The sequence below is a fragment of the Xenorhabdus beddingii genome, assembly GCF_002127545.1.
Taxonomy (GTDB): Bacteria; Pseudomonadota; Gammaproteobacteria; order Enterobacterales; family Enterobacteriaceae; genus Xenorhabdus; species Xenorhabdus beddingii.
Window position 1 is genome coordinate 1 of record NZ_MUBK01000012.1, and the last position, 57671, is coordinate 57671.

A 57671-nucleotide genomic window follows, 5' to 3' on the forward strand; every position below is an offset into this window, starting at 1 on the left:
TACAAATGAGAATGGGGAGTTGATTATCAAGGTCACCGACCCGGATGGGAAAGGCGTGAAAACTACCTTGAAAGTGACGGCTGAGGGAGCCAGTGGTTCTCTTTCGGCCAAGAATCAGGATGTGACCTTTACCGTGATTACCAGCCCGGATGTGTCTAAAGCCAATTACTGGGGGCACATGCAAGACACTATTGTAGCTGGTGGAATGACTTTTCACCGACCCACATTAAAAGCAGAGCTAGCCGGGGATACTCCTAGTGATAATGGTCTCATCAATAACGAGGAATGGACAACTGTTGCCACTGATAATGTGATTAGCTTTTGCGCTAATCGCGGTCTACAGACGCCATACGCTTCCGAGTATCAGACACTAGCGAACCAAGCTAATACAGGAGGAAAGACGCAGATGGTATACAAAAAATATGGATGGCTTAAAAATTGGAGTTACTATGCATACGATAAATTTACTTCAGGTAAAAACGAAGGGGAACGAAAGAAAGTAGATCTTGGGGACGGAGAAATTATAAAAGGTATTAAAGATAATCCAGTGGCATGCCGTAACAAATGAGAATATAAAAATCATTTAATTTAATAGCCAGATAGAATCAAAAACCCAAACTGCCCCAAGTTATCACCATCACCAACAAGGGGCAGTTTTTCATCCTCAGAACCGATTTCTATCCCGAACCTGAACAACCTGACTGACCCGCACCAATACACCGACCAATGCCAATCACCTATTTATATAAAACCATCCCGGATGTGTCGATTTGATTTTCCAACGGACACAGGTCATAAGTGCTCTGAAGACGCAGCCAGCGTAACGGTCAATGAATCGGCTGATAACTTGCATTAAGACGTTTAGCCAATATCTCAAGTCGCTTATCCAATGTCCAAAGTCTTGCTCCTGGCGTTATCAGGGTTGAGGCCAACAACGTAATATCAACCAAACCACATCCAAGCCCATACAGTTTTTCGTTTTCAATAAACGCCATCACTTCGGCAATACTGGCTTTATGACTCTGTGGTAACAGACCTAGATCACCAAGTGTTCGCAGTCTTGGAGCCGGAGGGGTACCACAAGCTATCTCTGTCAATACCATTGGGTGAATCAGAACCAGATCCCGGCTTAGCAACTGAATCAACCCGTCATTCCGGTTTTTGAAATGGTCAACCCAGACGGATGTATCAACCAAAATAGTCATTATTCGGATGTATCCTCGTGGCGGCGGGGGATCATCTGCATTTCAGGCGATGTACCACCAAGTGAAGCCAGCCTTTTTGCCGCCTGCACCCGAACAAACGTTTTCATCGCTTCGCGGAAAATATCAGCCTTATCCATGCTTGGATCGGCCATTTCCAGCGCCTGTGCATACAGCACATCATCAATCGTGACAGTAGTTCGCATTTGATTACCTCATTTGCTCCTATATTGATGTAACATTACATCAATATAGGAGCAAACACAAATAGGAGCAAACACAAGGCCGCATCGTTACGTTAGGACTATAAACGAACGTTTTTGCGTATAGTAGGATGAAAAAAAAGTTGGCAGTTATCGCAGCTATCCGGTCACTCCCCCTTGTCGCCAAACTAATATCAAAATTAAGGATGTCTTCAAGACACCGCGAAAAAAAAGCAGGTAAAAAAATATTGGATGTATGGTTTGAAAAATTTAATTATTAAGATTCTGTATATGAACCATAACTTATAATCAACTTGAGAATTTTTTAATTAATCTAATTCAGACATCATTCACCATTACCATGGAGTTAATTTATGAAAAAATTTAATGAAATTCATACTGATTCTTTTGAAGGAGAAGCTAAAGTTATACTGAAATTTGCCTATGCTGTATTAAAGGATGGTACTTTAGCGCCTCAATATGACGCTGAGTGTTTTAAAAAACTATCAAGTCCTGGATCAAAATATGTTGGTTTAAACGTGAACAACAGGTATAACATAAATATAAAAACTGAAATAATGTTTGCCAGGTCGGAGTTTATTTCTCCAAGCAATTACAGACCGTTAGTCGTTACTCTAGCGCCGTTAGGGATAAGTAATATATATGAATTTATGGGTAGCGTAGGGTCAGACATTAATATATTTTTTAGTCTTGATAAGGATTTAAAAAATCCAGCTAGCACATTTTTGATACTAAACAAAGAGAAAGAATATAATTGCGTTATTTCGAGTTCAGGTAAACATCACGATGGAATAAGGAGATGGTTGTATACCCATCGTCATTGAAGATCTTACCACCGCCAGACGAGCACATCTGCATCAATTCTGACGATAGAACTGCCCTTGTTCGGCTTTTTTCCAGAAGTCATCATCCAGTGGAGTATCATCACCAACAAGGGGCAGTTTTTCATCCTCAGAACCGGTTTCTATCCCGAACCCGCACAACCTGACTGACCAGCACCAACACACCCACCACGAGATAAGCGGCGAAAATGCCGATCAACCATTGCGGCATATCCAGTGTCAGGAATTCCCATTGCCTCATTGAACAATCCCCGGTGGCTTCAAATACCGCCGGCAGCCAGTGGTTTAACGGCAACCAGGACGGGAAATTGACAAAAAAATCGCAGGTGTTAAACGGGGAAGGGTAGAGCTGCATCATGGTGTGATCCCATGCCAGTCGCAGCCCCTGCCATGCGCTGTAAACCCACAGCAGGGCAGCCAGCCAGCGCAAGGGGGTTTTCGGCGCCATGGCACCCAGCACGGCGGCCGCAAAAACACCCCACAACGCCACACGTTCATAAATGCACATCACACAGGGTTGTAACTGCTTCACATGCTGAAAATAAAGCGCGGTGGCTTCAAGGGCAAGGGCGGTCAGCGCCATCAGTAACCATGCGCCTCGCCCTTGGGAACGCTGTTTTAAAAACTGGAACATTTTTTGTTCTTCCCATTGATTAAAGATAAATAACCGGCCTATTGTGCCGTTTCAGCCGGCATAAAAAAATAACATTAGCCTCAACCGCGCTATTTTTTCAGTCAATCAGAGCGGTGCGATCAAACCCAGCCTGATGAGATATTCCGTGGCCGGCACCAGCCAGAACTCAACACACAACAGACCCACTAAGGTCATCACAATCGTATAGGGCAACGCCATCATCACCATGCGGCCATAAGAGAGGCGGATCAACGGAGACAGGGCAGACGTCAGCAGGAACAGGAAAGCCGCCTGTCCATTGGGAGTGGCGACGGAAGGTAAATTTGTGCCGGTATTGATGGCGACGGCAAGGAATTCATATTGTTGCTGAGAAATCAGGCCGTCTTTGAGCGCCATTAACGCTTCATTAATATAGACCGTCCCTACGAACACGTTGTCAGAAACCGCAGAGAGCAAGCCATTAAATAAATAGAACAGGGAAAGCTGTGAAGCGGGTGAAGACTGCAAGACAAACTGAATAAATGGGGTAAACAGTTGTTGGTCAACAATCACGGCAACCACGGAAAAGAACACGGTTAACAAGGCGGTAAACGGCAGGGCTTCCTCAAACGCTTTCCCCAAGGCGTGCTCTTCCGTCACACCACAAAACGCGGTGGTCAGAATAATCACCGACAGACCAATCAAACCCACTTCGGCCAGATGAAAAGCCAATGCCGCAATCAGCCAAATACCAATTAATGCCTGAACGACAAGCTGGGCTTTTTCCTGACGGGTGCGTTTTTCACTGGCTTTTTGATTGTAATCTTCCAGAACCGCACGAACACGCTCAGGCAATTCAGCACCGTAACCAAACAGCTTAAAATGTTCGATCAGCACACAGACCAGCAAACCACAGACAAAAACAGGCATAGTCACCGGTGACATACGAATAAAGAAAGTGACAAAATCCCAGCCAACGTGCTTGGCGATAATCAGGTTTTGTGGCTCTCCGACCATGGTCATGACGCCGCCCAGTGCAGTACCGACGCCGGCGTGCATCATCAGGCTGCGCAGAAATGCCCGGAACTGCTCCAACGTCTGTTTTTTATCTTCACTGTCAATGAACTTGTCATCACTCAGCTCAAAACTGCTTTCTTGGGAAAGAAATTGGTGATAGATGGCGTAAAACCCGACGGAAACACTGATAACCACGGCAATCACCGTCAAGGCATCAAGAAAAGCGGATAAGAAAGCGCTCGCCAGACAGAATGCCAGTGCCAGCATTTTCTTTGAGCGGATACTTAACAGCAGCTTAGTGAAAACAAACAGCAGTAACTGTTTCATAAAGTAAATGCCCGCCACCATGAAAATCAGCAGTAAAATGACTTCCAGGTTGTTACTGATCTCATGGCCTATCTGTTTGGGTGACGTCATCCCGATAATGACGGCTTCAATGGCGAGCAGCCCACCGGGTTGCAGGGGATAGCATTTTAAGGCCATTGCCAGTGTGAAGATAAACTCAACAACGAGCATCCAGCCAGCAACAAAGGGGCTGACAAAGAAATAAACCAGTGGATTGATGATAAGAAAAACCATGATAACCAGTTTGTACCAATCCGGCGAATTGCCGAGAAAGTTTTTCACCACTGCGCGTCGGATACTGATTTCCATTATTATTAACATTCCTCTTTGTGTATACGTGGAACAGATCTAAGAAATAGATGGGCATAGTACGCCCAACACGATAACAATTTAAGGGCATTGGCACATAATTAATCCGTGAATTATTGCTTTTTTACGAGCTGTTTCACTGTTTCGCGGTTTATTTACCGGGTATCTATACCCAAAATAATTCGAGTTGCATCGCGGCGGCAAGGGAGCACATCCCCGGGAGCATAGATCACTATGTGACCGGGGTGGGTGAGCGTAGCCAACAAAGAGGCAACTTGAAGTATGACGGGTATATATCGAATCAGCACATTCTGGTATGATCAGCCGCTATTATTAGCCAAGAAAACTGCTTTGGAATAATTAAAATTATGGTCATTAAGGCTCAAAGTCCTGCGAGTTTCGCGGAAGAGTATATCATTGAAAGTATTTGGAATAATCGCTTTCCACCCGGTACCATACTACCCGCAGAACGTGAATTATCTGAATTGATCGGTGTCACCCGCACGACTTTACGTGAAGTGTTACAGCGCCTTGCCCGTGATGGTTGGTTAACCATTCAGCATGGAAAACCCACAAAGGTTAATAATTTCTGGGAAACCTCCGGTCTTAATATTTTGGAAACACTGGCGCGTCTTGATCATGATCGTGTGCCTCAGTTGATTGATAACTTATTGGCAGTGCGGACGAATATCGCCGCTATCTTTATCCGTACTGCATTCCGGCAAGATCCTGAGAAGTCGCTGGAAGTTCTGGCAGAAAAAGAAAATGTGGAAGATACCGCCGAGTCTTTCAGTGCGGTGGATTATGATATTTTCCGTGGTCTGGCGTTTGCTTCCGGAAACCCCATCTATGGTTTGATCATTAATGGGTTGAAAGGGTTATACACCCGCGTGGGGCGTTATTATTTCTCCAGCCCTGAGGCACGCAAGCTGGCATTGAATTTCTACCAGCAGTTGAGTTTACTGTGTCAGGAACAATCTTATGACAAGATCATGGATTGTGTGCGTACTTATGGTAAAGAGAGTGGAATGATCTGGCACGGTATGCAGAGCACCATGATCAATGAATTAACAGAAGCGCGTTTCGGCTGATTATTTACCCTTCGTCTTTCAAGTTGCAGCTTTATGGGCTGCACTTACTCACCCTTTGGCTGGGCAAATTCGTTCCTTTGCCGCCGTGATGCAATCCGAATGATTTTGGGTATAAGCATATCCATGATTATTCTTTCCCGAAATAATTTTCATTAGGAATAAAGTAATCCGTTTTGTCTCTATTGTTCTCTTTCTTTTTTGTTACGATTTATCAATTATCGATTATGAATTAAAAAAAGTGTTGTTTAGGTGTGGATATAAATAAGTTTTCATAATAGTGATACACTGAAATTCCGAAGATCCCTTACTCCCCGCGCAGCGGGGAGTAAGGAAGTGTTCTACAATTTTGAAATGTCATTTATATCCATTACTCATTCCCCTATATATATAAAATTTCATTTTATCCCATCAAAAAGATACCAGTATCTCAAATGAAAATTATCTACATGTTGTAAAGAAAATACTTCCTCTCAGTAGAATCCATACTCATTTTCCCAACAGATTGAAAGTACTACGATAAAAATTTTTTGTAAAAACAATCTTATTTATTACACCTGCCTTAATAATATGAATTACAAAAATATACCTGCACACAAGATTTTTTACTATTGTTGGAAAAACTATTTTTGAGTTAATAATATGAGTGAAATAATCATGTAATTTTATTTTTTTAAAATTACTTTTTGGGACTACTTTTAACAGCAATAATGAATGAGGTTTCATATGAACTTAAACAATAATACCGCAGTTATCTCCAGTGATATGTCAGACGCTGTGTACTTACTTAATCAAACAGTAGGTTATACTTATCAAGCTGCACTTCGTGCAGCCGCTGCTCTCGGTATCGCCGATCATTTGGTTGATGAACCAAAAACAGCGCATGAACTTGCCCAAGCCGTCGGAGCCCAAGAGCAACAGCTATACCGGATGCTACGGTTGCTTGCCACGAGAGATATTTTTTGTGAAATCGAAGAAAATAAGTTTGCACTAACACCCGCCGCTGAATTTTTACGGACAGACACACACTATTCCCTGCGGGCAGCCGTACTGATGCTGACTGATAAGACAGTTTGGAATCCTCTCGGTGACGTTGTGGAAAGTGTTCGGGGCAATCCGGCCTTCAAACACATCTACGGGCTTTCTTTCTTTGATTACTGGGCACAATCAGACAGACGGACTGATGACTTCCATGCCGGCATGTCATCAATGTCGGTGGTGGAAAATCTGTTTCTGGTGCGCAGTTATGACTTCCCGGAAAATGCAACCGTTGTCGATGTGGCAGGAGGATTTGGTGGTCTGTTATTGGAGGTGTTACAGGCGAATACAACCCTGAAAGGTATCCTTTTTGACCAGCCCTATGTCTTGGAAAGGCACAAACTCGGAGCGCTAGGAGACGATACACGGTGGGAGCTTGCATCGGGTGACTTTTTCGAGTCGTGCCCTCCGGGCGATATATACCTACTCAAGTACATTATGCACGACTGGTCTGATGAGCAATGTGTGCGCATTCTGCGTAACTGTCGGGAAGCGATGGCGCCTAACGGGCGAATTCTGGTGATGGACCCAGTGATCCCCAGTGGCAACATGCCGCACACAGGTAAGGAATTGGATCTCCTCTGTATGGGGATTTACGAAGGGGGACGCGAACGAACAGAAGATGAGTTACGACAATTGTTGGCTAATGCTGGATTGAAACTAAATCGTGTCATCAATACAGACTTCTACATTTCGATTGTCGAAGCAATTGCTGAATAAATGCCTTCGCATTAAATCAGCCAGATAAGGTTTTCTTATTTCACGATATATTGAGGAAATAGTGATGCCATTTCAAAAGAAAAGAAGTCTTGCAATTGTAGGCGGTGGAGCTGCAGGAGTGGCAACTTTCATCGCAGCAGTGCAACATCGTGTAGCGCAAGCCATTTATATTCTTGAGCCTAAATATATTGGTCCCGGAATAGCATTTTCCAATTTGGATAGCGATATACTCTGCAACACCTCGGTTGATACCATGTCAGTCGTGGAAGATAATCCTCTGGATTTTCTGGATTATCTGCATAAAATTGGCCATATCGTTACACCGGAATCTTTCGTGCCACGGCAATGGGTGGGGGATTATCTAAATGAAAGGTTTCTGGAATTCAGCGCCATTGCTTACAAGGTAGGTATTCGTGTTTTCCATATACCTCACTTAGTTAGGCGATTGAAGATAAACTCACACCGTCGTTATACACTTTGGCACGGTAACGTCTTTACACCTCAACATCTAGAAGTGACTGATGTCATTTTCTGTACCGGTGCCGGCGCTTCCCGGATGCCTAAGCTCTTGCAACCGCACTTGACCCATCCAACTTTTATTCCGTGTCCATATCCAGAGGCGAGTATGTTAGCCAAAATACCCCCTCAATCACGGGTATTGGTTATCGGAAGTAAACTTTCAGCAATCGACGCGGCTATCGTGCTCTGTCGTGAAGGCCATCAGGTGACTATGGCGTCGCCGTCAGGAGATATTCCTGCGGTTCGTTCGCGATTTATACGAAGCCTTGGCACCGTCTTTAAGCATGAAAACATGAGGTCGATAATGGCCCACAAGGAGAATCAATCGACAAGTTCCTTTCCTGACTCATTGAAACACAGGTATCTAAAATATTTTTACCGTGCACTCAAAAAACACACAAAGATATCATGGCGAGAGCAGTTTTCTAATGCCAATAGTTATCGAGAACGTCTTCGGGAAGAAATCGCTATTGCTGAACAAGGAAAGAGTCAATGGCAAGATATCATCGTAAATTTCATCGATGTCATTAACGCAGTTCATCTCACTGATAAAATCTATTTCGGCGGTTCGTTTCACCCCAATGCTGAAAAAATACTTCGTCGATATATCGGAGCCGTTGCTTTGCCCAATGCAAAAAAACTGCTGCAATACATAGATAATGGTTCTCTTATCATCCAGCAAGGAGAAATCTTAAATGTTGCCACAGAGGAGGGAGAGACAGGAACTTGGTTAGTCAATTTAGGTCAGGATGATCAATCGTTTGATGCTGTTGTCGCAGCGGTTGGTTACCATCGGCCTAATTTTGTCATTGACAAGAATAGGTCACTTGAGATTGACGTTTACGGACATCGTTCAGAATATGCCGTATCGATCTCGCCAGAGATGGCAGCCAGTCACCCTTACCTGCAAGAAAAAGAAAGTATTTGGTTTGTCGGAATACCAGCACATAGGCGGTTATGGGTGCCCAACGCCCTCATCGTGGCAGTGAATGTAGCTACCCGAGTTGTTAAGAATATGATGAAAATAGATATTCAGGTCACATCATCTGTCAACAACAATGAAAAAGAACTAGAAATTTGCGAATAATTTTGATTACACACTCAGCACAGATTTTCCTTCAGGTTCCGATTCCTGAAGAAGAAAATCCATGTCAAGCAAATTAATACAACGATAAGGTACGGTACGCTCCGGCGTACCGTACCATAAATAATCATTGCGTATTACCACGAAGAAGATCACTTCCTAACGCTGTTTCTCAAGTCATGATAATGGGTAGCGCATCAAATACATAAGCCATCCGGTTGGCGCGTTATATTTCTTTAGTTGACAGCCCCACTTGCTGAACATTTATCCAAACTGAATAATCCCTTTTTTTAAACTATTATTCTATTCAACTAATATCTTGACGATATTTTATATCGATAATTTGTGTTTTTGTGGATTTTATTGTAATTCTGCATTGTGAATTTAATGTTTCTTTTTTGCCGCAAAAATCACTTTAATTGATGAAAATTAATGGCGTAATCAGAATTTAATTCTATGGCAATGAGTTGATATTACTTAAATTTATTGTTTTTTGCCTGGTGTTTCAAATCAATATTTTATTGTTAACTTGTAATAAAATTGTGACTTAAATCTTATAAGTTAATTAATTTGTCGCAGTCTATTATTCTGTATTGGATTTTTATCCTTAGCATATTATGCTTATGGAAATTATTCACCAAGGGAGGACAAAATGAAGGTCCTTATTTTAGGCAGTGGCGTTATTGGCGTAACCAGCGCATGGTATCTTGCGCAGGAAGGCCATGAAGTTATCGTAATTGATCGCCAGAATAGTGCAGCCGAAGAAACCAGTGCCGGTAATGCCGGTCAAATATCACCGGGGTATTCAACGCCTTGGGGAGCGCCAGGGATTCCACTGAAAGCCGTCAAGTGGATGTTCCAGCGACATGCACCTTTGGCCATTCGCCCCGATGGTTCGCTATTTCAATTGCGCTGGATGTGGGAAATGCTGCGCAATTGTGATGCAAGCCATTACGTCATGAATAAAAGCAGAATGGTTCGCTTGGCAGAATATAGCCGTGACTGCATTAAGCAACTGAGGGCAGAGACGGGGATCCAATATGAAGGGCGTCAGGGCGGAACCCTGCAACTGTTCAGAACCGCCAAACAATTTGATAATGCTGCCAATGATATTAAAGTGTTGGAGCAAGAAGGCGTTCCTTATCGGCTATTGACTGCTGAACAATTGGCCATTGTGGAACCGGCTCTTGCCCATTCCTCTCATAAACTGACCGGCGGATTGCAATTGCCGAATGATGAAACCGGTGATTGCCAGATTTTTACCAAGACACTGGCAAAAATGGCCGAAGACGCTGGCGTGAAGTTTATCTTCAACAAACAGGTTAAACAAATTTTGGTGGATGGGAATAACGTCACTGGTATCCAATGTCATAATGATAACGGTCATAATGATAACGGCCATGACGATATCATGACTGCGGATCATTATGTGGTGGCGATGGGTTCTTATTCCACGGAAATATTGAAAGATCGGGTCAAAATTCCGGTTTATCCCATGAAAGGCTATTCATTGACGATGCCGGTTTTGGATGAATCAAGGGCACCCGTTTCAACCGTTCTGGATGAAACCTATAAGATTGCCATTACCCGTTTTGATAATCGCATTCGTGTGGGGGGGATGGCAGAAGTTGTCGGCTTTAATCTGAATGTCCTCCAATATCGGTGTGAAACGCTGAAAATGGTTGTGCAAGATCTTTACCACAATGGCGGCAAGATTGAGGAAGCCTCATTCTGGACCGGTTTGCGTCCGATGACGCCGGATGGAACGCCGATTGTCGGCCCCACCCAATATCCGAACCTTTATTTAAATACCGGGCATGGAACACTCGGCTGGACGATGGCCTGTGGCTCAGGAAAGTTGTTGGCTGATCTTATTTCAGGTAAGCGACCTGACATTGCGGCAGATGACCTCTCTGTATTTAGGTATATTGATGGATTCAATATCAAAGTGCTTCCCATGAAGCCTCATTTACATACTGCATAAATCATAAAAGGGGTCGTCATGCCACGTCCTATTTTGGCAACGATCCATCTCGACGCATTCCACCATAATTTAGCGATTATTCGCCAAAAGGCGGGTAACAGTAAAGTTTGGTCTGTGGTGAAAGCGAATGCGTACGGGCATGGATTGGACAGAATATGGCAATCACTCATGCAGACGGATGGATTTGCACTGCTTGACATGAATGAAGCTATTTATTTAAGGGAACAGGGTTGGCAAGGGCCGATTCTGTTATTGGAAGGTTTTTTCAAGCCGGCGGATTTACAAATTATCGATGAACATCGTTTGACAACCGCAGTACATAGCCATTGGCAGCTTGAGGCGATAGAAAAAACCAGATTGGACAATCCCATTGATGTCTATTTGAAGCTCAATAGTGGCATGAATCGATTAGGATTCACGCCAGAAGAATTCCCACAGCTCGTTTCAACAGTGAGAGGGATTAAAAATGTCAATTCAGTGACTCTGATGACCCATTTTGCCAATTCGGATCATGAAGTGGGTGTTGATGGGCAGTTTGCCGCTGTTGAACGTTTACAAATGAACTCCCTCCCTCATTGTTTGGCTAATTCTGGTGCTGTTTTGTGGTATCCGGAGACTCATGGGGATTGGGTACGCCCGGGCATTATTCTGTATGGAGCATCGCCAAGCGGAAAGTGGCGTGATATTGAGGAGGTTGGCTTGAAGCCAGCCATGACGTTGCAAAGTGAAATCATTGCGGTGCACGATCTCCCCAAGGGCGAAAAAATTGGCTACGGCAGTCGCTATACGACTCAGCAACCCATGCGTGTGGGTACCGTCGCCTGTGGCTATGCAGATGGGTATCCGCGACATGCCCCAACGGGCACCCCCGTTGTGGTTGATGGCGTCCGCACCCGATTATTGGGTGCCATCTCAATGGATATGCTCTCCGTTGATTTAACACCCTGCCCACAAGCCAATATCGGCAGTACGGTCGAGTTGTGGGGGCAAAAATTACCGGTGGATGAAGTCGCAGAATCGGCAGGAACCATTGGGTATGAACTGCTGTGTGCTTTGGCAAAACGAGTCCCTGTCGTCGTCGCTTAATTTTTTTAGTAGGGTGATTTAGTAGATTGATTTAGTAAATTGATTGTCCCGGCTTCCACCAAGGGGGAGGCCGGATACCACTGCCTATCAGGGTGGCAAGTGAAAAACCTGTCCGATATTCTATGTGGGGTTATAATGTGGAGCCATAGGTATGGCTATCCGGATAATGGAAGCCGGGCTATTTTATTGTTTGTACATAATCGTGTACATGTTATATTTTTTAGTATTTATTTCAATGCAACATAATTGTATTTAAAGGATATTTTATTGTTTAATTGTAACTATCAGTGGATTACTACCGATGCACAATTGCAGTCAATCTGTGAGCGGGCAAAAAAACACGCAAGAATTGCATTAGATACTGAATTTGTACGTACACGGACGTATTATCCCCAATTAGGTTTGATACAACTGTTTGATGGTGAACAGCTTTCTTTGATTGATCCCCTCGACATTTCGCAGTGGCAACCCTTTAAGGCGTTGTTGGCTGATCCCGACGTATTAAAATTTATCCATGCCGGCAGTGAAGATTTAGAGGTGTTTGGAAATAGCTTTCAGTGTCTGCCGGAACCGATGATTGATACTCAGGTATTGGCGGCATTTGTTGGTCATCCGATATCATGCGGTTTTGCAACCCTGGTGGCTGAATATCTGAATGTGGAACTGGATAAGAGTGAATCCCGCACTGATTGGCTGGCGCGTCCGTTGAGCGAAAAGCAATGTGAATATGCTGCGGCTGATGTCTATTACTTATTGCCTTTGGCCGATATTCTGATGGCGAAAACCGAGCTGGTGGGATATTTGGAGGCGGCAAAAGATGAAAGTCATCTGATTGCCCAACGCCGTAAAGAAGTACTCATGCCGGAATGCGCTTATAAGGAGATTGGCAATGCATGGCAATTGCGTCCAAGGCAATTGGCTTGTCTGAAAAAACTGGCGGCCTGGCGATTAAATCAGGCGCGGGAGCGTGATTTAGCGGTCAATTTTGTGGTCCGTGAAGAAAATTTATGGCAGGTCGCCCGTTATATGCCGACTTCTCTGGGAGAGTTGGATGCCTTGGGGTTAAGTGGGCAGGAAATCCGTTGTCATGGCCGTCGGCTGCTGGCGATGGTGGCTGAGAGCAAAAATATCCCAGAAGAAGAATGTCCGGCTCAAATTATGAACTTGATAGATTATCCGGGTTATCGCAAGGCTTTCAAAGAAATTAAGTCACTGATTACTCAGGTCAGTGAATCCCATGATTTCAGTACGGAGTTGTTGGCTTCCCGTAGACAGATTAACCAACTGCTCGGTTGGCATTGGAAATTGAAGTCGCCGGAGTATCAACCCGAATTACTCAGGGGTTGGCGTGGGAAATGGCTGGCTGAACCGATTGCCGAAATATTGATGAATTATTCAGAGTGATAGACGTCGCCGTTCCTAGTAAAGGATATCATTTTGATTCCCTGCCTGATAAAACAGGCAGGGAAGTTTGGCGGTTTTAACCTGAATTTCCGTCCCATCGGATCATAATAGTGAGTATTGGCGTAAGCATGTTGTAAGAATATAAAATCCAGTAAAATTAATGACATATCTATTACATTGAAAGATTTGCCTGATATGATTTATGACGCCATGTAATGATTATAAAGGAAATATTGAATGTTAAAAATTGAAAAGGTTCCTATAATAACCGTATTGATAGTCTGTGTGACAATTGGTTATTCCACATTTGTTTCATATTCATTGACGGATAGTTTTATCGGTAAAATAAGTATTATAGATCTAGTGAAATATGGTGGGTTAACACCAAATAGCTTATATGAATTTGAGTATTGGCGACTTCTGGTTTCTCAGTTCATACATGTTAAACAACTGCATATGGTCTACAATGTACTCTCATTTTCCCTACTGGGAATGTTATTGGAAAAACATCTCGGGTCTAAATTTTTATTAGTTTTATGGTTTACTTCTGGTGCGTTGGGAACCCTTTATAGCACACACTTTGTGAGTTACCCTTGGAATATTGGTACAGGAGCATCACAAGCTGTTTTGGGCGTATCTTCCTTTGCATTGTTGTTGGTTTTTGTCAAAGAGCATACCTCTAGGATATTAAAGTTTGCGGTGGTTTTTTCCATACTGCCGGCAATGACTTTAGATTTTATTTATGCTCATTACCCGAAACCTGGCCATGTTCTCGCTATTTGTATTGGGCTTGCAATGAGTTTGTTTTTCTACAGGAAAAATAAATCTTATTTTGATAATGTTGCTATCTGAACATAATCATTATCCATTAATAAATGAATAATGCGAAAATACGCTATGAAACTCTCAGGGCGAGAATCCATATCTTGCCAGTCGGCATGTTGTCCTTTTAGATAATCGCGGGAAAATAGGCCAATAATGCATCTGGATCCTAAATCGGGATACTATGGCATCCCGATTTATTATTCCTGAAAAATCACTGTATTAAATTAAATAGCATCATTTGATGCCGTTATTTTGGCGATTCTTCAATCTCAGGCAATGTTACATTAAGTTCTAATACAGAAATGTCATCATTCTTTTGCTCAAACTGAACAGAAAGCATATCTGGATCAATTTGTACATATTTACAAATAACAGCCAGAATATCTCGTTTCATTTCAGGCAAATAGGCAGGCTCGGAATCACCACGGCGTCGTTCTGCCACGATGATTTGCAGCCGTTCCTTGGCAATATTGGCTGTCGGTTTTTTTCTCGACAGGAAGAAATCTAACAAAGCCATGCGTTACCCCCCAAACAGGCGTTTTAAAAAGCCCTTTTTCTCTTCTTCGATGAAACGGAAAGGCCGTTCTTCACCAAGTAAACGTAAAACAGTATCTTCGTATGCTTTACCCGCATCAGATTCTTTATCCAGAATCACCGGCTCTCCCTGATTAGATGAGCGGAGAACAGATTGATCTTCCGGAATAACCCCAAGTAAAGGAATACACAGAATTTCCAGTACATCTTCCATACTCAGCATATCACCACGGCTCACTCGCCCGGGGTTATAACGTGTCAGCAGAAGATGTTCTTTGATGGGGTCATTCCCTTGTTCTGCCCGGCGTGATTTAGAGGCTAGGATACCTAAAATACGGTCAGAGTCACGAACAGATGAAACTTCCGGGTTTGTTGTAATAATGGCTTCATCGGCAAAATAAAGTGCCATCAATGCACCGCTTTCAATACCTGCGGGTGAATCACAGATAATGTATTCAAACCCTTGTTGATCTAATTCATTCAGAATTTTTTCGACGCCCTCGCGAGTCAGGGCTTCTTTATCGCGGGTTTGGGAGGCGGGCAGAATATAGAGATTCTCTGTGCGTTTATCTTTGATAAGCGCTTGGTTTAAGCCGGCATCACCCTGAATGACGTTCACGAAGTCAAAAACCACTCGGCGTTCACAGCCCATAATCAAATCGAGGTTCCGCAGACCGATATCAAAATCGATAACGACGGTTTTTTTCCCCCTTTGGGCGAGACCGGTAGCAATGGCCGCGCTTGAAGTGGTTTTGCCAACGCCACCTTTACCAGATGTAACAACAATAATGCGTGCCATGAAGCGATTCCTTGTTATAAGGGCTAGACTAAGGTTTCAATAGTTAATTCATTATCCACCAGACGTAATTTTGCGGCTTTGCCGACAAAATTTTCTGGGATTTTTTCGCTGAGCCAATATTGACCGGCAATAGAGGTGAGTTCAGCGTTTAAATGGGTGCAGAAAATCTGGCTATCTTGATCACCAGATGCGCCTGCCAATACTCGTCCACGCAGCACACCATATATATGAATATTTCCATCAGCGATTAATTCTGCACCAGCGCTCACATTATTTGTCACAATGAGATCACTATTGGGTGCATAAATTCTTTGTCCTGAACGAACAGGCGTATTAATTATACGAGTTTTTTTGAAAATAGGGTCAGCCGGATTATTTTCTTGAGTAAGAACTTTCTGACTTTTTCCTTCTTTCAATAAAGGGAGTTCGGATTTTAGAACAATTTTTCGTTGTTCTTCATCTTGACAACCGCTGATACCAACAATACGCAACCCGGCTGACTCAATGGCCCGGTGGAGTGCGGGGAGATCTGCCCCAACAGGGAGAGCAGATATATTGATCACTACGGGCGCATTTTTCAGGAATTCAGGCGCCTGTGCCATTTTTTCCTGCATGGCTCTGTGAATGACTTCCGGCTGGTCATCATACAAATGAACGACCGAAAGCGTAAAATTACTGCCTTTTAGCTCTATTGGCGATTGTGACATCGATATTTTGACTCAGCATGGTTAAGTTTCCCAAAAGTAGTTTACTAAAACATTTTCCTGATACAGCCTCTGGGAGACGATATTCTGAAATATAATAAGCATGTTATAGTTAGTGAATTATTCAAGCAAGTCGCAGAGTTAATTTAAAAGAGTTTATGACAATGATTTGTGTAATCTATAGAAGTTCAAAACGTGACCAGACATATCTTTATGTCGAAAAAAAAGGCGATTTTTCGCGCGTTCCTGAAGCGTTGTTAAAGACATTTGGTGATCCTCAATATTCAATGATGATTTCATTATCTGAAAGAAAAAAACTGGCCAATGCCGATATTGAAAAAGTGAAAACCGCTTTGCATGAACAAGGGTTCTACTTGCAGGTGCCACCACCAGTAGAAAGTTTAATCAATAAACATCTGGCATCAAATAAACCCACCGCATAATGAAAGAATAGCAGGCCATTGCCCGATCCTGAACGGAGGAGCTGATTTATGAAATTAATCACAGGAGTGACCTTATTGGCAGCGACTTTGCTGGCAGGGTGCAGTTCATCCAGTGGAAAACAGTTGTACGGCCCATCCATGTACAGCCCGTCCACGTTGAAAACGCAATCACAAACTGAAGTTAAAACACTGGTGCACCATTTTCCTCTAGACTCCCGTGAACCATCACAATTTCCTGCTTATGTGGCGTTACTGAAACAGCAAGCGAGGGCGCAGGGTATCAGCGAAAAAACATTGGATCGGGGATTTGCCAATATCCATTTTATTTCGCGCGTCATTAAAGCGGATCGTAACCAGCCAGAAAAAAAGATTACCTTGGAGAGTTATTTGAACCGGGTGTTGCCGGCCGGGAAGATTGAACAGGGGGTCAGGCAGTATGAAGATCATCTCCCCCAGCTAGAAAAAATCAGTCAGAAATACGGTGTACCTAAAGCCTATATTGTTGCTTTGTGGGGACTGGAAAGCGGTTTTGGCAAAATTCAGGGAAAAGAAGATGTCATTTCAGCATTAGCCACCCTGGCGTTTGAAGGTCGCCGGGAAGTGTTTTTTATCAATCAGTTATTGGCAGCACTGGAAATCATTGAAAATCAATATATCGATGCGGATCAAACATTGAAAGGCTCTTGGGCGGGGGCAATGGGGCAAAGCCAATTCATGCCAAGCTCTTATTTAACTTATGGGGCTGATGGCAATGGTGATGGAAAAATAGATATCTGGCACAATAAGGAAGATGTTTTTGCCTCAACCGCCAATTACCTGAAGAAAGAAGGGTGGCAACAAGGGTTACCGTGGGGATATGCCATCACATTGCCTGCGGGTTTTGATGCCACACTAGAAGGTATAAAGTCCGAACAGGGAAAGACCATTGCCCAATGGCAGGCATTGGGAATTTCATCTCCCCATTTTGCTGATTTGCCCGCGAATACCAAAGGTTGGGTTGTCATTCCTGATGATCCGACATCACAGGCATTTTGGGTAACGCAAAATTTCCGTACGATCATGCACTGGAATCGTTCTTACTATTTTGCACTGAGTGTGGGTATGATGGCAGATGGTATTACACAACGAACGCATTTTCTCACTCACTGAAAATTGGGTTCTGGCACCATCAGGGCTTGAAGTATGACGGGTATCAGTGGATTGAAAACGAAATAAGGGGAATGCTATGTACCAACATCGGGATTGGCAAGGCGTACTACTGAATTTTCCGGCCAATAAAGTGGTTTGTGTCGGCAGTAATTACGTCAATCACATGAAAGAAATGGGCTCTCAACCGACTGAAGAGCCTGTCATATTTATCAAACCTGAAACGGCGCTTTGCGATCTCTGCCAGCCGGTTTTCATCCCACAGGAATTGGGTTCTGTACACCATGAAATTGAATTGGCTGTCTTGATTGGATCGACACTCAAAAATGCCAATGAGGAGCGGGTCAGTCAGGCTATTGCCGGTTTTGCGGTGGCATTGGATTTGACGTTACGTGATTTGCAGCGTGAGTTTAAACAATCCGGACAACCGTGGGAAAAGAGCAAAGCCTTTGATAGATCATGCCCGATATCAGGATTTATTCCCGTGAATGCCTTTGGCAATCCACAAAATGCCCAACTTTCTCTGACCATCAATGGCGAATTGCGTCAGAATGGCAATACGAGTGACATGAGAACGCCGATCATTCCATTGATTAGCTATATGTCGCGTTTTTTTACCTTACGCCCGGGCGATATTGTCTTGACGGGAACACCTGAAGGCGTAGGGCCACTGCAATCTGGTGATGTGCTGAACGTCTCTCTGAACGAGCACGTTCTGACAACCAGAGTGATTTAACCATAAGGAATGACAGAAATTATGTCTCAACCTTTCTGGCAGGCGAAAAACCTGGAACAAATGACAGACCAAGAGTGGGAAGCATTATGTGATGGTTGCGGCCAGTGCTGCCTGAATAAATTGATGGATGAAGATACGGATGAAATTTATTTCACCAATGTCGCCTGCAATCAATTGAATATAAAAACCTGCCAGTGCAAGAATTATGAAGATCGTTTCAGATATGAACCGGATTGTATCAAATTAACGCGCGAGAATATGGTTACCTTTAAGTGGTTACCGAAAACCTGTGCTTATCGTTTGGTTGGTGAAGGGAAAAAACTGTTGCCGTGGCATCCCTTGATTAGTGGTTCAAAATCCGCCATGCACGCGGAACGTATTTCAGTCCGGTATATTGCTGTGCGTGAAGCGGAGGTTGTGGACTGGGAAGATCATATCCTCAATAAACCTGAGTAGTTGTTTTATTTGTTGATATAAAAGGGATTTTATATCAACAATAGGGGTTCGGGACACTTGTGGGGCATCTGCCATATCACACAAGTTCCGAAATTGTCATTAATATCGGATTTTTCTCTCTCTTTTCCAACTTTAAATAGTCAAGAAAAACTGATAGCTTGTCTGCTCAATAGTCAATACAAGGAAAGAAAAATGGCAAGTTATTTGATTCGCGTGGAACTTTATGGCACAGGTTCTGACGGCTATGAAAAATTACATAAAAGGATGACGGCGAATCAATTCAGCCAATCTATCCGTTTTCCTAACGGGAAATGGCATCGTCTTCCCAGTGGAACTTATGTTGGCAGTTCTTCACTGGAATCTGTCCAGTTGACGGAAAAGATTAAATCGATGGCTACACCGTTTTCAAACAAAGATCCCGCGATATTTGTTTGTACTTACAGTAACTGGAGTGCAGCGCTCTACCCTGAAAAACAACACACTGAATCCGGTTTCGGTGAGTGATTCAGCATATTGTGGGCTAAATAATTAGCCCAGTAAAATGTGAGTTTTTTGATTTAACGCGCATTATCGTTTGATTATTGTTCTATTTCTACGACAACCCTGCTAATTCCATACCCAGCGTAATAAATATTAGAATGGTACTTAGGCTGCCTAACTAATATATATGAAGGACTGTTGGTACGGTTTTTTTGTCAAACAGTCAAAGCCACTACCGTGCAGCTATGGAAATTTGTTTGATAACGAGGGAGAGTAAAAATGAATAACAGATGGATGAGCTATGTAACGTTTGTAGGGGTCTGGATTACTGTAACACTGATCATTGGTGTTATCTTGTCATAAAAATACGCAACTGAAATCAACACGATGACCTCGCTTCGGCGGGGTTTTTCCATATAGATACCACCAAAAATGCATTCCTGACAGGATAGTAACCCTTTCAAAGCCGCAGAGTTGGACATTATTTTGATGTTTATCCACTAAAGGCAACGTCTCTGACGATATTAAATAAACGCTACGTTATCTTGATTGGATATAGGCAAGAGAGACTTCATAGGAAATTTCCTAAAAAGTCAATCTGGTGTGATGGGTATCAGAAAATAATCTGTTTCTATGAATAATAGGCACCTGGCAGATCACTATATTATTAATGTTTTAATAAAGGTGGTCATGATCACATTTCAGGCAACGCCATGAATCCTTAACAAGAATGACACCTTATTTTGCTTGCATTGATATGCCTAATATTCAGGCAATGATATCTACATAAGAAAACCTTAGCAACACCATCAAATTCAGGTTTCTCTGAATCAGACCGCATGGAAAACCACTGCGCTATTGTTTTTAGAGGGGTCAATCTATTTGTAGAGTAGAAAGGAGCCTGACTGAAAAAATGAAAAAATTCGGGCAACATTTCCAGAACGAATTGAACTATCTCCGCGCCCTGCAAAAAAGAGCGGCTCAGGAAAATCCCCATTTGGATGACATACTCAGCGGACAAGATCCCGATGTTGAACGCCTGAATGAAGGCTTCGCTGCATTGATGGCGCGTCTGGGCCAGAAAGTGAATGATGCCAACCCTGAAGTGACGCTTCCACTGCTGCAACGTCTGCATTCTCAGCCGATTAAAGGGCTGCCTGCAACCAGTGTGATACAACTCAATGGAGACACCGCCGTTGATTTTGCTTGTTCACTACCGACAGGCACAAAAGTGTTTTCAGAGACCGGCGCGACATTCATCACCAGCCGGCCGTGTGATATTGAGCCATTGGCCCTGATCCGGCGGGAAATCAGTCATCAGGCACAGGAAACGCATCTCACTCTGACATTTGAATATACGGGCAAGGAGGAGTATTGGGAGATTAAACCCATCAGTCTGTTTCTCAGCCCGGATGAGACCCTGGCGGACACCCTGATGTTTTCGTTGTTGCAACGCTGTACTGATATTGTGTTTCATCAGGACGGTTTTCCTTATCCGATGGGGAGAATAGAACTGGAGCCGTTATCCGGCATGGAACAGTTGGTGTTGTCACCGCCACAGAAACACGGGAACTGGGCACTGCAAATGCTGATGGAAGCCCTGTATTTACCTCATGTCCATCATTTCCTGCGTCTGGTTTTGCCGACGTACACGCGGGATCGTTTAGCGATGAAAACGGCACGCGAATTCACTATCACACTGAAACTGGACGGTGAACTGGACGTATCTGCGGAACAAATGGCTGACGCTTTTCAGCTCCATTGTGTGCCCGTGGCCAATCGGCAGTTAATGCCCTTAACGGTTCCGTTTGTACCGGACACAGCCTGTTACCGTCTGCCCTTGCCGCCAGAAAAGGGGCTGCTGGAGGTGATCAATATCGAATTGGAGCAAGAGCCGGGTGATGGGCAGGAACGCGGTCATGAATACCGGTTCTATCCTGATCGGTTTCTGAACGGCATGAATCGCTACGCGGAGGAGGAACATGTCTGGTTCTATTCGCTGGCGGCGAGTGAGGATGCACTGGGCCGGTTGCAATGCGACCTGACGTTTCGCGACAGCCAAAGCCGGCTAATGGCGCAGCCGCCGGCCAGAAAATTTATTTGCCACATCATGGGTTTTGAATTCCTGACAACCCCACTGGCCCCGGGTGAAATTTGTTATGCAGAGGAAGCGCTGCCCGACCAATATCAGGTCAGAAACCTGACTCCCACCTCGTCGTGCTTTCCCCCGATAACCGACAGCCCCCACTATTGGACACTGTTGTCGCATTATTCCTCCAGCGCCTTCTTGCTGTATTCCCCGGACGCCCTGAAAGATTTTTTACTGGGTCACGATTTTTATGCCGATACAGACAGGAACGTGAGCCGAACGCTGCGGCGCAGAATTGCGGGCATTGTGGCGATAAATTCCGTTGCAGGGGACAGGATCATCAAGGGATCGCCTCACCGCTGTATGTTTGTGGATTTGGTACTGGATAAAACGGTCTACACCCATGATGGGGAAATGTTTCGGTTTGCCAATACAGTGCTCCGGTTTTTGCCTTTTTGCCTGACACAAAACATATACATGCTGATGACATGCAGCACAACGTCCGGTGAGTCCTATGCCGTGTCAGGTCGTCCCGTTCAGGGATATCGTCCGTTAATGTGAAAATAAGGATATGAGCGATGGATGGTTTAGTATTTACCTGTCAGATAGGCAGGCTTCCACCCACCACCTTTCAGGTGGTGAATTTCAGTTTACAGGAACATTTGTCACAGCTCTTTCATCTCAGCCTGACGGTGGTCAGTGGCCTGAATACGATTTCCCTGCGCGAACAACTTAACCGGGAAGCGTCATTAACCGTCACCCGCAATGGTGTGATTGAACGGACCGTTAACGGCATTGTGGCCGGTGCCGTCCAGGGGAATACGGATGGGAGGAAAACGTATTATATGTTCACGTTGCGGCCGGACATGTGGCGGATGACGCTGAATCAGGACAGCCGCCTGTTTCAGCGTCAGTCCGTACCGGATATTTTGCAACAATTACTGAAAGAGCACCTTATAAAAACAGACAGCAAATTCTATCATAGTGCCGGTTATCATGCGGAACGGGAATATATTACCCAAAAACGGGAATCGGCCTATGATTTCTGGTGCCGGTTGGCGGCGGAAGAGGGCATTATCTTCTGGTTTGAAGAAAAACAGATGTTCTTCAGTAACAGCCATCTGGGGATGACAGCGGGTCTGTCGCTGACCTATAACCCGCAACCGGAAACCGATGATACTGACTCCACGGTCTGGCAATGGCAGTATGGGGAATATGTGTGTCCTGATGAATTTATTCATAAAGATTACAACTACCTGCGCCCTTCCCAGCCAATGCAGACAAAGACAGCGCGGGAAAAAGAAGGCAACCATTCCGTGTTCGAAAGTTACGGCCGCTTTCAGTGGAGTAAAGAAGGCCAGCCCTTTGGTGACATTCGTTTGAACCAGTTGAACAGCGAAGGCAAACTGGGGTCAGCCCGTGCTAACTGCATCAAATTACGGCCGGGAAAAATCTTTACGCTCAGTGCCCATCCGTCTGAATCCATGAATGATAGCTGGCAGGTGGTGAGCATCTCGCATCAGGGTTCCCAGCCACAAGCGGCGGGTCTCGGCGGTGAAGGAACAACGCTAACCAGCGAGATGACCTTTATTCCGGGGCGGGATAACTGGCGTCCTCCCTATCGTTACAAACCCCTGGCAGACGGGGATGAACTGGCAACCGTCGTGGGTCCCGAAGGGGAAGAAATATTCACCAATGAACTGGGTGCCATTAAGGTGCATTTTCACTGGAACCGTTACGACAAGCCCGGCGATGGGTCGTCTTGTTGGGTACGTGTCGCACAGGGCTGGAACGGCAACAACTTCGGCTTTATGGCCGTCCCCCGTATCGGGCAGGAAGTGATAGTCTCTTACCTTAACGGCGATATCGACCGCCCGATTGTGACGGGATGTAACTACAATGGCCGCAACAGCCCACCGCTGGACTTGCCGGCACAAAAAACCCGTACCACGTTTAAAACGAAAACCCACAAGGGTGATGGCTTTAACGAACTGCGCTTTGAGGATGCGAAAGGCAGTGAGGAAGTGTATATCCATGCCCAGAAGGACATGAACACCAGGGTACTGAACAACCGCACCACCCAGGTTGATGTTGACCACACAGAGCAGGTCGGACGGGACCAAAAGTTAACGGTTATACGTGACCAGTTTCAGGACATTCAACGCAGCCGCCAGACGGTCATTAAACAGGATGATGATGAGTCGGTTTCCGGCCATCAGACCCTGCGGGTTGAAAAGAACCAGTCCAGTACCATTACCGGACAGCAAAGCCTCAACGTCGGCAAAAGTCAGTTGCTGGAAATTAATGACAATCAGGAAGTGCATGTCGGCAAGCATATTGTGCTGCAATCCCAAAGCGGCCAGATTACTATCGGTAATTCAGGTGGCCACATCATTATCGACCCCACCGGTGCCATCACGATTTCCGGTACGTCCATTTCAATGACCGAACATGCCGCCGGGAAAGCGGGTGCTCAGGCGCTGTTTGACTATTCCGGCCGTTATATTCTGACCAACAGTCAGAACGGGAACAAACCGCTGGCAAATACACTGTATCAGATAAAAACCCCTTCGGGTGTGGTTTCCGGCCGTACTGATGCGGCTGGTCGAACTGCTATCGTACAAACCCCGCAAGCGGACACGCTGGAATTCAGTCTCCCGGAAGCGCAACAAAAGAAAAAAACAAAGACCCTGTACCACGTGGGTGATAATCAGCCCGTGGATTACGTGATGGAATTTAAGGAGGGATCACAATGAGCCAGCAATTAAAACCGGGTGGTATGTGTCCGGCGATTACCTCAGTGAGTTGTAGAATGGAGCGTGTTGAGTTTCCCAAAGATGAAGACCAATGCTATCTGGCAAAAAAAGCCGCCCTGGCTATCTGGGCACCGAAGATAGTTATCGGTAAAAAGAGAATCTTATCTCTGAAACAGGCTGCCATGAGCCAACTGATTAAAGCAGAGGAGAGGAAGTCTGACTGGTTATGGCCCTACAAGGCGGAAGTCACTTTTTATATGAGAGGGACCAAAAGGACGCCGTTGCCTAAACTGGCGACCAGTGCACAAAAAAAGGAAGACTATTCCGGGAATCTCCCCCACTCTGAAAGCTGGTTTCCCAATTTATCCGCACAGGACATGATTAAACATGGCATTACGGGATTCCGGCGCCCCGATATTATTCTGGTGCAAAATCAGCAATTCCGCTGGCCGGGACGGGATGCCACTTATCTGGATGGCATCGAGCACGAGGACAACCTGAAGATACTGATTGAGGTGAAATTTCCGGGGGATACGTTGTCAGAGGGACAGAAAAAAGATTACCCTGTCATTGCCACTAAAGAACGATTTGGTATTTTGGTGGTGGAAGATAACCGGGATTCGAAGGAGTGGACAACGCAGTCAGCGGAAGCCCGGGCTGCGGAAATGGACAACATCAGAAACCATATGGCCTTGTTTGGTGGCCTTTTTCCGCCTGTGGGGGGTGGAAATACTCCGCCCAAACCGGTGCCATTGCCTGCCTATCCCGGAATAGCCCGGTACACACAGCAAAATCTCCCGTTAGTGAGCGAAAGCCCCTGGCAACATACCCCCGTTTTCAGCCTTTGGATGGCGTTATCCCATGATCAAGCGGTTCCGCCGTTAATTATGCCCCCTGATGAATCCTCATTTGAGGAACGGGTCATCGAGTACTATCACCAGGGTGTCCAGTGGGTGAAAGACGGGTTGACCTATACGCAGGACATGATTGTCCGCAGTTGGGAATGGACATGGGATTTAACGGCCAGTGGGTTCAGTTACCTGAGTGACAAAACCCGTGCAGCACTGGCGGCTTGTGGTGCCTGGTTTCGTGAATCGGGTAAATGGGTAGCGGATGAAATTGTCGATCCGGTGACGAAAAAACTGAGCTATGCCGTGCATTGGGTCAGTGAAAAAACCGGGGAAATCGTTCACCTCACCGAAGCTAAGATCAAGGAAGCCGTGGAAATGATATATCACTATACCGACCTGACAATAGAGGCATTAAAACAGGTCGATTGGTATCAGATAGCTGCAGATCTGGGTAATGGCACCCTTCAGTTGATGGTAAAAATCGGTGAAGAAGTCATTACCGTGATTGAAACCATTGCCGTTGTTGCCGCGATAGCGTTGCTGGCGGGGTTAATTATCTGGCTCGGCAGTCTTATCGGGGGGATTTCCGCCGCAGTATGGGCAATTTTGTCAGCCGCCGCTGCGGGTTTTACCGCATTAACCGCCGCCACCGCATCATAAGGAAAATGTTTTTTATGAATAAAGCCGCCTATTTCGAACATATCAGGGCACAATTAACCGGATTTACCCTGCAAAGTGAACGCGATATTACCGTCACCCGTCTGGGGCTGTCCATCACGTTGTTTTTCAAACAAGGTTACACCCGTGAAAAGAAAGAACGCATTCTGGTCTGTTATCGCCGTTTTCGGGAAATGTACGGTGACAAATTAAGATTCCATTCTCATGAATTCAAGGGTATGAAAAAATATTCAGCCGAAAATATTGCAAAAGTAGAACAGTTAATTTTGAAAGCGGATAACGGGCCATTCGTTGGCAATAAGATATGCGGGTGGTATGTCAGTGATGCGAAAAATGCGGGTGAAGCACCTCAGTATATTATGCGTTATCTTGATACGTCGGAAGTAGATAGTAATAACGCAAATTCTTATTTATGTTTGGTATTACCGTGGGATATGCTGGCAACAGACTCAGGGCAAACTGAATTTAATGAATGGCTGGCATTTCTTTGCGAACAACTTAATCCTGATCATGGGGAATGTGGGTACACACTGGTATTACCCTTTGACTATGAGATATATATGCCCCACGAGTATCAGCTTGCTATCCGTTATCCAGCGATGCAGGTCAACTCTAATGTTTTTATAGACGCGATGTATTTTTCTAACGCCATACGTAGTATTAACTGGATTACATTACTATCAACACGATTGATTAAGCGATTAGGGGGGGAACAATGGGTGAGAAAAAAATTGTCGTCCTACCCTGATATTGTCATTACAGAATATAATAATGGACTCATTATTCGTGCTGGCGAATACCCTGATTTAACCCCATTGCCTGCCAGTGGTCCAGAAAGCTATTTTGCCATTAATGAACTCATTCGTCCTATTCGTTATACCTTAAAAGATGAAGGATACTCTTTACATACTTACGGTGCCGGCCATTTTACCGGTAAAACCAGTGCCCTGTGGTACGCCCGTTATGACCGTGGCCCGTTGCAGGTTGATCCTTTAATGGCCGGTGAACCCGCCAGAGTGGATGGCTATTGGACCACGAAAGGACGCGAAGGATTGGAAAATATCATTCTGCAAGGGGATATTGCCCCTGATGTTGAGGGTAATACCCCCGGAACAACCGTATGGCGTTTGGTTCGTCAGATCGAGCACGATGACATGAAAGATTTGAACGAACTGGAGGCATGGCAGAATGCGGGCAACCATTGAGGGGAAAAAAATCATCCTGAAAGGGGATACCACGAACACCAACGGCACTGTGCTGACGGGGTCAGGGTTAACCAAACAGGGGGAACCCATTGCCTGTGTGGGTGACAGTGTGTTTTGCCCGGCCTGTAAAAGTACGGGAACGATTGCCGAAGGTTCATCATTGACAATGATCCAGGATAAGCCGGTTGCGCTGGAAGGTCACAAGGTCGATTGTGGATGTTCGTCTGGATGCATGCTTGTTGCTACTGAGTAATAAGACGATTTCAGGAAAGCCAGAATAATCCTGGCTTTCTTTATGTCATTAATTTAGCGGTTCGCATTTACCTAAAAGGAAAAAACGCATGGCTGAACCCCAATTTTTATTTGGAAGTATCCCGTTATCTCGTGCAGCATTTGATCGCTGGCTTAAGTCAGTTCCTCCTTCAGCCAATGATTGGCATGACTGGTCAGATGCCACGTTTTGGGAAAATAGCGACCAGCAGACAGTAGCACAAGCCTTAGTTCCTTATTTCACCGCTGAAGTGGATATGCAACGCTGCATGTTGATCCACGATAAAACAGAAAACATGTTACGTTGCGCTTTGTGGTTATACGCTCAGGAGATGCAAGATGATTTAATGCAATTATTGGCGCTAATACGTAGCGTAACCCCTTTTATGGCAAAAAATAAGCAAGCAATAGTTTGGCATGGTGAGAACATTAGTGGCACGTTAACGTTGTCCAAAGAAAAAACAAATTGGAGCGATGAGTGCGGAGAACTCATGATCCCTGACTGGGCTGAAGATTGGCTCTATAGTTTAGAAGATACCAGCGATGAGAATATCCAGAAATGGTTCGATACTAAACTACTTAATAAAATTAAACGTAAGAATAATTATTACTTACGCAATGCAACACCACAAAATCTTATCCATATAGAAAATACTGAGTATTTTTCTGATGGCTCTAATGTTGTCGACTATGAAGGAAATCCTTTACCGAATGCTAATCCACTGACTTTTAAGCGTCTTTGTCATAATTGGCAGTGGAATTTTTATACCGATGGGGCTGGGGTCTGGATCGAACATACTCTTTTCAGACACTCTAGGTATCAAATTGCCAATGGGTTGCGACCGGAGCAAATTCACGTCTGGAGTGGCGGTTATGATGAGGAATTTTTGATACAAGCGGGTGATGATTTATGGTTTTTTGTTCGCGGCGAAAAAGATTTTGAATTGAAGTCTCAACGGGTAGATTCTGCGACTTTTCAGGAAATCAATTATTCCGGCTATATTGATAAAAATGCCTATTATGCCTGGGATTCAGGAAATAAAGGTTTAATAAAAATAGAAGGTATTAATCTATCAGATGTTATTAAATTTAATGATAGCTTTAATCTTGCTGGGAACAACGTATTGTATTGGAAGGGAATACTTCCTAATGCAGATGCAAAAAGCTTCCATAAATTCAGTTCGTCATTGTATTGTGATGATAACCATGTTTGGTATGGAGGCTCTCTATTAGAAGGCTGTGACCCTAAAAGTTTGGTTCTCTTATCTGAAAGATACGATTTTGTAAAAGATGCTAATCATGTTTTTATACTAGGAAAAATAATTCCTGATGCCGACACCAAAACAGTAGAACTCCTTAATATAACTACCCAATTTTATTGGAAAGATAAAAACCATATCTGGTATTGGGATAGAAAATTAGCGTCACTGACCCTATTGGGCGATAAAATATCTCTATATCCTGACAGTTGCTATTGTCGGGTCGGTAATCGTATTTGGTGTCAGGAAAAGGAACTCATGGATGTGGATGTAGAATCTTTTGTTATCATTGATGACAGCAAAGCGCGTGATAAATATGGTTCATTTGAATACAGTGCAAGGGTATGAAGTATTGAAAGCGGGGTCTTACGGTTAACAAGAGACCTCGCTTCGGCGGGGTTTTATTATGCTGAATATCAAGCTGGTGGCAAAGTCGAAGAAGCAGTCTGGATTACCCAGTGTGTCACTGGGTAATCGGAATATCATGTGAGGTGAAAAATTCAAGGCAGGGAAAATGGGATACCAAACTGAGCCAGTGTTATATCCGATGAGAGATTAGTTAAGATCCCGCAGAATATAAACCAACGTGTTTCTGCCGTTCACCAATGTAAGTTGCTTGCCTTTTAAGCTAACTTTTGCGCCTTGAGTCAGCATTTCATTGATCACCTGATCCCATTGGTTAAGTTTTTCATTAATACAGTATATCTGGCTATTGTTCAAAATTTTTACTGTCAGAACGCTGTTCTTTAACTTACTGACTCCCCTAAAGCTATTGCACATGGCACCTGAAATGTCCATTTTTTCATCAAAGGTAATAGAAAGTTTGCTGTCTTCTTTATTTGCAACTTCCTCACTATTAACACTGACCAAAGCAAAATGATGATTTTTTAAATCCCTGACGGTGACATTCCCCGTGGCGCTAACCCCCGAAGATTGACATGCTGTGAGTAGCAGGGTGGCGACCACTAACGGAATCGCTTTTTTCATTTTATCTCCTGATGTTTGTTGAGATTACCCAACAATATTCGGGCAAGCCTCTCCGGAAGTTAATTGCTGGATATTTTGTAATGTCGTTTCACTGATGCTAGTCAACGCTTCTTCTGTCAAAAATGCCTGATGACCTGTGAACAGCACATTATGGCAGGAAGACAAACGGCGGAAAATATCATCTTGGATAACGTCGTTTGATTTATCTTCAAAGAATAAATCGCGTTCGTTTTCGTAAACATCCATACCCAATGCGCCAATTTTTTGTTGTTTCAACGCGTTAATGGCGGCAATGGAATCAATTAAAGCGCCCCGGCTAGTATTAATGATCATTACGCCATCTTTCATTTTGTTGAATGCAGTCTCATCCAGTAAATGATGATTTTCTGGTGTCATGGGGCAGTGCAGGGAAATGACATCAGATTCAGCGTACAAAGTATCTAAATCCACATATTTCACCCCCATACTCAGGGCTTCTGGATTTGGGTAAGGATCATGTGCTAATAAATGCATACCAAAACCTTTCAGGATCCTCAGCGTCGCCAGCCCAATTTTTCCCGTACCGATAATCCCGGCGGTACGTTTATACATATTGAAACCCGTCAGACCTTCAAGGGAAAAATTGGCCTCTCTGGTGCGTTGATAAGCACGATGAATACGCCGATTCAGGCACAGCATTAACCCAACGGTATGTTCCGCAACGGATTCAGGTGAATACGCCGGTACGCGCACAATTTGAATGCCCAGTTGCTTGGCGGTATCCAGATCGACATTGTTGAATCCGGCACAACGCAATGCCAGGACTTTGATGTTCATCCCCGCCAGTTCCTGTAGAACTTCACGCCCACCATCATCATTGACAAAAATACAGACTGCGTCTGCACCAATGGCGTTTTTGGCTGTTTGTGGACTCAGGGGGAAATCAAAAAACTCGATATGATAGTCAAGGCCAAGTTTTTGGTTGAGCATTTCAAAATGTTTACGGTCATACTGCTTTGTACTGTAAACAACTAATTTCATAACAATATCTCCGCCATACAGTAACTGTAGAATCATTCGAGCCATTCATTGAGTTCACTTTGCTGCAAAATTGCTTGCAATAATGATATCTTGTGAAAGTGCTAAGCGTTTTTTATCGCTATACCCGAATAAGTCGCTGATAAACTATTTTATCGTAATCGCATGTATAATAAATCGGCTCAGAGCCTGATATGAGACTATCATAACAGGAAGTTGATTTCAGGTTGAAAAGAAGATTTGTCGGAAATTCGACGTAAACTCAGTTTATTATAGAGATATTGTTAACATTATGAAACATAATAGAAATGAGGTGGGACGCTGGCGAATGATACGCCAAAATGTCCGCCGTCGCCGCCGTTGGTTGGAAGATCAGTCGCGCCGCAATTTTCGCATTTATAAATTGCATAAAACAGGTTCCTGCAAGCACCGCAGGTCGCTTTTGTTCATCCAAAATATCGAATGGCTTTAGTATTCAGTGCAGCATGATATATCCCCAATGGATTTCAAGATGTCGCCGACAAAGCGGCAACTTGAAAGACGAAAGGTACAGATGTTTTTGAATCATTATTGAATATGATAGTCATTTGCATTTAAACTAATGGTTATCTGAAAACTGACTATCATGCTGCGAAGTAAGAATTCTCTTATGCGTTGGATACATTGGCCGATACTACTTTCTGTTTGTTTACATATTTCTATTGCTGCGGCGCTTTTTCAGGCTATCAAGCCTGAAAAGCGGCTGGAAGCGGCTCCCATGTCTGTTGCCATGATCCAGCTGGCTGCTGAAGAGACTCCCGTCTCTGAGCCTGCCATGCTCGAATCTGCCCCTGAACCGCCGGCACCAGAGCCTGAACCAGAACCTATTGCGAAAATCGCTTTGCCTAAACCTGAAAAAAAACCGGAAGTGAAGAAGCGGGAAGAGAAAAAGATTGTTAAAAAAGAGTCTAAGCCAATAGAGAAAAAGACAGAAAAAGTTTCAGAGCAACCGCTGAAACCTGTTTCTGATCAGGACACTCAGGTGGCGAAGAATTTGGATGCTCAAAACACCACGGATGCTGCCATCAGCGATCAAGCTAAAGTACAAAGTGGGCCAAGGGCATTGAGCAGGCCAAAACCTGTATATCCATCGAGAGCGCAGCAGTTGGGTACAGAAGGGGCAGTCAAAGTCAAATTTGATATTGATGAAGATGGCCGTGTCAGAAACATCGAAATTCTGGCTGCAACTCCCAGAAATATCTTTGAACGTGAAGTGAAAAACATCATGAGAAAATGGCGTTATGAAAAAATACCGGCTTCTGGATATGTGACGACTATCGAGTTTAGAATGACCGGGATTACGCAATCTTAATCGTTCGAAATATTTCCTACCCAGGGTGGAGGAGCAATAAATGCTCCTTCATGTTCAATAAAGCTAAACATATTTAAGTACCTTGAGTTTATTCAATACTCTATTTGAGAGGGAATTATCTTACGGTCCAAAATAGTGTGAAAAAAGTATTTAACCTGGCTATCATATATCCTGGTGGTAGAGTAACAATAAAAGCATACTGAATATGATATCTTTCAATTTATTAACTTTCACCAAATAAAGAGGAGCGGATCTGTTGATCTCGCTCCTTTAATTCATGAGTTATTTTTTATAAACCGTTACTCTTTATAAACCGTTACTCTGAATCACTGCCCTCCAATTTGAAGTGCCTTTTATCTTCAGGTAAAGCGCGAGAACAATTATTTTCATCAACGGCGACATAAGTGAAAACCGCATCTGTTGCACGATAACGTTGCCCGACAGGTTCGGAAGCTACTTTTTTCACCCAAACTTCAATATGAATTGTGATTGATGAATTTCCCGTTTTGAGACAACGGGCATAACAGCATACGACGTCACCTACCGCAACCGGTTTTAGAAAACTGATGCCATTCACGCTAACAGTGACTACGCGCCCCAGCGCAATCTCTTTTGCCAGAATTGCGCCGCCAATATCCATTTGAGACATCAGCCAGCCACCGAAAATATCCCCATTAGCATTGGTATCAGCGGGCATGGCCAGTGTACGGAGAACCAATTCTCCGTTTGGTAAGCATTGTTGTTGTGTCATTAGAAAACTTGCTTTATTTGGTGAATATAACCATACCTGCCGCTGAATCGGCAGGTATCCATATGAAGGTCATTACGTTATTTTTGTTCGCGAGGCAGATGACGGTAGATATATACCACACTCAATACAGTAAAAACCAGTGTCAAAGCTGTTAACCCGAACACTTTAAAGTTTACCCAAACATCCTGGGAGAGCCAGAAAGCGACATAAATATTTGCCAGTGCACAGGCCATGAAGAAGATGGCCCAAGCCATGTTCAGTTTGTTCCAGACGAAATCAGGTAATTCTAACTCCTTACCTAACATTTTCTGAATCAGTGGTTTTTTCACGAACCATTGGCTGATAAGCAGAACCAGGGCAAAAATGGCATAAATGACCGTCACTTTCCATTTAATGAATAAATCGCTGTGGAAGGCGAGTGTCAGTGTGCCGAAGACCGCCACCATGACAAAGGTGATTAAGGATGATTTTTCGACTTTGCGATAAAGCAGATAAGTAATGACAACGGCTAGTCCTGTAGCCGCGATCAAGGCACCAGAAGCATAAAAAATGTCATACATCTTGTAGACGATGAAAAAAACGACTAATGGCAAAAAGTCTAACAGTTGTTTCATAAATTGGACCCATTGTGATGCCAATGATGGCATGTTCTTGAATTTGTGCCAGAGTGTATCAGATCTCAATGAAATGGTTTATTTATCAGACCAAAAACCTGTTTTATCCATTTTGGGTAATTTTATCACAATGAATAAAAAATGGGGCGGCTGTGAGGAGCTTGTGAGTTTTCATTTAACATCGCATTATAATGCGCAACATTTTCACGAGAGGACATAACGGTCATGTTGTGGGAAAGATTGCATCGCTGGATGCCGGGCTTGGGAAGTCTCCGCCATTATCGTAAGGAATATTTTAGTCATGATATGCGGGCAGGTCTTTCAGTGGCTGCGGTCGCGCTACCCGTCGCGATTGCTTATGCTGAACTCATGGGAATCAGTGCTATTATTGGCCTATATGCCTGTATTTTACCCATGTTTGCTTATGCGTTGTTTGGCACTTCCCGCCAATTGATTGTTGGGCCGGATGCGGCAACCTGTGCGGTTATTGCGGCTGCGGTGACACCGCTGGCGTTGGGAAATGAACCTATTCGTTGGCAGCTTGCTATCGTTATGACATTAATGACGGGGTTCTGGTGTCTTTTGGCAAGCCATTTCCGGTTGGGGGCGTTTGCGGATTTTTTATCCCGTCCGATTCTGAAAGGTTTTATTAATGGCGTTGCGATTACCATTGTGGCAGATCAGCTTGCTAAAGTTTTTGGTCTTTCTGGTTTGCCAACGGAATTGATTGAACGATTAATTGCGCTTCCCCATAAGCTATTGGGATCTCATTGGCCGACAGTGGCGATGTCTGTAATGACATTGTTGGTATTGGTCGGTGTGCGTTTTGTTCGACCCGGTTGGCCGGCACCACTGATGGCAATGTTAGTATCGACTTGTATCAGTTGGCAATTTGGGCTTGACCAATATGGTATTCAGATTGTTGGCAATATGGGGAATGGTCTGCCTACGGTTCCCATGCCGGAATTTGAACTGGGTATTTTGCGTGATTTGGTCGTTCCCTCCATTAACCTTGCCGTGATCAGTTTTGTCAGTTTTATGATGACAGCCCGTAGCTTTGCCAGTAAAAATGGTTATCAGGTTGATGCGGATTTAGAACTTAGGGCATTGGGGATCGCCAACATCGCGTCTTCCTTATCACAGGGCTTTGCTGTCAGTGCTGCCAGTAGCCGCACAGCAGTTAATGATGCGATTGGCGGCAAGACGCAGATGGTATCAGTGATTGCCGCCAGTGCCATCCTGTTGGTACTGCTATTTATGACCCAATTTCTGGAGCATATCCCTTTGTCATCGTTGGGAATTGTTTTGATATTTTCCTCATGGTCACTCTTGAGTTTAAAAAATATCTGGTCGTATCGAAAACGCAATCGTCAGGCTTTCATCCTCTCGATGTTTACGTTAGTCGCCGTGTTGCTGGTTGGGGTGATTGATGGCATCGGTTTTGCCGTTTTATTGGGGCTATTGCAATTTTTGCGCATCATTTTCCGGCCTTCAGATCAATTGTTGGGCGTCAATGAACAAGGTGTGGTTCGTTCCATCCACCAAAATAACGATATTAAGCCAGTCGATGGCATCATGATGTATCGTTTTAATTCTCCCTTAACGTATTTTAACGTCGGCTACTTCAAGAAGCGGGTATTGCAGCATGTGAATAATGAATTAAAGCGTCCTGCATGGCTGGTGGTAGATGCTGCGGTGAGTTTTACCCATGATGATGTCAGTGTCTTTGCTGCGTTGGATGAATTGATTACGGAATTAAAAGGGAAAGGGGTGACGTTGGTACTGGCGGGACGCAGAACAGAACTGAATGTTTGGATTAAGCAGAATAAGCTCCGTCGCGGTGATGAAGATTTGATTGTGGTGTCCGATCTCTACTTTGCCATTCGCCTGATCCAAAGTAAGCGGCAAATCGAGGGAAAACAGGCAGTGCTCACCCCGTACCCATGTAACGAGGTGAACGATTGATATTTACTGTACGCCGTTTGTCGCTTTATTTTGCGGTTTCACCAGCATATACAGACGGAACAGGTAAATCAGCAATAGGGCTGATAATAGGTTATCCAGCACTGATATCAACATTTCCGGCATTCTTACCAGCACCAGCGCAATGATCAGCTTTACCGCGAGCCATAGCAGTATGACCGGGATGAGCAGACGTAGGTTACCGAATGCTAATTTCCAACTCTCCTGCATGGAGGCAAAAATGTGTTTGCCTTTTTCAAACAGAAAAATAGGGGCAAGCGCGAACGCAATAGAAAACAGAACCCCGGGCAGGAACATCAAGGCGTAACCAATCTGAACCAGCAGGGTGCAGATGAACATTAACAAAAACATTTTAGGTAATAGCGTGATCGATGATGTACTGGCCTGAATGGCGTTAGTTTGCTGGCCGCTGGAAACGGCATTGATGAGCACTAACACGCTGGCCGTCAGTAAGGTATTGCCGAATATATTGGAAAACAGAATCCCGAAAGCGGTGCGCAAGAACATTAACTGTTCGTCTTGCGTCAGTTGGGCCACAAAATCTTTGACTCCCGCATTGCCTGATTCTTTGAAGGCATTTTGTATCCCGATCAACAAGTTGAGTTGTTCACCATTGGGCATCAGAAAATGCTCAAGCAGTGTTGTTACCAACGCGGCCAAGACAGAGAGTATGACAAGGTTCAACAGTTGATTTTTCAAAAAGTTGAGGCTGTCACGATACAGGGTATTTGCCGTGATGGGCATGAAAGTAGCTCCTATCAAATAAAACAACAATAATGCCCAATTGTACCCTGTCAGGGGGATTATTGGATACCTAAGATTTGTTTCCTTACCGTAGACCTGCAACTTGCCGTTGATTGAATATCAGAATTCTATTTTATGTCAGGTGACATTGGCGGTGAGTTTTATAAAAGTGATAAATGTATTATCTAAATGTTAATTAATTGAAATATTACATGGGGCATTCGAAATGTAATACTTCTGCTCTTAATTATTACGAATAAACAAAAATTGATATTTAAAGATCAATTTGAAACAGTAATAAATTTAATACACAGTTAATTTTGATTTAGATCAATTTAAAATATGCTACAGATGAAATAATAAAAATATAGCACCTTTATTTTTCAATAATTTCTAAAAGATGTGATCTGTCTTAGATCATAACAGTAAATAAACGAGTATATTTCTGACTATTTTAAAACCAGATAAATGGGATGGATAATGAAAAAGATTTCTGCGCTTATATTGGCTGCGGCTACGTTAGCTCCGTCATTGACCTTTGCTCATGAGGCAGGTGACTTCCTGTTTCGTACAGGCACAGCAACGGTAAGGCCAAATGCCGGCTCTGAAAATGTATTAGGTTTAGGATCGTTTGGTGTCAATAATAATACTGAGCTGGGTTTAACGTTTGGCTATATGATCACCGACAATATTGGAGTTGAATTATTGGCGGCGACCCCATTCCAGCACCGAGTCAGTTTACCGGGAGCGGGTGAGATAGCGGAAGTTAAACACTTGCCACCAACCCTAATGGCGCAATATTATTTTGGCTCGACGGAAAATAAATTACGGCCTTATGTTGGGCTGGGTGTTAACTACACGACCTTCTTTAGCGAAAAATTTAATAATAATGCAACGGTGCAGGCGACTAATTTAAACAGCCTGGACCTGAAAGATTCCTGGGGGATAGCCGGTCAGGTAGGTTTAGATTATCAACTGGATAACAACTGGGTGCTGAATACTTCACTTTGGTGGATGAACATCGAAACGGACGTGAAATTCAAAGTGGGTGATGAACAGAAAGAATATAAAACCCGCCTTGACCCGTGGGTCTTCATGTTCGGAGTGGGTTATCGTTTCTAACCAATAAACTACGTGTATGTTTGATATAAGAGAGAACCAATGGGGCATGTTGCCCCATTTTTGTTCCCGCATAAATATGAGGGAATTGTGGTGTTATAATTGTGTGGCATTCTTCATGGCACGAACAAAAGTCATTAATTTTTCCCGCATAATTTGCGGGTGATGAAGATTGTCTTCGATGATTTTTACGATCGCTGAACCTGAAATCGCCCCCGCCGCACCACTATGAAGTGCGGTTGTCACCTGTGAAGGTTCGGAAACACCAAAACCTTGTAGGGGAGGCGCTGCATGGTACTCTTTGAGTTTATTGACCAGATGGCCCAATGGCTGACTGGCGCGGTTTTCACTGCCAGTCACTCCCGCCCTTGACAGCAAATAAGTATATCCCCGCCCGTATGAGGCAATCTTACGCAGTAAATCGTCATCGGCATTCGGGGGACAAATAAAGATGGGAGCAACATCATATTTCATGGCGGCTGAACGGAAAGGTGACGATTCGGATAACGGGACATCCGCCACCAAAACGGAATCAACGCCAGCCTCTTTGCAGCGACGATAAAAATCATCAATCCCATTGTGGAAAACCAGATTGGCATAAACTAACAAGCCAATGGGGATATCGGGATGTTTGGCCCGAATGTTTGCCAGCAGTTCAAAACACAATGTCGGTGTGACCTTGGATGATAACGCCCGTAAATTGGCATTTTGGATAGTGGGGCCATCGGCAAGGGGATCTGAAAATGGAATACCTAATTCAAGCGCATCAGCGCCACCCGAGATTAAGGTATCAATAATTTCCAATGACAGTTCAGGATTAGGATCACCCAAGGTGACAAAAGGGACAAAAGCCCCTTGATTTTGGCTTTCTAGCTGCTTAAACCGTTGTTCATAACGTTTCATCAGATTTCCCCCCTGGATTTTAAGATATCGTGAACGGTGAAGATGTCTTTATCGCCACGGCCGGATAAATTGACAATCAATAATTGCTCTTTGTCCGGTGCCTGATGGATCATTTTCAACGCATAGGCCAGCGCATGAGACGATTCCAATGCAGGAATAATCCCTTCATTGCGTGAGAGTTCCTGAAAAGCGGTAAGCGCTTCATCGTCAGTGATTGAGACATAATCAGCCCTGCCGATACTATTTAAATAGGCGTGCTGAGGCCCGACAGAAGGGAAATCCAACCCCGCCGAGAGGGAGTACGACTCTTCAATTTGCCCGTCATCTGTCTGCATAATCGGCGCTTTCATGCCGAAGTAAATGCCCAATTTTCCATGTTTCAGCGGGGCACCATGCTTTCCCGTTTCGATACCCTGTCCGGCAGGCTCAACACCGATCAGGCGGACACGACTGTCTGGAATAAACTCAGCAAATAGACCAATGGCATTTGAGCCACCCCCAATACAGGCAATGACGGCATCGGGTAGGCGTCCTTCTTTTTCCAAAATTTGCGCCTTGGCCTCTTCACCAATCATGCGCTGGAATTCTCGTACCATTGTTGGGTATGGGTGAGGACCGGCGGCGGTTCCCAATAAGTAATGGGCTTTTTCATAGCAACCAGACCAGTCGCGGAGGGCTTCATTGCAGGCATCTTTCAGGGTTGCTGAACCGCTGTGGACAGGGATCACTTCAGCCCCCATCAAACGCATGCGAAAGACATTGGGTGACTGACGCTCAATATCTTTTGCCCCCATATAAATGCGGCATTTCAACCCCAATAGTGCACAAGCCAGGGCGGTTGCCACACCGTGTTGACCGGCACCTGTTTCAGCAATGATTTCGTTTTTCCCCATGCGTTTTGCCAACAATGCCTGCCCCAAAACCTGATTGGTTTTGTGAGCACCACCGTGGAGCAAATCTTCACGTTTCAGGTACAAACGTGTTTTTGTCCCTTTCGTCAGGTTTTGGCACAGGGTCAAGGCAGTGGGGCGGCCGGCATAGTTTTTCAATAAATCCTGAAATGCTTGCTGAAATTCAGGATCTTTTTGGGCATCAATAAACGTTTCTTCTAATTGATTCAGTGCCGGGATCAAAATTTGGGGGACAAATTGTCCACCAAAGTCGCCAAAATAAGGATTCAATTTACTCATTATGCTACCCATCCATTTTGTCTGAAGAATTCAGTGATAACAGCGCAATTGTTGAAATATATGTTTGATTTTCTGGCTGCTTTTGATGCCCGGAGAAACTTCAACGCCTGAGTTAAAATCCAGCCCATAACAACCCAGTGTTGCCGCTTGTTGGCAGTTCTCAATATTCAGGCCGCCAGCCAGAATGCTGTTATGTTGAAGTTGGGGATTGATTAACTGCCAATCAAAGGGTTTTCCTGTTCCTCCCGAGCCATTATCCAGCAATAAATGATCGACATGGGGGATTGCGGAAAATTCCGCCGCCTGAGACATATCGATAGCTTTCCAAATTTCACAATGTTCGGGTAATACGGCGCGCAATGCGTTGATGTAGCTTTCATCTTCATGCCCATGCAGTTGAACCGCCGTGAGTGAAAGTGAACGGGCGGTATTGCAGACAAAATCAATGGGTTGATTTTGAAATACCCCAACATATTGCAGAGAGGCTTCATTGATGATCTGTTGGGCGGTTTGCAGGTTGATTTTACGTGGTGATTTTTCAGCAAAAATTAACCCCCCGTAGACGGCGCCCATCTGTAAGGCGGTTTTGGCATCCCGGGGACGGGTTAACCCACAAATTTTGTTGTCACCCAAAATCAGGCGCCGCAACGCGAGATCGAGATTTTGCTGTGCCATCAAAGCACTGCCAATGAGAAAACCCTGCGCGAATTGGCTTAATTCGCGCACTTGACGATGCTGGTGGATGCCTGATTCACTGATGACAATCGTGTTTTCGGGTAAACCCACCGCCAGTTTGCGGGTGCGGTCTAAATCGATGGACAGATCGCGCAAATCCCGATTATTGATCCCAATCACTTTTGCCCCTAATGCCATTGCCCGCTGCCGTTCATCCTCATTACTGACTTCGGTCAGTACTCCCATATTAAGACGATGTGCCAGGGCGGATAAGTTACGATAAGTATCATCATCAAGGACGGAAAGCATCAGTAAAACAGCGTCAGCCTGATAATAACGGGCGAGGTAAACCTGATAGGCATCAATGATAAAATCTTTGCAAAGAACAGGCTGGTGTACGGCAGAACTGACCATTTTGAGAAAATCATAACTGCCTTGAAAGTATTTTTCATCGGTCAAAACAGAAATGACGGCAGCATAAGGCTGATAAGTTTTAGCAATGCTGACAGGATCGAAATTTTCACGAATTAACCCTTTTGAAGGGGATGCCTTTTTGCATTCCAAAATAAAAACAGTTTGCTTATGGGTCAACGCCTGATAGAACTGACGCTGACTCGGTACGATCTCATCAATAAAACTCTCCAGCGGTTGCTCCGCCTGACGCGTGTTCAGGTATTCCGCTTTATCATCAACAATTTTCTGTAATATGCTGGTTTCCATGATTAAGTCCTTGCCGCCAATGCGGTCACTTTTTCATAAGCATGACCACTATAAATGGTATTGAGTGCCAATTGCGTGTTCTCCCGGAGATTTTCTTGCCCGTGAATTTTCATCAAAAGAGCGACATTTGCTGCCACGGCATCGGCATGGGCTTTTTGCCCCCGGCCTTGTAGTAACATTTTCAACATATCGCGATTCTCCTCTGGCGTTCCACCTTTCAGTGAAGAGACTGGATGGTTCGGCAGGCCAAAATCGGTTGCGGTTAACTGATACTGGCTGATTTCACCATGATGGAGTTCGGCAACATCGGTTGGGGCATGTAAAGCCACTTCATCCATTCCGCCAGTGTGTACAACGGCGGCGCGTTGATAACCCAGCACCTGTAAGGTCCGTGCTATGGGTTCTACCAACTCAGGGCTGTAGACGCCAATGAGTGCCAGAGGCGGGCGGGCCGGATTGATCAGTGGGCCAAGTACGTTGAATAACGTCCGGGTTTTTAATTGCTGGCGAACGTGTGCCGCATGACGGAATCCACGGTGATATTGGGGGGCGAACAGGAAACAGACTCCGATATCATCCAAGGCACCGCGTGAAACTTCGGCACTGGCATCCAGTGCGATGCCGAATGCGGCCAGTAAATCGGATGATCCAGAACGGCTGGAAATACTGCGATTGCCATGTTTGGCGACTTTAAGTCCACAGGTTGCGGCAATAAAGGCGCTGGCCGTTGAAATATTGATGCTATTGGTGCCGTCTCCACCGGTGCCGACGATGTCACAGAATGGATAATCAGGACGCGGAAAGGGGGCGGCATTGTTCAGGAATGCCTGAGCTGCACCTGCAATTTCTTGAGGTTGTTCGCCACGCAGTTTCAGGCTCATCAATACCGCAGCCAGTTGTGCATCACTCAACTCACCCTGAATAACCGCGCTAAATAGCTGCTGGCTTTCCTGCTGTGTCAATGGTTGACCACAAAATAACTTTTCAAAAATCAATTGCATTTTCCCATTCCTTCAAGTTTAGCGCCTTTCAATACTTCTGAACCCAATATCCTTAAATCTAATCCCTCTACAACCAATTTCCTTAAACCCTGCATGGTTAATTCAATGCCCACATCAGCGTTTGCTCAAGCAGTTTGACGCCACGGGTGGTCAGAATCGATTCGGGATGAAATTGGAATCCACAGACTTTGTGTTCATCATGGCGCACGGCCATTATGGTATCCCCGCAGGATGCAGAAACCGTCAGCGTGGTAGGCACACGTACAGCGGTAAGAGAGTGATAACGGGCAACAGGTAAAGGGTTTGGCAGACCGGAAAACATATTTTGTTCATCATGAGTCGCTAATGTGGCCCTGCCATGCAGAATTTCCTTGGCCGCAGAGACCTCTCCTCCATAGGCTTCAATAATTGCCTGATGACCAAGGCAAATGCCAATTACCGGGATCTGGCCGATAACCCGCTTGATGAGTTCGGGCATACAACCCGCGTCTGAGGGTTTTCCGGGACCGGGCGATAGCATCAGAAGGGGTGATTCCATCTCATCGAGTTTGGCAATAATGAGGTTTGCTGACACCGTATTGCGGTAAATCACGACCTGATGACCCTGAGTGCGCAGTTGATCCACAAGGTTATAAGTGAAGGAATCAACATTATCGAGCAGAAGAATATTCGCCATCAGAATGTCACCTCCACATGATGGGCTTGGGCAATGGCGTGGATCACGGCTCTGGCTTTACTGTGCGTTTCATCCACTTCGGATTGGGGAATGGAATTCAACACCACACCCGCTCCGACTTGAACGGTAGCCTGACCGTTTTCTACATAGGCAGAACGAATGACAATGCAAGTATCAAAATCCCCCTTGCCGGTGAAGTAGCCGACCGCCCCGCCATAACTGCCACGCCGTTCACCCTCGTGCTCTGCAATCAGTTGCATCGCCCGGACTTTAGGCGCGCCGGTCAACGTCCCCATATTCATGCAAGCCTGATAGGCATGGAAGATGTCCAAATCATGGCGGAGTGTGCCGACAACACGGGAAACCAAGTGCATGACAAACGAGTAACGATCGACTTTAGTCAAATCGGCGACATATCGACTTCCCGGTTCACAAATCCGGGCTAAATCATTGCGGGCCAAATCAACCAGCATGACATGCTCGGACATCTCTTTCGCATCAGTCCGCATTTCCAATTCAATTCGGCTATCGAGATCAGCCTCTATTTCTCCTTTGGCATTACGCCCGCGTGGACGTGTACCGGCTATCGGATAAATTTCGATCTGGCGATTGCTGGCGTCATATTTCAGTGCGCTTTCTGGTGAGGCTCCGAACAGGCAAAAATCCTGATCTTGCATAAAAAACATATAGGGACTTGGATTTTGTTTTTTCAATGCATGGTAAGCATTCAGTGGAGCAGGGCACGGTAAGGTGAAACGACGAGAAGGGACGACCTGAAAGACATCGCCTTGACGGACGGATTGCTGTAGCTTCCGCACGGTATTCGCGTATTGCTCATCACTTTGATTGTCATCAATTGTGATGTTGGGCAATGGGGTTGGAGAAAGTGGTGGCGGTGGTTTTGAAATGGCGGCGGCTAATGTTGTTAACCGTGCTTGCAGGCGTTCTTTTTCCGAATCGGGTCCGCCAAACAGTGAAGTTTGCAGGCGTGAATGCCCACACCGATGGTCGATCACCAATAGCGTTTCTGCGAGATAAAAACAGAAATCAGGGCAGTGTTGATGTTTTTTTACTGTGGGTAAGGGTTCAAATCCAGCGACTAAATCGTAAGCAAACAATCCACCAACGAAAATGGCATCGGGTGATCCTGAGAAAGAGGCCAATGCCGTCAGAGCGCGCAATGCGTCAAACACGGAATCGGATTTTAGCCGACTGTCTTCGTCCAGGTTATGTGCAGCCGCAGGAAATTGTGCTCGCATAACCCGTGACCCGATATTCAATTGGGCTTTTTCTGCAAGTAACGTCGCGAGGATGGGAAATAGGTTTTGACCATTTTCGGTCAGCGCTTCAAAAGTCACCTGACGCTTATTGGCGGTAATGCGCATGGCACTGTCGATAATCAAAATGCTTTTGATATTATTTTTGCTCTGAATTTCAGCAGATTCTAGCAATAATGTCGCTGGGCGATTACTGCAAAGTTGATGAAAAAGCAGCGTTGGATCTGTCTGATAGACAGTATCTATCTGGTTTATAGAGATATTAAATTCTTTGCCAGTCATCTTCATACCCCGTAGCTAACTTTATTTAGCGAAAATTTATTCTCAAGCTATTTATTCTCAAGCTATTTATTTCTAAAGAATGACGGTATAAAAAAACCCGCCTTTTTGGGCGGGTTTTGGCACTTGCGTATCTGTACTTATACTGATGTGCGTGAGCCAACCGCCCTGAATGGGATGTTGTGCCACCAACGACTGACTTGCAGAGTTTGCATAAATACGATCATTTTCAAGTGCCTCATCTGTTCAAGGGTTTTTTATAGCGACTTTTAGCTAACCTACGTACTAGTAAACTGGTTCGAGGTTCACTTGTCAATCATTTTTTTAAACTGTCTAGAAACTCAGTCTTCTAACCGGTAAATTCCCCCTCCAATCTTATCCGCTGTGTTATTATCCCCGCTTCGTACTTGATATCGCATGATAGAGAGTGCCCTTGTTTTCCATCCGACAAAAACAGGTACAGGATAATGACTGAAGCCGCCAGTGCAATGACAAGACGCTATGATCTGCATAGCCATACCACCGCTTCAGATGGGGTTTTATCACCTGAGCAGCTTGTCGATAGGGCCGTTTCCATGGGCATTGATGTACTGGCCATTACCGATCATGATACGACGGAAGGTATTCCACTTGCCGTAGCGCATATCCGGCAAAATACTCTGCCATTGAGATTGATATCTGGCGTTGAGATTTCGACGTTATGGGAGAATTTTGAAATCCACATTGTCGGTTTAAATATTGATATCGATTCTATTGCCTTAAGAAAGTTACTGACCAATCAGAGTGAGTTAAGAAATCAACGCGGTATGGAGATTGGGCATCGGTTAGCCAAAGCAGGTATTCCTGATGCCTGGGAAGGGGCGTCCCGGCTGGCCAATGGCGGGCAGGTGACTCGCGGGCACTTTGCCCGTTATCTGATAGAGGCGGGGGTCGAACCGACGATCCCGAAAGTGTTTAAGAAGTATCTGGCAAAGGGAAAAATCGGTTATGTTCCGCCGCAATGGTGTACAATTGAGCAGGCGATTGAAACCATTCACCAGGCAGGGGGACGGGCGGTGATTGCCCATCCGAACAGGTATGATTTGTCAACGAAATGGCTAAAAAGACTGATAGCCTGGTTTAAACAACATGGTGGTGATGCAATGGAAGTTGCACAGTGCCAGCAAGCCCCTAATGAACGGCAACAACTTGGTCAACTGGCAAGAGAATATGGGTTGAAAGTATCATTAGGATCGGATTTTCACCAACCTTGCTCATGGATAGAACTTGGGCGCAATTTGTGGTTACCCGGTGATGTTGTACCGATATGGCACGACTGGTCACAGCTTGGGACTGCATAAGAAGTAGAGGTTATCTTTTTTATGAGCCAGTTTTTTTATATCCACCCTGATAATCCACAAAAACGTCTTATTGACCAAAGTGTGGATGTGCTGAAAAAGGGCGGAGTGGTTATTTATCCGACTGATTCAGGCTATGCCATTGGCTGCTGCCTTGGAAATAAGGATGCGATGACCAGTATATGCCGTATTCGTCAATTGGAAGGACACCACAATTTTACTTTGATGTGTCGTGATCTCTCTGAAATTGCCACTTATGCTCATGTGGATAATCAGGCGTTCAGGCTGATCAAAAATAACACCCCCGGCAATTACACGTTTATCTTACAGGCGACAAAAGAAGTGCCTCGTCGTTTGATGAATGAAAAGCGCAAAACCATCGGCCTGCGTGTACCTTCCAATCCCATTGCATTGGCATTGTTGGAAGAAATGCGTGAACCCCTGATGTCATGTAGCTTGATTCTGCCTGGAAATGACGTTGCCGAGTCCGATCCAGAAGAGATTAAGGATACTTTGGGTAAACAAGTTGATTTAATCATTCACGGTGGTTATCTTGGACAGCAACCGACGACGGTAGTGGATTTAACGGATGATTCACCCGTCATTCTTCGCGAAGGCGAAGGTGATGTAACACCTTTTTTATAAGGTGAATGATTGAAGTTCTTATTTTAAACACGACGCCTGTGAAGGCGACAAACAGAGGTTGCTCAATGAGCGATAAGACAGAAAAGTTACAAAAAGTTCTCGCGCGTTCTGGTCATGGTTCCCGTCGCGAAATCGAGGGGTATATCCAACAAGGGCGCATTAGCGTTGATGGCAAGACCGCAACGTTGGGCGATCGAATCGAAGTAAAGCCCTCAGTGAAAGTTCGTCTGGATGGACGGATCTTAAACATCAAAGAACCCCAGAAAACCGTTTGCCGTGTTCTGGCTTATTATAAGCCGGAAGGGGAATTGTGTACCCGCCATGACCCCGAAGGTCGTCCGACGGTGTTTGATCGTCTGCCGAAAATGCAGGATGCACGCTGGATTGCAGTAGGGCGTTTGGATATCAATACCTGTGGGTTGTTGTTGTTTACCACCGATGGGGAACTGGCAAACCGCCTGATGCACCCAAGCCAAGAAGTGGAGCGTGAATATGCTGTCCGCGTTTTCGGTGAAGTGGATAATGCAAAACTTCGTCAGTTGACGCAAGGCGTTCAACTGGAAGATGGCCCCGCGTCATTCAAGACCATCACTTTTAAAGGTGGGGAAGGCATCAACCAATGGTATAACGTCACGTTGACGGAAGGCCGTAACCGTGAAGTCAGACGGTTGTGGGAATCCGTGGGTGTGCAGGTTAGCCGTCTGATCCGTGTGCGTTATGGCGATATCAACTTGCCGAAAGGTTTGCCGCGTGCCGGTTGGAGTGAGTTGGGGCTGGAACAGACTAACTATTTACGTCAGTTGGTGGGTTTGGGTGAAGAAGTGGTGACTAAAGTGGCGGTTGAACGTGATCAGCGTCGCATCAAGGCCAACCAGATCCGCCGTGCAGTAAGACGACATGCTCAGGTCGCATCCCGTCCAGCGGGGAAACGTCCTGCAAGCAGTTCTCGTCAGAATGCAGGGAAGAAAACGACATCTAAAGGTCGTTAATTTCCTCAACCCGCTGTTTCAGTTCTGATAAGCATTCATGCTGACCTCAACTGAAACAGCGGAATAAGTTTACCAATCAATGCCTTTTTGCGCTTTGATGCCGGCATCGAAAGCATGTTTCACCGGACGCATTTCCGTAATGGTATCGGCATATTCCAGCAATTCTCGATGGCATCCCCGGCCGGTGATAATCACACTCTGGTGTGAAGGGCGTTGTTTCAGGGCCGTCAGAACATCGGCCAGTTCCAAATAACCGTAACTGACCATGTAGGTCAATTCATCCAACACCACAAGATGCAACGCAGGATCAGATAACATGATCGCTGCCTGTTTCCATGCAGCTTGGCAGGCAGCAGTATCTGCCTCACGATTTTGTGTCTCCCAGGTGAAACCTGTTGCCATCACATGAAATTCAACCCCTTGTTGCGCCAGCAGGTTCCTTTCACCACTTTCCCATGTCCCTTTGATGAATTGGATAACGCCAGCACGCTGCCCATGCCCGATTGCCCGGGTGACGGTACCCAATGCAGCGGTGGTTTTTCCTTTACCATTTCCGGTGAATACCATGACGATCCCCCGTTCTTGCTGTGCGGCTTCAATGCGGGCATCGACTTTCTCTTTCTGGCGTTGTTGCCTTTTTTGATACTGGCTGTTATCTCTGGTCATTATTCAGCAGGTCCCGCTTTCCGTCCGGGTTGAGCATCAAAACTGATACCGGAATCATGGCGGCTGTCATCCCCCATGACATAAAGGTAAACCGGCATGATATCCGCTGGGGTTTTTAATCGGGCCGCGTTTTCGTCAGGAAAGGCGCTGGCTCGCATACTGGTACGAGTTCCGCCGGGATTGATACAGTTAATGCGCAGGGAAGTGTCCTGATATTCTTGTGCCAAAACCTGCATCAAGCCTTCGGTAGCAAACTTGGATACCGCATAGGCTCCCCAGCCACTTCGGCCTTCCCGGCCAACACTGGAACTGGTGAACACCAAAGAACCACGGGCGGATTTCAGTAAAAGGGGGATTAACGCCTGAGTCAGCATAAACGTGGCATTGACATTCACCTGCATCACTTCATGCCAAAGTTGAACAGGCTGTTCTACGATAGGGGCAACCACGCCAAGAAGCCCGGCATTATGTAAAACGCCATCCAAATGTGAATACCGCTGTGCCAGATCGCTGACGAAAGTTTGACAGGCTTCTGCGCTGACAGTCAGCAAATCCATCGTATAAATGCCAGCCGGCAGCCCCCCTTCGTTTTCAATTTGCTGTTTGACGGCTTCCAGCTTTGCAGTCGTGCGTCCCAGCAAAATAACCTGTGCACCATGGCGGGCATAAGTCAGTGCAGCTTCACGTCCAATGCCATCGCCAGCACCGGTGACTAAAATAATTTTTTGTTGTAGCAGATCACGATTGGGTTGGTAATCAAACATCGGACAATCTTCCTGTATTGCTTGTGAATCGATGAATTGCCATTTCAGGATGGCGTATGCAGCGTATTATCAGAACAAAACTTAAGGTGCCCGTCAAATTTGCGCTAATTAGCGCAAGAAACAAGCAAAAGAAATGAGCAAAAAAGTTGAACTTTAATTGAGGTGGGGTTAAGCAAACTGTTAGAGCAAGGTTTTCGGTTTTTGGTTAGAATGGAACATATTGTTCATCATAAGTTAATAAAGGTGGGACTGTGGAATATTTGTCTCTATATGGATTGTTCTTAGCCAAAGTACTTACGGTAGTTTTGGCTATTGGCGTTCTGGCGGTAGTTTGTATCGGATTGGGTGTTCGAAAAACCATGCACAAAGGGGAATTGAAGCTGACTAACCTTGGTAAGTCATACAAGGAAAAACAGCGTCAGATGCAGTTGGCTCGAATGAGTGAGGCAGAACAAAAAATCTGGCAAAAGGCATTAAAAAAGCAGCAAAAAAATGATGCCAAACAAAAAAAAGCAGAAGCCAAAACCGGGCTGAAAAGTTTACAGAAATCGAGTCTTTATGTTTTGGATTTTAAGGGCAGTATGGATGCCCATGAGGTGGACTCTCTCCGTGAAGAGATCAGCGCAGTACTGGCCGTGGCAGACAAAAATGATGAAGTTTTACTGCGTCTGGAAAGTCCGGGTGGTGTCGTGCATGGATATGGGCTGGCAGCCTCCCAACTGGCTCGCCTGCGGCAGAAAGGGATACGTCTGACGATCGCCGTGGATAAAGTCGCTGCAAGTGGGGGTTACATGATGGCTTGTGTGGCCGATCGCATCATCGCGGCACCGTTTTCGATTATTGGCTCGATTGGTGTTGTGGCTCAATTGCCAAACATTCATAAGTTGTTGAAAAAAAATAACATTGATGTAGAACTGCATACTGCCGGTGAATACAAGCGTACCCTGACTGTTTTGGGTGAAAACACCGAGCAGGGACGGAAAAAGTTTCAGGAAGATCTGAATGAAACGCATAAATTATTTAAATCATTTATCCATCAGCATCGCCCATCTTTGGATGTAGAAAAAGTGGCTACGGGTGAATACTGGTATGGTACACAGGCAAAAGAAAATGGCCTGATAGATGATGTGGGTGTCAGTGATGATTTTCTGATTGAAAAAATTGAACATTGTGAAGTCATTGGCGTTACCTATTCCCGTCGTAAACGTGTGATTGAACGTTTCATGGGTAGCGCGATGGAAAATGTTGATAAGTTATTGATGCGCTGGTGGCAAAGGGGCGAAAAGCCTTTGTTATAACCGTGTGGCCTGTTGTAACAACAGGCTGATGAGCAGCACTGGCAAAGGGTGCGGGTATATGGGGGGCGTTTTTTACCTCCTTTATTGCCCGCATAATGATTAATAACTTGCCAAAAATAACACGATCTGTTTTTAATCGACTAAATGATACTTTTCGGACAGTACATGTGCTAAATGTTTAAACATATTAAACACAGCGGTACTTTTGGCTGTAGGCAGCCCGAATTCATCCAGAAAGTATTCACCCTGAAAGACGAATATCCCATTTTTTTGCTCTACACCCCCGACATGCATTCCCTGAATGAAATCTTCGTGTTTCTTAATGATTTCATTTGCTTTTTTTAGTAACTGTTCTCGCTTAATAGGCAGGGTTTCAGTTGGCATCTATTGTGCTCCTCCAAGAAATAAGTTGTTGCGCATCGTTTTTTATCAGGTAGAGTGTGGGCTTTTCGTCATGCAGATGGAAGATTTTGTTTACAACTGTTAAATCATACAATTGCATGGCCTGTGTTGGTATATAAAATACCTTAAATATTTCAAAGGGTTTTGCGCTTGAGCAAAAGTACAAGATAAAAATTAGTTGATATCTTGCAAATCTATCGCAATATAAAAAGAGATTATATTTTATATATCGCAACATAACGCCGTGATTTTCGCCATCTGAAAAGAAGATAATTAGGTAAAGGTAACTATGGCTAAAGCTCTTGTTATAGTGGAGTCCCCGGCAAAAGCCAAAACAATCAATAAATATCTGGGGAATGACTACGTTGTCAAGTCCAGTGTAGGTCATATCCGTGATTTGCCGACGAGTGGGACAGCGAGTCAAAAGAGTTCAAGCTCATCTACCGATAAGAATAAAAAGAAAGCAAAAAAAGATGAGAAAACCGCGCTGGTAAATCGTATGGGGGTTGACCCTTACCATGATTGGGAGGCGAACTACCAGATTTTGCCGGGCAAAGAAAAAGTTGTCGCGGAACTGAAAACGCTGGCTGAAAAGGCCAATCATATCTATCTCGCAACCGACCTTGACCGCGAAGGGGAAGCCATTGCCTGGCACCTGCGGGAAGTTATTGGTGGGGATGATACGCGTTTCAGTCGGGTAGTATTCAACGAAATTACCAAGAATGCGATCACACAGGCTTTTGATAAACCCGGTGAATTGAATATCGACCGGGTTAATGCCCAACAAGCACGCCGTTTTATGGATCGCGTGGTGGGGTATATGGTTTCACCCCTACTGTGGAAAAAAGTTGCCAGAGGATTATCTGCCGGACGGGTTCAATCTGTCGCGGTTCGCCTTGTGGTTGAGCGGGAGCGTGAAATCAAGGCATTTGTGCCGGAAGAGTATTGGCAACTGCACGCAGATTTAGTGGCTAAAGGAGACATCGCTCTCCATATGGAAGTGACCCATGAAAAGGGCAAATCATTCAAGCCAGTCAATGCTCAACAAACACAGGCCGCAGTGTCTCTGCTTGAGAACGCAAGATACAAGGTCATTGATCGTGAAGACCGCCCGACCTCCAGTAAACCGGGTGCGCCGTTCATTACCTCAACATTGCAGCAGGCAGCGAGCACACGGCTTGGGTTCGGCGTCAAAAAAACCATGATGATGGCGCAGCGTCTTTATGAGGCAGGCCACATTACTTATATGCGTACTGATTCGACGAATCTGAGTCAAGATGCCCTGGACATGGTACGTGGTTATATCGGTAACCATTTCGGTGACAACTATTTACCACCAAATGCCAATATTTACAGCAGCAAGGACAATTCTCAGGAAGCGCATGAAGCTATCCGGCCTTCTAATGTCGATGTTATGGCAGAAGAGCTGAAAGATATGGAAGCTGATGCGCAAAAGTTGTATCAGCTTATCTGGCGTCAGTTCATTGCTTGCCAAATGATGCCGGCAAAATATGACTCTACGACACTGACTGTTCAAGCCGGCGATTTTGAGCTGCGGGCTAAAGGTCGTACCCTGCGTTTTGATGGCTGGACGAAAGTGATGCCCGCTTTGCGTAAAGGGGACGAAGATAATACCCTGCCAGCCATTGAAGCAGGAACAGAGCTTGATTTGCAGCAGTTGATCCCAAGCCAGCACTTTACAAAACCCTCAGCCCGTTTTAGCGAAGCGTCTCTGGTCAGGGAACTGGAAAAACGCGGGATTGGCCGTCCATCGACTTATGCATCGATTATATCCACCATTCAGGATCGGGGCTATGTGCGTGTTGAGAGTCGTCGATTCTATGCGGAGAAAATGGGGGAAATCGTCAATGATCGTTTGGAAGAAAATTTCAACGAATTGATGAGCTATGACTTTACCGCAAGAATGGAAGACCAACTTGATCACGTTGCCAATAATGAGGCGAATTGGAAAGGGGTGCTGGATGAGTTTTTCTCCAACTTCAGTGAGCAGCTTGATGTTGCCAGCAAAGATCCTGACGAAGGCGGAATGCGTCCAAATCCAATGGTGATTACCTCAATTGGGTGTCCGACCTGCCGTCGTCCAATGGGTATTCGTACTGCGACAACCGGGGTATTTCTCGGTTGTTCAGGTTACGCATTGTCGCCTAAAGAGAGATGTAAACAGACGATTAACCTGATCCCAGAAAATGAAATCCTGAATATTCTGGAGGGGGAAGATGCGGAGACCAATGCGCTGCGTGCCCGCCGTCGCTGTCAAAAATGTGGTACAGCCATGGACAGCTACCTGATTGATAACCAGCGTAAATTACATGTGTGCGGTAACAACCCTGCGTGTGATGGTTATGAAGTTGAAGAAGGTGAATTCCGTATCAAGGGCTACGATGGTCCGATAGTTGAGTGTGATAAGTGTGGTTCAGAAATGCACCTGAAAATGGGGCGTTTTGGTAAATACATGGGTTGTACCAACGAAGAGTGCAAAAACACACGTAAGATCTTACGTAATGGGGAAGTTGCTCCTCCAAAAGAAGATCCGGTTCCATTGCCTGAACTGGCGTGTGAAAAATCGGATGCTTATTTTGTTCTCCGTGATGGGGCGGCGGGCGTCTTTTTAGCGGCGAACACGTTCCCTAAATCACGAGAAACCCGCGCACCATGGGTTGAGGAACTTGTTCGATTCAAGGATCGCTTACCAGAGAAGTTGAGTTATTTGGCTGAAGCACCGGTTGCTGACCCGGAAGGAAACAGAACGGTTGTACGTTTTAGCCGCAAGACCAAACAGCAATATGTCTCTTCGGAAAAAAATGGCAAGGCTACCGGATGGGCAGCATTTTTTGTTGGTGGTGCTTGGGTCGTGAAAGAGAAATAATAGCGAAGATGATTAATCAGTGAATTATACTGTTATTTATTAGGTCTAATTCATTGAGATGTATTCAGAGATATATTTCTTTTTTTGCTAAAAACATAACTTTTCTTTCTAAAAAGCCAGTCTTTAGTACTGGCTTTTTTTGTATTTAGATGAAATCTAAACACAATATATCCACAACGAATGTTTGATAATAGTTACTCAATCTAATTATTTGTTATATAAATATACAACTGGTGTTATAGTGGTTATATATCTAAATATAAATATTCTATATAGTTATAAGTGAATAACCATTAGCAATATAGAAATTGATTAAACGACAAAATATTCATACATTTGACTATTAGGGACAGTGCTGATATGAAACTACAGCAATTGCGTTACATTGTAGAGGTGGTTAATCACAACCTGAATGTATCTTCTACAGCAGAAGGATTGTATACCTCTCAGCCGGGGATCAGTAAACAAGTCAGGATGCTCGAAGATGAGTTGGGGATACAAATATTCGCTCGCAGTGGTAAGCACCTGACTCATGTGACCCCGGCTGGTGAAGAAATTGTCCGTATTTCACGTGAAGTTCTGTCAAAAATCGATTCAATTCGTTCTGTCGCCAGCGAACACACCTATCCCGATCGTGGTTCTCTTTATATCGCGACGACCCATACACAGGCAAGGTATGCTTTGCCTCCGGTCATTAAAGGCTTCATTGATCGTTATCCCAACGTATCTCTGCATATGCATCAAGGTTCACCCACTCAGATTGCGGAAGAAGTTTGCAAAGGAAACAGTGACTTTGCAATAGCAACTGAAGCACTTCACCTGTATAGCGATCTGATTATGTTGCCTTGTTATCACTGGAATCGTTCTGTTGTGGTAACGAAAGATCACCCGCTTGCCAACAGACAGAATGTGACAATCGAAGAATTGGCAGAATATCCAATAGTCACTTATACCTTTGGCTTTACTGGGCGTTCTGAGCTGGATGTTGCTTTTGACCGCTCAGGGCTGAAACCTAAAATTGTATTTACGGCGACAGATGCTGATGTGATTAAGACTTATGTGCGCTTAGGGCTGGGAGTGGGGGTGATTGCCAGTATGGCCGTTGAACCCGTTCAAGATAGTGATTTGGTACGCATTGATATGCGTGATAAATTCAGTTACAGCACCACTAAGATCGGATTTCGTCGTAGTAGCTTCCTACGCAGTTATATGTATGATTTTATTTGGCGTTTTGCCCCTCATTTGACGCGGGATGTGGTGGATAAAGCCATTGCATTGCGTTCCAATGAAGAAATTGAAGAAATGTTCAGGGACATCGAACTCCCGATAGTATAAAAATAGCATATAAAAAAATAGCATAAAGAAAATTAAACCACCTTCTGAAAAGTCAGGAGGTGGTTAGTCTTTATCTTCTTCCTCTTCTGGCACCTCTTCCTCCTTGATTACGCGGTGTCCTTACTGATCCTCTGCTACCGGTTGCGGCACCACGCCCCATTATTGGGTCTTGACTAACTGACTCATAAGGGGGAGGAGCATAAAGAGCAGGAGCATAAGGAGGAGGAGGGGGATCATCATGAGGTTGGAGAGAAGAATAAGCAGGGGGAGCATCGTAAGGGGGAATACCTGACTGTTGACGTCGTCTGGTTGGTTGTCCTCTCGAATCTCTGCTCTGGGGCAGCGGTAAACCTGTTGGGCGAGCTACACTACCTATTCTTACCGCTTCATCGCGTTCTGTTGTTGACGGTATATTCGATGATGATGGTTCTGCTGTAACCTCAATGTTTCTGATGACATGTTGAAAGCGTTCCAGCGCATTGGGTAAATTAGGATTATATCTTAGGCTGGGGAGGATGTCAGATTCGTACATGAGTGGGCTGATATGATTGTGATGCCCATACAATACATATATTCCATTATTAGTTGGCATGAATCCTATATCTACTATTTCATTAGTAACTGGTACGAATCCCATACTTACCAACCTGGCGTGAATAGCATTATCTGATTCTTGAGGTATGGCTGGACACCTTAATTGATTAATGTTATCGAAAACGATTTGTAGTGACTGCCTCCCGTCTGGTCTGAAATAGTGCCTGATAAGGTTTTGATTTTTTAAAAATTGCAGGTAATACGACAAGGATAATTCTGCGCTATTCATACAATCCCCCAGAAAAACAAAAAATGAAACACGTCGACAAAAGCTATAATCCCTTATCCTCCGATTTTCACCTGAAAACAAGCGAATAATGCTTAACAATATTTTGCCTGTTCAATCTGTTTTCTGACCTATTGTATCTGGGTATTTATCTACCCGTACCGATATCACGCATTTTCATATAATTCGCCAACGCCTTATTATCAGCTCTTTTACTCTCACTGAGGGTTGTGAACACTCCGTTCTGGTCACCTTGGTTTTTATGCTGTCCCAGCTTTTCTTTGGCCTGTATTTCATCAATAATGATTTTAAACCCGACAATGGCTTGCCGCTGTTTACTGAGAAATTTCTCTGGCATCAATTCGGTGTTTTCAATCAAGCCAATCTCATATTGGTTAACCAAGGCTTCCAAGGCCAGCTTGGTATCTTCATCGCTTAAAATTTTTGTGACACCGTAACAATGGACGGCGGTGTAATTCCAGGTTGGTACAGCGTGAGCAGATTCATACCAAGTGGGAGAGATATAGGCATGTGGGCCAGTAAAAACCACTAAAGCTCTCTGAATATACATAGCCTGTGGCCCCATATAAATTAAAGTTAAGATTTCTGGTGTGGATTTAATCACCATATCTTAAAAAGATTAATGCAACAATGAGTTCATGGCCGCTTTCTGATTACGCTCTAAATTCACCATTGAAAAAAACATTGGAATTTTCTATTGAGGATTTTTTGTTTTTAAGAATAAAATCATCAAAAGCGCTTTTTATTTCTGGATTTTCTAAGGCTTGATAATCAAATAATGCAACACAGGTGGAGTAAGTAAATTCGACATTAACATTTTCACTGGAAGCACAATTTGATGTCACTTCTGAGTTGGTTCTGTCAAAATCTATTTGATAGAGTTTCATTTTGGGAACATACACAACTTGATCATCAACTTCCATGACCTCAATAATACTCGCCAATGTGAGAGTGGAGTAATGGTCATTATTCCGCTTTAAGCCCATTCTTATGGCTTCTCCCTGTTTTTGCAGAAAATCAGCGAAGTTTTTCAGGCCGGGAGAGTATGTATTCAAAATAATATCCATGATGAGTTGGAGTAAATTTGTCGCAATGGAAAAACCTTTCATCTCATGCTGATAAGTTTGACTTTCGATATTTCGAATACTCATCAATGGCAGTTTTGCCATGATGTCTCCCCAAAATTGAATATCTGTTTTATATTTTGAACCATGATGTTCAGCATATCTGGTTATATAGTCAGCGACTATTGAGGAAAGGGATATTTGTGTTTTCTTGATATCATTTAATTGTTGCATGACCCCGGTTTTATCAGCAAGCTGCGAAGTAATAATAAATTGGACAAGGCCATCTGTGTCGCTAAATCGATAATCTGACAAGGAAAATTTGTCACTGATACTGGCAGAAAAAAACGTATCCGCCTGTTGTATGTCACATAAATAATCTTGGTTTTTTTCATCTGTTTTTACATTCATAACTCATTCTCCAATCTCAAATGAACACACCGAATACCTAGAATATACCCTCGATTTTTCGCAGTGTAATTTGAAATTTATTAGCCAGAATAACACTAAGGACTTTAGGGACAATCCAGACAGTCTCTTATGTGATGAATAAAACATATCTACTTTAGGGATGCATCACCAAAATTTGTCAATAAATGAGGATTTACAGAGGATTGGCAAAATGTGTGGTCATTGAACAACAAATGTTCGCTTATATGTTATGTTTAATGTTGTCGCTGATCATAATAAGAAATGGAGGAGTTATGTCGTTTAAATTGAAAACGGACTGTGCTTTAACACTCTCTATCAGTAGCAAATCGATTGAGGGTGGGATCATTGGCAGTAAAACCTATCACTATTACAGCTTGCCTTTGTTATCTGAACGATTGGGTGGTATTTCTCGTCTGCCCAAGTCTCTGAAGGTTCTCCTTGAAAATCTTCTGCGCAATATTGATGGTGAATCCGTTGTGGAAGATGATTTGAAAGCGCTGGTGGAATGGCAGAGAAACGGCCATGCAGATAGAGAGATTGCCTATCGTCCGGCTCGTGTGCTAATGCAGGATTTTACCGGTGTGCCTGCTGTAGTGGATCTCGCCGCCATGCGAGAAGCGGTGTTGAAGCTCGGCGGAAATGTAGAACAAGTTAACCCGTTATCCCCGGTTGATCTGGTTATTGACCATTCGGTAATGGTGGATAAATTTGGTACAGGGCAGGCATTTGCAGAAAACGTACAGATTGAAATGGAACGTAATTATGAACGTTATCTGTTCTTGCGCTGGGGGCAAAAGGCATTTAATCGCTTCCGCGTTGTACCGCCCGGAACTGGGATCTGCCATCAGGTTAACCTTGAATACCTGGGTAAGGCAGTTTGGTATGAGGAACAGGAGGGTAAATATTTTGCTTATCCTGATACGCTGGTTGGGACGGATTCCCACACCACGATGATTAATGGGTTAGGGGTTCTGGGATGGGGGGTTGGGGGCATTGAGGCCGAAGCTGCCATGTTGGG

56 protein-coding genes and 1 other annotated feature (1 of these 57 running past the window's edge) are annotated in these 57671 nt (G+C 44.6%); of the genes, 31 read left to right on the plus strand and 25 right to left on the minus strand.

The features are described from left to right. Positions 1-568, plus strand: a 568-nt coding sequence (locus tag Xbed_RS08625) for an adhesion domain-containing protein (RefSeq protein ID WP_244182446.1), incomplete at its 5' end; no start/stop codon positions are given. 259 nt (positions 569-827) lie between these two features. Here the strand turns inward: Xbed_RS08625 and Xbed_RS08630 are convergent. Both Xbed_RS08630 and Xbed_RS08635 read right to left on the minus strand, forming a co-directional pair. Further along, entirely contained in the window at positions 828-1205 is a 378-nt protein-coding gene (locus Xbed_RS08630) for a type II toxin-antitoxin system VapC family toxin (RefSeq protein WP_086112529.1), read from the minus strand. Further along, positions 1205-1408, minus strand: coding sequence for a type II toxin-antitoxin system VapB family antitoxin (locus Xbed_RS08635; RefSeq protein WP_086112530.1), 204 nt, complete (start codon positions 1406-1408; stop codon positions 1205-1207). The genes Xbed_RS08630 and Xbed_RS08635 overlap by 1 nt, the downstream gene beginning before the upstream one ends. Before the next feature lie 371 nt (positions 1409-1779). Here Xbed_RS08635 and Xbed_RS08640 point away from each other — a divergent pair, with 371 nt between their 5' ends. Then, positions 1780-2250 carry a hypothetical protein gene (locus Xbed_RS08640; RefSeq protein ID WP_086112531.1) on the plus strand — a complete coding sequence of 157 codons (471 nt, stop codon included), beginning with the start codon at positions 1780-1782 and terminating at the stop codon, positions 2248-2250. Positions 2251-2377: 127 nt separating this feature from the next. Here Xbed_RS08640 and dsbB read toward each other — a convergent pair whose 3' ends face one another. Both dsbB and nhaB read right to left on the minus strand, forming a co-directional pair. After that, positions 2378-2902, minus strand: a complete 525-nt coding sequence (gene dsbB / locus Xbed_RS08645) for a disulfide bond formation protein DsbB (protein WP_086112532.1) — start codon at positions 2900-2902, stop codon at positions 2378-2380. Positions 2903-3007: 105 nt separating this feature from the next. Then, positions 3008-4552, minus strand: a complete 1545-nt coding sequence (gene nhaB / locus Xbed_RS08650) for a sodium/proton antiporter NhaB (protein WP_086112533.1) — start codon at positions 4550-4552, stop codon at positions 3008-3010. Positions 4553-4920: 368 nt separating this feature from the next. On the opposite strand from nhaB, the gene fadR reads away from it, so the two are divergent. The 3 genes from fadR to Xbed_RS08670 all read left to right on the plus strand — a co-directional run bounded on the left by fadR (position 4921) and on the right by Xbed_RS08670 (position 9004). Then, positions 4921-5643, plus strand: a complete 723-nt coding sequence (gene fadR / locus Xbed_RS08655; protein ID WP_086112534.1) for a fatty acid metabolism transcriptional regulator FadR — start codon at positions 4921-4923, stop codon at positions 5641-5643. Between the two features lie 723 nt (positions 5644-6366). Next, the gene (locus Xbed_RS08665) at positions 6367-7398 is read left to right on the plus strand and encodes a methyltransferase (RefSeq protein WP_086112536.1); all 1032 of its coding nucleotides are present in this window, start codon (positions 6367-6369) and stop codon (positions 7396-7398) included. Positions 7399-7462: 64 nt separating this feature from the next. After that, complete coding sequence (locus Xbed_RS08670) at positions 7463-9004, plus strand: FAD/NAD(P)-binding protein (RefSeq protein WP_086112538.1); 1542 nt, start codon at positions 7463-7465, stop codon at positions 9002-9004. Positions 9005-9010: 6 nt separating this feature from the next. Here the strand turns inward: Xbed_RS08670 and Xbed_RS20505 are convergent, their stop codons facing one another. After that, a complete protein-coding gene (locus tag Xbed_RS20505) occupies positions 9011-9145 on the minus strand; it encodes a hypothetical protein (RefSeq protein WP_279625516.1) in 135 nt (44 codons plus the stop codon). 508 nt (positions 9146-9653) lie between these two features. Here Xbed_RS20505 and Xbed_RS08675 point away from each other — a divergent pair. The 4 genes from Xbed_RS08675 (at position 9654) to Xbed_RS08690 (ending at position 14327) form a co-directional block, all read left to right on the plus strand. After that, entirely contained in the window at positions 9654-10985 is a 1332-nt protein-coding gene (locus Xbed_RS08675; protein ID WP_086112539.1) for a D-amino acid dehydrogenase, read from the plus strand. Positions 10986-11003: 18 nt separating this feature from the next. After that, the gene (gene dadX, locus Xbed_RS08680) at positions 11004-12071 is read left to right on the plus strand and encodes a catabolic alanine racemase DadX (protein WP_086112540.1); all 1068 of its coding nucleotides are present in this window, start codon (positions 11004-11006) and stop codon (positions 12069-12071) included. A gap of 267 nt (positions 12072-12338) precedes the next feature. Then, positions 12339-13475 carry a ribonuclease D gene (gene rnd, locus Xbed_RS08685; RefSeq protein WP_167371886.1) on the plus strand — a complete coding sequence of 379 codons (1137 nt, stop codon included), beginning with the start codon at positions 12339-12341 and terminating at the stop codon, positions 13473-13475. A 237-nt stretch (positions 13476-13712) separates the two neighbouring features. Next, positions 13713-14327, plus strand: a complete 615-nt coding sequence (locus Xbed_RS08690) for a rhomboid family intramembrane serine protease (RefSeq protein ID WP_086112542.1) — start codon at positions 13713-13715, stop codon at positions 14325-14327. Positions 14328-14547: 220 nt separating this feature from the next. On the opposite strand, the gene minE is transcribed toward Xbed_RS08690, so the two are convergent. Genes minE through minC form a run of 3 tightly spaced genes read right to left on the minus strand, consistent with a single transcriptional unit; the run spans position 14548 to position 16340 of the window. Continuing rightward, positions 14548-14817, minus strand: a complete 270-nt coding sequence (minE, locus tag Xbed_RS08695) for a cell division topological specificity factor MinE (protein WP_086112543.1) — start codon at positions 14815-14817, stop codon at positions 14548-14550. Between the two features lie 3 nt (positions 14818-14820). Then, on the minus strand, positions 14821-15633 hold the full coding sequence (gene minD / locus Xbed_RS08700) for a septum site-determining protein MinD (protein ID WP_086112544.1): 813 nt from the start codon (positions 15631-15633) through the stop codon (positions 14821-14823). Between the two features lie 23 nt (positions 15634-15656). Beyond that, positions 15657-16340: a septum site-determining protein MinC gene (gene minC / locus Xbed_RS08705; protein WP_086112545.1), complete on the minus strand. Its 684-nt coding sequence runs from the start codon at positions 16338-16340 to the stop codon at positions 15657-15659. Between the two features lie 161 nt (positions 16341-16501). Here minC and Xbed_RS08710 point away from each other — a divergent pair, with 161 nt between their 5' ends. From Xbed_RS08710 to Xbed_RS08760, 11 genes are all read left to right on the plus strand, one after another. Next, complete coding sequence (locus Xbed_RS08710; protein WP_086112546.1) at positions 16502-16780, plus strand: YcgL domain-containing protein; 279 nt, start codon at positions 16502-16504, stop codon at positions 16778-16780. A gap of 48 nt (positions 16781-16828) precedes the next feature. Beyond that, complete coding sequence (locus Xbed_RS08715; protein WP_086112547.1) at positions 16829-17929, plus strand: lytic murein transglycosylase; 1101 nt, start codon at positions 16829-16831, stop codon at positions 17927-17929. A gap of 76 nt (positions 17930-18005) precedes the next feature. Then, entirely contained in the window at positions 18006-18662 is a 657-nt protein-coding gene (locus Xbed_RS08720; RefSeq protein WP_086112548.1) for a fumarylacetoacetate hydrolase family protein, read from the plus strand. A gap of 18 nt (positions 18663-18680) precedes the next feature. Then, the gene (locus Xbed_RS08725) at positions 18681-19118 is read left to right on the plus strand and encodes a YcgN family cysteine cluster protein (RefSeq protein WP_208612216.1); all 438 of its coding nucleotides are present in this window, start codon (positions 18681-18683) and stop codon (positions 19116-19118) included. Between the two features lie 192 nt (positions 19119-19310). Beyond that, entirely contained in the window at positions 19311-19622 is a 312-nt protein-coding gene (gene ghoS, locus Xbed_RS08730) for a type V toxin-antitoxin system endoribonuclease antitoxin GhoS (protein WP_086112550.1), read from the plus strand. Between the two features lie 889 nt (positions 19623-20511). Further along, complete coding sequence (locus Xbed_RS08735) at positions 20512-22248, plus strand: type VI secretion system baseplate subunit TssF (RefSeq protein ID WP_086112551.1); 1737 nt, start codon at positions 20512-20514, stop codon at positions 22246-22248. A 17-nt stretch (positions 22249-22265) separates the two neighbouring features. Continuing rightward, positions 22266-24443, plus strand: a complete 2178-nt coding sequence (gene tssI, locus Xbed_RS08740; RefSeq protein WP_086112552.1) for a type VI secretion system tip protein TssI/VgrG — start codon at positions 22266-22268, stop codon at positions 24441-24443. Next, the gene (locus Xbed_RS08745; protein ID WP_086112553.1) at positions 24440-25954 is read left to right on the plus strand and encodes a VRR-NUC domain-containing protein; all 1515 of its coding nucleotides are present in this window, start codon (positions 24440-24442) and stop codon (positions 25952-25954) included. The genes tssI and Xbed_RS08745 overlap by 4 nt, the downstream gene beginning before the upstream one ends. Before the next feature lie 14 nt (positions 25955-25968). Next, positions 25969-27177, plus strand: coding sequence for a type VI immunity family protein (locus Xbed_RS08750; RefSeq protein ID WP_086112554.1), 1209 nt, complete (start codon positions 25969-25971; stop codon positions 27175-27177). Next, a complete protein-coding gene (locus Xbed_RS08755) occupies positions 27161-27430 on the plus strand; it encodes a PAAR domain-containing protein (protein ID WP_086112555.1) in 270 nt (89 codons plus the stop codon). The genes Xbed_RS08750 and Xbed_RS08755 overlap by 17 nt, the downstream gene beginning before the upstream one ends. An 88-nt stretch (positions 27431-27518) precedes the next feature. Further along, positions 27519-29054 (plus strand): DKNYY domain-containing protein, encoded by a 1536-nt coding sequence (locus Xbed_RS08760; RefSeq protein ID WP_086112556.1) that lies wholly within the window; start codon positions 27519-27521, stop codon positions 29052-29054. A 207-nt stretch (positions 29055-29261) separates the two neighbouring features. Here the strand turns inward: Xbed_RS08760 and Xbed_RS08765 are convergent, their stop codons facing one another. Together Xbed_RS08765 and Xbed_RS08770 are read right to left on the minus strand one after the other, a co-directional pair. Beyond that, a complete protein-coding gene (locus Xbed_RS08765; protein WP_086112557.1) occupies positions 29262-29693 on the minus strand; it encodes an META domain-containing protein in 432 nt (143 codons plus the stop codon). Between the two features lie 24 nt (positions 29694-29717). Continuing rightward, entirely contained in the window at positions 29718-30713 is a 996-nt protein-coding gene (locus tag Xbed_RS08770) for a 2-hydroxyacid dehydrogenase (protein WP_086112629.1), read from the minus strand. Positions 30714-31002: 289 nt separating this feature from the next. On the opposite strand from Xbed_RS08770, the gene Xbed_RS08775 reads away from it, so the two are divergent. Both Xbed_RS08775 and tonB read left to right on the plus strand, forming a co-directional pair. Beyond that, complete coding sequence (locus Xbed_RS08775; protein ID WP_086112558.1) at positions 31003-31182, plus strand: YciY family protein; 180 nt, start codon at positions 31003-31005, stop codon at positions 31180-31182. 153 nt (positions 31183-31335) lie between these two features. After that, positions 31336-32061, plus strand: coding sequence for a TonB system transport protein TonB (gene tonB, locus Xbed_RS08780; protein WP_086112559.1), 726 nt, complete (start codon positions 31336-31338; stop codon positions 32059-32061). Between the two features lie 316 nt (positions 32062-32377). Here the strand turns inward: tonB and yciA are convergent, their stop codons facing one another. Together yciA and Xbed_RS08790 are read right to left on the minus strand one after the other, a co-directional pair. Beyond that, a complete protein-coding gene (yciA, locus tag Xbed_RS08785; protein WP_086112560.1) occupies positions 32378-32812 on the minus strand; it encodes an acyl-CoA thioester hydrolase YciA in 435 nt (144 codons plus the stop codon). A gap of 77 nt (positions 32813-32889) precedes the next feature. Further along, positions 32890-33426, minus strand: coding sequence for a septation protein A (locus Xbed_RS08790; RefSeq protein ID WP_086112630.1), 537 nt, complete (start codon positions 33424-33426; stop codon positions 32890-32892). Between the two features lie 225 nt (positions 33427-33651). Between Xbed_RS08790 and Xbed_RS08795 the strand changes: the two genes are divergently transcribed. After that, complete coding sequence (locus Xbed_RS08795) at positions 33652-35391, plus strand: SulP family inorganic anion transporter (protein WP_086112561.1); 1740 nt, start codon at positions 33652-33654, stop codon at positions 35389-35391. A gap of 3 nt (positions 35392-35394) precedes the next feature. Here the strand turns inward: Xbed_RS08795 and Xbed_RS08800 are convergent, their stop codons facing one another. Further along, positions 35395-36153: a YciC family protein gene (locus Xbed_RS08800; RefSeq protein ID WP_086112562.1), complete on the minus strand. Its 759-nt coding sequence runs from the start codon at positions 36151-36153 to the stop codon at positions 35395-35397. A gap of 480 nt (positions 36154-36633) precedes the next feature. On the opposite strand from Xbed_RS08800, the gene ompW reads away from it, so the two are divergent. Beyond that, entirely contained in the window at positions 36634-37275 is a 642-nt protein-coding gene (gene ompW, locus Xbed_RS08805) for an outer membrane protein OmpW (protein WP_086112563.1), read from the plus strand. Positions 37276-37368: 93 nt separating this feature from the next. Here ompW and trpA read toward each other — a convergent pair whose 3' ends face one another. From trpA to Xbed_RS08835, 6 genes are all read right to left on the minus strand, one after another. After that, complete coding sequence (trpA, locus tag Xbed_RS08810; protein WP_086112564.1) at positions 37369-38175, minus strand: tryptophan synthase subunit alpha; 807 nt, start codon at positions 38173-38175, stop codon at positions 37369-37371. Next, on the minus strand, positions 38175-39365 hold the full coding sequence (gene trpB / locus Xbed_RS08815; RefSeq protein WP_086112565.1) for a tryptophan synthase subunit beta: 1191 nt from the start codon (positions 39363-39365) through the stop codon (positions 38175-38177). The genes trpA and trpB overlap by 1 nt, the downstream gene beginning before the upstream one ends. Positions 39366-39395: 30 nt before the next feature. Next, positions 39396-40760 (minus strand): bifunctional indole-3-glycerol-phosphate synthase TrpC/phosphoribosylanthranilate isomerase TrpF, encoded by a 1365-nt coding sequence (gene trpCF, locus Xbed_RS08820; RefSeq protein ID WP_086112566.1) that lies wholly within the window; start codon positions 40758-40760, stop codon positions 39396-39398. 2 nt (positions 40761-40762) lie between these two features. Then, a complete protein-coding gene (trpD, locus tag Xbed_RS08825) occupies positions 40763-41761 on the minus strand; it encodes an anthranilate phosphoribosyltransferase (protein ID WP_086112567.1) in 999 nt (332 codons plus the stop codon). 97 nt (positions 41762-41858) lie between these two features. Next, positions 41859-42437, minus strand: a complete 579-nt coding sequence (locus Xbed_RS08830) for a glutamine amidotransferase-related protein (RefSeq protein WP_086112568.1) — start codon at positions 42435-42437, stop codon at positions 41859-41861. Beyond that, on the minus strand, positions 42437-43996 hold the full coding sequence (locus Xbed_RS08835; RefSeq protein WP_086112569.1) for an anthranilate synthase component 1: 1560 nt from the start codon (positions 43994-43996) through the stop codon (positions 42437-42439). The genes Xbed_RS08830 and Xbed_RS08835 overlap by 1 nt, the downstream gene beginning before the upstream one ends. A gap of 87 nt (positions 43997-44083) precedes the next feature. Continuing rightward, positions 44084-44190, minus strand: a sequence feature (Trp leader region). Between the two features lie 270 nt (positions 44191-44460). Here Xbed_RS08835 and rnm point away from each other — a divergent pair. From rnm to rluB, 3 genes are all read left to right on the plus strand, one after another. After that, entirely contained in the window at positions 44461-45333 is an 873-nt protein-coding gene (gene rnm, locus Xbed_RS08840) for an RNase RNM (protein ID WP_086112570.1), read from the plus strand. A 21-nt stretch (positions 45334-45354) separates the two neighbouring features. Continuing rightward, complete coding sequence (locus Xbed_RS08845) at positions 45355-45975, plus strand: L-threonylcarbamoyladenylate synthase (protein ID WP_086112571.1); 621 nt, start codon at positions 45355-45357, stop codon at positions 45973-45975. Between the two features lie 65 nt (positions 45976-46040). Then, complete coding sequence (gene rluB, locus Xbed_RS08850) at positions 46041-46964, plus strand: 23S rRNA pseudouridine(2605) synthase RluB (RefSeq protein ID WP_086112572.1); 924 nt, start codon at positions 46041-46043, stop codon at positions 46962-46964. 69 nt (positions 46965-47033) lie between these two features. Here rluB and cobO read toward each other — a convergent pair whose 3' ends face one another. Then, on the minus strand, positions 47034-47630 hold the full coding sequence (cobO, locus tag Xbed_RS08855) for a cob(I)yrinic acid a,c-diamide adenosyltransferase (RefSeq protein WP_086112573.1): 597 nt from the start codon (positions 47628-47630) through the stop codon (positions 47034-47036). After that, entirely contained in the window at positions 47630-48394 is a 765-nt protein-coding gene (locus Xbed_RS08860; protein WP_086112574.1) for a YciK family oxidoreductase, read from the minus strand. Before Xbed_RS08860 ends, cobO begins: the two co-directional genes overlap by 1 nt. Positions 48395-48645: 251 nt before the next feature. Here Xbed_RS08860 and sohB point away from each other — a divergent pair, with 251 nt between their 5' ends. Beyond that, a complete protein-coding gene (gene sohB / locus Xbed_RS08865; RefSeq protein WP_086112575.1) occupies positions 48646-49692 on the plus strand; it encodes a protease SohB in 1047 nt (348 codons plus the stop codon). Between the two features lie 132 nt (positions 49693-49824). On the opposite strand, the gene Xbed_RS08870 is transcribed toward sohB, so the two are convergent. Beyond that, positions 49825-50076, minus strand: coding sequence for a YciN family protein (locus Xbed_RS08870; RefSeq protein WP_086112576.1), 252 nt, complete (start codon positions 50074-50076; stop codon positions 49825-49827). Between the two features lie 307 nt (positions 50077-50383). Here Xbed_RS08870 and topA point away from each other — a divergent pair, with 307 nt between their 5' ends. Beyond that, on the plus strand, positions 50384-52981 hold the full coding sequence (topA, locus tag Xbed_RS08880) for a type I DNA topoisomerase (RefSeq protein ID WP_086112578.1): 2598 nt from the start codon (positions 50384-50386) through the stop codon (positions 52979-52981). 360 nt (positions 52982-53341) lie between these two features. Further along, positions 53342-54316 (plus strand): HTH-type transcriptional regulator CysB, encoded by a 975-nt coding sequence (cysB, locus tag Xbed_RS08885; protein WP_086112579.1) that lies wholly within the window; start codon positions 53342-53344, stop codon positions 54314-54316. Positions 54317-54386: 70 nt separating this feature from the next. Here cysB and Xbed_RS08890 read toward each other — a convergent pair whose 3' ends face one another. The 3 genes from Xbed_RS08890 to Xbed_RS08900 all read right to left on the minus strand — a co-directional run bounded on the left by Xbed_RS08890 (position 54387) and on the right by Xbed_RS08900 (position 56632). Continuing rightward, positions 54387-54908 carry a hypothetical protein gene (locus Xbed_RS08890; protein ID WP_139837472.1) on the minus strand — a complete coding sequence of 174 codons (522 nt, stop codon included), beginning with the start codon at positions 54906-54908 and terminating at the stop codon, positions 54387-54389. A gap of 376 nt (positions 54909-55284) precedes the next feature. Next, on the minus strand, positions 55285-55707 hold the full coding sequence (locus Xbed_RS08895) for an FMN-binding negative transcriptional regulator (RefSeq protein WP_208612215.1): 423 nt from the start codon (positions 55705-55707) through the stop codon (positions 55285-55287). Between the two features lie 103 nt (positions 55708-55810). Beyond that, complete coding sequence (locus Xbed_RS08900) at positions 55811-56632, minus strand: hypothetical protein (protein WP_086112582.1); 822 nt, start codon at positions 56630-56632, stop codon at positions 55811-55813. 293 nt (positions 56633-56925) lie between these two features. Here Xbed_RS08900 and acnA point away from each other — a divergent pair, with 293 nt between their 5' ends. Further along, on the plus strand, positions 56926-57671 hold the 5' end (the start) of the coding sequence (gene acnA, locus Xbed_RS08905; RefSeq protein WP_086112583.1) for an aconitate hydratase AcnA. It continues 1960 nt past the right edge of the window; the window shows 746 of its 2706 coding nt (coding positions 1-746); the start codon lies at positions 56926-56928; its stop codon lies beyond the right edge, outside the window.

Excerpts from the sequence above, each read along its gene's own strand:
- Xbed_RS08630 (WP_086112529.1), bottom strand. The coding sequence starts at position 1,205 with ATGACTATTTTGGTTGATACATCCGTCTGGGTTGACCATTTCAAAAAC.
- Xbed_RS08635 (WP_086112530.1), bottom strand. The coding sequence starts at position 1,408 with ATGCGAACTACTGTCACGATTGATGATGTGCTGTATGCACAGGCGCTG.
- Xbed_RS08640 (WP_086112531.1), top strand. The coding sequence starts at position 1,780 with ATGAAAAAATTTAATGAAATTCATACTGATTCTTTTGAAGGAGAAGCT.
- dsbB (WP_086112532.1), bottom strand. The coding sequence starts at position 2,902 with ATGTTCCAGTTTTTAAAACAGCGTTCCCAAGGGCGAGGCGCATGGTTA.
- nhaB (WP_086112533.1), bottom strand. The coding sequence starts at position 4,552 with ATGGAAATCAGTATCCGACGCGCAGTGGTGAAAAACTTTCTCGGCAAT.
- fadR (WP_086112534.1), top strand. The coding sequence starts at position 4,921 with ATGGTCATTAAGGCTCAAAGTCCTGCGAGTTTCGCGGAAGAGTATATC.
- Xbed_RS08665 (WP_086112536.1), top strand. The coding sequence starts at position 6,367 with ATGAACTTAAACAATAATACCGCAGTTATCTCCAGTGATATGTCAGAC.
- Xbed_RS08670 (WP_086112538.1), top strand. The coding sequence starts at position 7,463 with ATGCCATTTCAAAAGAAAAGAAGTCTTGCAATTGTAGGCGGTGGAGCT.
- Xbed_RS08675 (WP_086112539.1), top strand. The coding sequence starts at position 9,654 with ATGAAGGTCCTTATTTTAGGCAGTGGCGTTATTGGCGTAACCAGCGCA.
- dadX (WP_086112540.1), top strand. The coding sequence starts at position 11,004 with ATGCCACGTCCTATTTTGGCAACGATCCATCTCGACGCATTCCACCAT.
- Xbed_RS08690 (WP_086112542.1), top strand. The coding sequence starts at position 13,713 with ATGTTAAAAATTGAAAAGGTTCCTATAATAACCGTATTGATAGTCTGT.
- minE (WP_086112543.1), bottom strand. The coding sequence starts at position 14,817 with ATGGCTTTGTTAGATTTCTTCCTGTCGAGAAAAAAACCGACAGCCAAT.
- minD (WP_086112544.1), bottom strand. The coding sequence starts at position 15,633 with ATGGCACGCATTATTGTTGTTACATCTGGTAAAGGTGGCGTTGGCAAA.
- minC (WP_086112545.1), bottom strand. The coding sequence starts at position 16,340 with ATGTCACAATCGCCAATAGAGCTAAAAGGCAGTAATTTTACGCTTTCG.
- Xbed_RS08710 (WP_086112546.1), top strand. The coding sequence starts at position 16,502 with ATGATTTGTGTAATCTATAGAAGTTCAAAACGTGACCAGACATATCTT.
- Xbed_RS08715 (WP_086112547.1), top strand. The coding sequence starts at position 16,829 with ATGAAATTAATCACAGGAGTGACCTTATTGGCAGCGACTTTGCTGGCA.
- Xbed_RS08720 (WP_086112548.1), top strand. The coding sequence starts at position 18,006 with ATGTACCAACATCGGGATTGGCAAGGCGTACTACTGAATTTTCCGGCC.
- ghoS (WP_086112550.1), top strand. The coding sequence starts at position 19,311 with ATGGCAAGTTATTTGATTCGCGTGGAACTTTATGGCACAGGTTCTGAC.
- Xbed_RS08735 (WP_086112551.1), top strand. The coding sequence starts at position 20,512 with ATGAAAAAATTCGGGCAACATTTCCAGAACGAATTGAACTATCTCCGC.
- tssI (WP_086112552.1), top strand. The coding sequence starts at position 22,266 with ATGGATGGTTTAGTATTTACCTGTCAGATAGGCAGGCTTCCACCCACC.
- Xbed_RS08745 (WP_086112553.1), top strand. The coding sequence starts at position 24,440 with ATGAGCCAGCAATTAAAACCGGGTGGTATGTGTCCGGCGATTACCTCA.
- Xbed_RS08750 (WP_086112554.1), top strand. The coding sequence starts at position 25,969 with ATGAATAAAGCCGCCTATTTCGAACATATCAGGGCACAATTAACCGGA.
- Xbed_RS08755 (WP_086112555.1), top strand. The coding sequence starts at position 27,161 with ATGCGGGCAACCATTGAGGGGAAAAAAATCATCCTGAAAGGGGATACC.
- Xbed_RS08760 (WP_086112556.1), top strand. The coding sequence starts at position 27,519 with ATGGCTGAACCCCAATTTTTATTTGGAAGTATCCCGTTATCTCGTGCA.
- Xbed_RS08765 (WP_086112557.1), bottom strand. The coding sequence starts at position 29,693 with ATGAAAAAAGCGATTCCGTTAGTGGTCGCCACCCTGCTACTCACAGCA.
- Xbed_RS08770 (WP_086112629.1), bottom strand. The coding sequence starts at position 30,713 with ATGAAATTAGTTGTTTACAGTACAAAGCAGTATGACCGTAAACATTTT.
- Xbed_RS08775 (WP_086112558.1), top strand. The coding sequence starts at position 31,003 with ATGAAACATAATAGAAATGAGGTGGGACGCTGGCGAATGATACGCCAA.
- tonB (WP_086112559.1), top strand. The coding sequence starts at position 31,336 with ATGCTGCGAAGTAAGAATTCTCTTATGCGTTGGATACATTGGCCGATA.
- yciA (WP_086112560.1), bottom strand. The coding sequence starts at position 32,812 with ATGACACAACAACAATGCTTACCAAACGGAGAATTGGTTCTCCGTACA.
- Xbed_RS08790 (WP_086112630.1), bottom strand. The coding sequence starts at position 33,426 with ATGAAACAACTGTTAGACTTTTTGCCATTAGTCGTTTTTTTCATCGTC.
- Xbed_RS08795 (WP_086112561.1), top strand. The coding sequence starts at position 33,652 with ATGTTGTGGGAAAGATTGCATCGCTGGATGCCGGGCTTGGGAAGTCTC.
- Xbed_RS08800 (WP_086112562.1), bottom strand. The coding sequence starts at position 36,153 with ATGCCCATCACGGCAAATACCCTGTATCGTGACAGCCTCAACTTTTTG.
- ompW (WP_086112563.1), top strand. The coding sequence starts at position 36,634 with ATGAAAAAGATTTCTGCGCTTATATTGGCTGCGGCTACGTTAGCTCCG.
- trpA (WP_086112564.1), bottom strand. The coding sequence starts at position 38,175 with ATGAAACGTTATGAACAACGGTTTAAGCAGCTAGAAAGCCAAAATCAA.
- trpB (WP_086112565.1), bottom strand. The coding sequence starts at position 39,365 with ATGAGTAAATTGAATCCTTATTTTGGCGACTTTGGTGGACAATTTGTC.
- trpCF (WP_086112566.1), bottom strand. The coding sequence starts at position 40,760 with ATGGAAACCAGCATATTACAGAAAATTGTTGATGATAAAGCGGAATAC.
- trpD (WP_086112567.1), bottom strand. The coding sequence starts at position 41,761 with ATGCAATTGATTTTTGAAAAGTTATTTTGTGGTCAACCATTGACACAG.
- Xbed_RS08830 (WP_086112568.1), bottom strand. The coding sequence starts at position 42,437 with ATGGCGAATATTCTTCTGCTCGATAATGTTGATTCCTTCACTTATAAC.
- Xbed_RS08835 (WP_086112569.1), bottom strand. The coding sequence starts at position 43,996 with ATGACTGGCAAAGAATTTAATATCTCTATAAACCAGATAGATACTGTC.
- rnm (WP_086112570.1), top strand. The coding sequence starts at position 44,461 with ATGACTGAAGCCGCCAGTGCAATGACAAGACGCTATGATCTGCATAGC.
- Xbed_RS08845 (WP_086112571.1), top strand. The coding sequence starts at position 45,355 with ATGAGCCAGTTTTTTTATATCCACCCTGATAATCCACAAAAACGTCTT.
- rluB (WP_086112572.1), top strand. The coding sequence starts at position 46,041 with ATGAGCGATAAGACAGAAAAGTTACAAAAAGTTCTCGCGCGTTCTGGT.
- cobO (WP_086112573.1), bottom strand. The coding sequence starts at position 47,630 with ATGACCAGAGATAACAGCCAGTATCAAAAAAGGCAACAACGCCAGAAA.
- Xbed_RS08860 (WP_086112574.1), bottom strand. The coding sequence starts at position 48,394 with ATGTTTGATTACCAACCCAATCGTGATCTGCTACAACAAAAAATTATT.
- Xbed_RS08870 (WP_086112576.1), bottom strand. The coding sequence starts at position 50,076 with ATGCCAACTGAAACCCTGCCTATTAAGCGAGAACAGTTACTAAAAAAA.
- topA (WP_086112578.1), top strand. The coding sequence starts at position 50,384 with ATGGCTAAAGCTCTTGTTATAGTGGAGTCCCCGGCAAAAGCCAAAACA.
- cysB (WP_086112579.1), top strand. The coding sequence starts at position 53,342 with ATGAAACTACAGCAATTGCGTTACATTGTAGAGGTGGTTAATCACAAC.
- Xbed_RS08890 (WP_139837472.1), bottom strand. The coding sequence starts at position 54,908 with ATGCCAACTAATAATGGAATATATGTATTGTATGGGCATCACAATCAT.
- Xbed_RS08895 (WP_208612215.1), bottom strand. The coding sequence starts at position 55,707 with ATGTATATTCAGAGAGCTTTAGTGGTTTTTACTGGCCCACATGCCTAT.
- Xbed_RS08900 (WP_086112582.1), bottom strand. The coding sequence starts at position 56,632 with ATGAATGTAAAAACAGATGAAAAAAACCAAGATTATTTATGTGACATA.